56 protein-coding genes and 1 tRNA gene (1 of these 57 cut by a window edge) are annotated in these 55,371 nt (G+C 62.8%); 33 read left to right on the top strand and 24 right to left on the bottom strand.

Annotated features, from left to right (window positions below; genetic code table 11):
• Window positions 1–104 precede the first annotated feature (104 nt).
• Window positions 105–335: a YgaP family membrane protein gene (locus ACFQL3_RS13655; protein ID WP_377055202.1), complete on the top strand. Its 231-nt coding sequence runs from the start codon at window positions 105–107 to the stop codon at window positions 333–335.
• A gap of 294 nt (window positions 336–629) precedes the next feature.
• Window positions 630–2,816, top strand: coding sequence for an elongation factor EF-2 (locus tag ACFQL3_RS13650; protein ID WP_377055200.1), 2,187 nt, complete (start codon window positions 630–632; stop codon window positions 2,814–2,816).
• Between the two features lie 57 nt (window positions 2,817–2,873).
• On the opposite strand, the gene ACFQL3_RS13645 is transcribed toward ACFQL3_RS13650, so the two are convergent.
• Entirely contained in the window at window positions 2,874–3,092 is a 219-nt protein-coding gene (locus ACFQL3_RS13645; protein WP_377055198.1) for a hypothetical protein, read from the bottom strand.
• Between the two features lie 147 nt (window positions 3,093–3,239).
• Between ACFQL3_RS13645 and ACFQL3_RS13640 the strand changes: the two genes are divergently transcribed.
• The 7 genes from ACFQL3_RS13640 (at window position 3,240) to ACFQL3_RS13610 (ending at window position 7,740) form a co-directional block, all read left to right on the top strand.
• Window positions 3,240–3,800: an amino acid-binding protein gene (locus tag ACFQL3_RS13640; protein ID WP_377055196.1), complete on the top strand. Its 561-nt coding sequence runs from the start codon at window positions 3,240–3,242 to the stop codon at window positions 3,798–3,800.
• Window positions 3,797–4,750 (top strand): homoserine dehydrogenase, encoded by a 954-nt coding sequence (locus ACFQL3_RS13635; protein WP_377055194.1) that lies wholly within the window; start codon window positions 3,797–3,799, stop codon window positions 4,748–4,750. Before ACFQL3_RS13640 ends, ACFQL3_RS13635 begins: the two co-directional genes overlap by 4 nt.
• 175 nt (window positions 4,751–4,925) lie before the next feature.
• Window positions 4,926–6,188, top strand: coding sequence for a translation elongation factor EF-1 subunit alpha (tuf, locus tag ACFQL3_RS13630; protein ID WP_377055192.1), 1,263 nt, complete (start codon window positions 4,926–4,928; stop codon window positions 6,186–6,188).
• Complete coding sequence (gene rpsJ / locus ACFQL3_RS13625) at window positions 6,189–6,497, top strand: 30S ribosomal protein S10 (protein WP_238478021.1); 309 nt, start codon at window positions 6,189–6,191, stop codon at window positions 6,495–6,497.
• 200 nt (window positions 6,498–6,697) lie between these two features.
• Entirely contained in the window at window positions 6,698–7,312 is a 615-nt protein-coding gene (locus tag ACFQL3_RS13620; RefSeq protein WP_377055189.1) for a rhomboid family intramembrane serine protease, read from the top strand.
• Window positions 7,313–7,338: 26 nt separating this feature from the next.
• Window positions 7,339–7,410 (top strand) — tRNA-Ala (locus ACFQL3_RS13615).
• 132 nt (window positions 7,411–7,542) lie between these two features.
• A complete protein-coding gene (locus ACFQL3_RS13610) occupies window positions 7,543–7,740 on the top strand; it encodes a hypothetical protein (RefSeq protein WP_377055187.1) in 198 nt (65 codons plus the stop codon).
• 33 nt (window positions 7,741–7,773) lie between these two features.
• Here the strand turns inward: ACFQL3_RS13610 and ACFQL3_RS13605 are convergent, their stop codons facing one another.
• Entirely contained in the window at window positions 7,774–8,076 is a 303-nt protein-coding gene (locus ACFQL3_RS13605; RefSeq protein WP_377055185.1) for a hypothetical protein, read from the bottom strand.
• Between the two features lie 567 nt (window positions 8,077–8,643).
• Window positions 8,644–8,991: a hypothetical protein gene (locus tag ACFQL3_RS13600; RefSeq protein ID WP_377055183.1), complete on the bottom strand. Its 348-nt coding sequence runs from the start codon at window positions 8,989–8,991 to the stop codon at window positions 8,644–8,646.
• Window positions 8,992–9,390: 399 nt separating this feature from the next.
• Between ACFQL3_RS13600 and pyk the strand changes: the two genes are divergently transcribed.
• The 5 genes from pyk (at window position 9,391) to ACFQL3_RS13575 (ending at window position 14,119) form a co-directional block, all read left to right on the top strand.
• The gene (gene pyk, locus ACFQL3_RS13595; RefSeq protein WP_377055181.1) at window positions 9,391–11,154 is read left to right on the top strand and encodes a pyruvate kinase; all 1,764 of its coding nucleotides are present in this window, start codon (window positions 9,391–9,393) and stop codon (window positions 11,152–11,154) included.
• 48 nt (window positions 11,155–11,202) lie between these two features.
• Window positions 11,203–11,478: a DUF7312 domain-containing protein gene (locus ACFQL3_RS13590; RefSeq protein ID WP_377055179.1), complete on the top strand. Its 276-nt coding sequence runs from the start codon at window positions 11,203–11,205 to the stop codon at window positions 11,476–11,478.
• A gap of 48 nt (window positions 11,479–11,526) precedes the next feature.
• On the top strand, window positions 11,527–12,153 hold the full coding sequence (locus tag ACFQL3_RS13585; RefSeq protein ID WP_377055177.1) for an NfeD family protein: 627 nt from the start codon (window positions 11,527–11,529) through the stop codon (window positions 12,151–12,153).
• 71 nt (window positions 12,154–12,224) lie between these two features.
• Window positions 12,225–13,364: an SPFH domain-containing protein gene (locus ACFQL3_RS13580; protein ID WP_377055175.1), complete on the top strand. Its 1,140-nt coding sequence runs from the start codon at window positions 12,225–12,227 to the stop codon at window positions 13,362–13,364.
• A gap of 134 nt (window positions 13,365–13,498) precedes the next feature.
• Window positions 13,499–14,119: a winged helix-turn-helix transcriptional regulator gene (locus ACFQL3_RS13575; RefSeq protein WP_377055173.1), complete on the top strand. Its 621-nt coding sequence runs from the start codon at window positions 13,499–13,501 to the stop codon at window positions 14,117–14,119.
• 25 nt (window positions 14,120–14,144) lie between these two features.
• Here ACFQL3_RS13575 and ACFQL3_RS13570 read toward each other — a convergent pair whose 3' ends face one another.
• From ACFQL3_RS13570 to ACFQL3_RS13550, 5 genes are all read right to left on the bottom strand, one after another.
• Complete coding sequence (locus tag ACFQL3_RS13570; protein ID WP_377055171.1) at window positions 14,145–14,405, bottom strand: DUF7123 family protein; 261 nt, start codon at window positions 14,403–14,405, stop codon at window positions 14,145–14,147.
• Window positions 14,406–14,540: 135 nt separating this feature from the next.
• Window positions 14,541–15,062: an inosine/xanthosine triphosphatase gene (gene yjjX, locus ACFQL3_RS13565; RefSeq protein ID WP_377055169.1), complete on the bottom strand. Its 522-nt coding sequence runs from the start codon at window positions 15,060–15,062 to the stop codon at window positions 14,541–14,543.
• A gap of 68 nt (window positions 15,063–15,130) precedes the next feature.
• Window positions 15,131–16,279, bottom strand: a complete 1,149-nt coding sequence (gene aroC / locus ACFQL3_RS13560; protein ID WP_377055167.1) for a chorismate synthase — start codon at window positions 16,277–16,279, stop codon at window positions 15,131–15,133.
• Between the two features lie 60 nt (window positions 16,280–16,339).
• Window positions 16,340–17,398 carry an NAD(P)-dependent glycerol-1-phosphate dehydrogenase gene (locus ACFQL3_RS13555; protein WP_377055165.1) on the bottom strand — a complete coding sequence of 353 codons (1,059 nt, stop codon included), beginning with the start codon at window positions 17,396–17,398 and terminating at the stop codon, window positions 16,340–16,342.
• A 140-nt stretch (window positions 17,399–17,538) separates the two neighbouring features.
• On the bottom strand, window positions 17,539–18,552 hold the full coding sequence (locus tag ACFQL3_RS13550; RefSeq protein WP_377055163.1) for an NAD-dependent epimerase/dehydratase family protein: 1,014 nt from the start codon (window positions 18,550–18,552) through the stop codon (window positions 17,539–17,541).
• A gap of 236 nt (window positions 18,553–18,788) precedes the next feature.
• Between ACFQL3_RS13550 and ACFQL3_RS13545 the strand changes: the two genes are divergently transcribed.
• Window positions 18,789–19,436: a bacterio-opsin activator domain-containing protein gene (locus ACFQL3_RS13545; RefSeq protein ID WP_377055161.1), complete on the top strand. Its 648-nt coding sequence runs from the start codon at window positions 18,789–18,791 to the stop codon at window positions 19,434–19,436.
• 4 nt (window positions 19,437–19,440) lie between these two features.
• On the opposite strand, the gene gltB is transcribed toward ACFQL3_RS13545, so the two are convergent.
• The 3 genes from gltB to ACFQL3_RS13530 all read right to left on the bottom strand — a co-directional run bounded on the left by gltB (window position 19,441) and on the right by ACFQL3_RS13530 (window position 27,886).
• Entirely contained in the window at window positions 19,441–23,973 is a 4,533-nt protein-coding gene (gltB, locus tag ACFQL3_RS13540) for a glutamate synthase large subunit (protein WP_377055159.1), read from the bottom strand.
• A 187-nt stretch (window positions 23,974–24,160) separates the two neighbouring features.
• On the bottom strand, window positions 24,161–25,621 hold the full coding sequence (locus ACFQL3_RS13535; RefSeq protein WP_377055157.1) for a DUF4397 domain-containing protein: 1,461 nt from the start codon (window positions 25,619–25,621) through the stop codon (window positions 24,161–24,163).
• Between the two features lie 342 nt (window positions 25,622–25,963).
• Window positions 25,964–27,886: a beta-CASP ribonuclease aCPSF1 gene (locus tag ACFQL3_RS13530; RefSeq protein WP_377055155.1), complete on the bottom strand. Its 1,923-nt coding sequence runs from the start codon at window positions 27,884–27,886 to the stop codon at window positions 25,964–25,966.
• A gap of 386 nt (window positions 27,887–28,272) precedes the next feature.
• Here ACFQL3_RS13530 and ACFQL3_RS13525 point away from each other — a divergent pair, with 386 nt between their 5' ends.
• On the top strand, window positions 28,273–28,761 hold the full coding sequence (locus ACFQL3_RS13525) for a hypothetical protein (protein WP_377055153.1): 489 nt from the start codon (window positions 28,273–28,275) through the stop codon (window positions 28,759–28,761).
• Window positions 28,762–28,779: 18 nt separating this feature from the next.
• Here the strand turns inward: ACFQL3_RS13525 and ACFQL3_RS13520 are convergent, their stop codons facing one another.
• Entirely contained in the window at window positions 28,780–29,904 is a 1,125-nt protein-coding gene (locus tag ACFQL3_RS13520; protein ID WP_377055151.1) for a DUF7344 domain-containing protein, read from the bottom strand.
• Between the two features lie 188 nt (window positions 29,905–30,092).
• Between ACFQL3_RS13520 and proS the strand changes: the two genes are divergently transcribed.
• Window positions 30,093–31,544, top strand: coding sequence for a proline--tRNA ligase (gene proS / locus ACFQL3_RS13515; RefSeq protein ID WP_377055149.1), 1,452 nt, complete (start codon window positions 30,093–30,095; stop codon window positions 31,542–31,544).
• A 15-nt stretch (window positions 31,545–31,559) separates the two neighbouring features.
• Here the strand turns inward: proS and ACFQL3_RS13510 are convergent, their stop codons facing one another.
• Entirely contained in the window at window positions 31,560–32,366 is an 807-nt protein-coding gene (locus tag ACFQL3_RS13510) for an endonuclease III domain-containing protein (protein ID WP_377055147.1), read from the bottom strand.
• A gap of 145 nt (window positions 32,367–32,511) precedes the next feature.
• Here ACFQL3_RS13510 and ACFQL3_RS13505 point away from each other — a divergent pair, with 145 nt between their 5' ends.
• From ACFQL3_RS13505 to ACFQL3_RS13495, 3 genes are all read left to right on the top strand, one after another.
• The gene (locus tag ACFQL3_RS13505) at window positions 32,512–32,895 is read left to right on the top strand and encodes a translation initiation factor IF-5A (RefSeq protein WP_377055145.1); all 384 of its coding nucleotides are present in this window, start codon (window positions 32,512–32,514) and stop codon (window positions 32,893–32,895) included.
• Window positions 32,896–33,702 carry an agmatinase gene (gene speB / locus ACFQL3_RS13500; protein WP_377055143.1) on the top strand — a complete coding sequence of 269 codons (807 nt, stop codon included), beginning with the start codon at window positions 32,896–32,898 and terminating at the stop codon, window positions 33,700–33,702.
• Window positions 33,703–33,779: 77 nt separating this feature from the next.
• Complete coding sequence (locus tag ACFQL3_RS13495) at window positions 33,780–34,547, top strand: Nif3-like dinuclear metal center hexameric protein (protein ID WP_377055141.1); 768 nt, start codon at window positions 33,780–33,782, stop codon at window positions 34,545–34,547.
• Window positions 34,548–34,724: 177 nt separating this feature from the next.
• Here the strand turns inward: ACFQL3_RS13495 and ACFQL3_RS13490 are convergent, their stop codons facing one another.
• The gene (locus tag ACFQL3_RS13490) at window positions 34,725–35,138 is read right to left on the bottom strand and encodes a DUF371 domain-containing protein (protein ID WP_377055139.1); all 414 of its coding nucleotides are present in this window, start codon (window positions 35,136–35,138) and stop codon (window positions 34,725–34,727) included.
• A 55-nt stretch (window positions 35,139–35,193) separates the two neighbouring features.
• Complete coding sequence (locus tag ACFQL3_RS13485; RefSeq protein ID WP_377057151.1) at window positions 35,194–35,373, bottom strand: hypothetical protein; 180 nt, start codon at window positions 35,371–35,373, stop codon at window positions 35,194–35,196.
• 105 nt (window positions 35,374–35,478) lie between these two features.
• Between ACFQL3_RS13485 and ACFQL3_RS13480 the strand changes: the two genes are divergently transcribed.
• The 5 genes from ACFQL3_RS13480 (at window position 35,479) to ACFQL3_RS13460 (ending at window position 41,667) form a co-directional block, all read left to right on the top strand.
• Window positions 35,479–37,329, top strand: a complete 1,851-nt coding sequence (locus tag ACFQL3_RS13480) for a glycoside hydrolase family 2 (protein ID WP_377055137.1) — start codon at window positions 35,479–35,481, stop codon at window positions 37,327–37,329.
• A 308-nt stretch (window positions 37,330–37,637) separates the two neighbouring features.
• A complete protein-coding gene (locus ACFQL3_RS13475) occupies window positions 37,638–38,534 on the top strand; it encodes a coiled-coil protein (RefSeq protein WP_377055135.1) in 897 nt (298 codons plus the stop codon).
• 165 nt (window positions 38,535–38,699) lie between these two features.
• Window positions 38,700–39,686: a signal peptide peptidase SppA gene (gene sppA / locus ACFQL3_RS13470; RefSeq protein WP_377057106.1), complete on the top strand. Its 987-nt coding sequence runs from the start codon at window positions 38,700–38,702 to the stop codon at window positions 39,684–39,686.
• Between the two features lie 46 nt (window positions 39,687–39,732).
• Window positions 39,733–40,884, top strand: coding sequence for a DUF373 family protein (locus ACFQL3_RS13465; protein WP_377055133.1), 1,152 nt, complete (start codon window positions 39,733–39,735; stop codon window positions 40,882–40,884).
• A gap of 42 nt (window positions 40,885–40,926) precedes the next feature.
• Entirely contained in the window at window positions 40,927–41,667 is a 741-nt protein-coding gene (locus ACFQL3_RS13460; protein WP_377055131.1) for a diphthine--ammonia ligase, read from the top strand.
• A gap of 7 nt (window positions 41,668–41,674) precedes the next feature.
• On the opposite strand, the gene ACFQL3_RS13455 is transcribed toward ACFQL3_RS13460, so the two are convergent.
• Together ACFQL3_RS13455 and ACFQL3_RS13450 are read right to left on the bottom strand one after the other, a co-directional pair.
• Window positions 41,675–42,799, bottom strand: coding sequence for an endonuclease/exonuclease/phosphatase family protein (locus ACFQL3_RS13455; protein WP_377055129.1), 1,125 nt, complete (start codon window positions 42,797–42,799; stop codon window positions 41,675–41,677).
• 276 nt (window positions 42,800–43,075) lie between these two features.
• On the bottom strand, window positions 43,076–44,386 hold the full coding sequence (locus ACFQL3_RS13450; RefSeq protein ID WP_377055127.1) for a ribonuclease catalytic domain-containing protein: 1,311 nt from the start codon (window positions 44,384–44,386) through the stop codon (window positions 43,076–43,078).
• Window positions 44,387–44,562: 176 nt separating this feature from the next.
• On the opposite strand from ACFQL3_RS13450, the gene ACFQL3_RS13445 reads away from it, so the two are divergent.
• Window positions 44,563–45,030: an Lrp/AsnC family transcriptional regulator gene (locus ACFQL3_RS13445; protein ID WP_377055125.1), complete on the top strand. Its 468-nt coding sequence runs from the start codon at window positions 44,563–44,565 to the stop codon at window positions 45,028–45,030.
• 136 nt (window positions 45,031–45,166) lie between these two features.
• The gene (locus tag ACFQL3_RS13440) at window positions 45,167–45,427 is read left to right on the top strand and encodes a HalOD1 output domain-containing protein (protein WP_377055123.1); all 261 of its coding nucleotides are present in this window, start codon (window positions 45,167–45,169) and stop codon (window positions 45,425–45,427) included.
• Window positions 45,428–45,550: 123 nt separating this feature from the next.
• Here ACFQL3_RS13440 and ACFQL3_RS13435 read toward each other — a convergent pair whose 3' ends face one another.
• On the bottom strand, window positions 45,551–45,844 hold the full coding sequence (locus ACFQL3_RS13435; protein ID WP_377055121.1) for a DUF7562 family protein: 294 nt from the start codon (window positions 45,842–45,844) through the stop codon (window positions 45,551–45,553).
• An 89-nt stretch (window positions 45,845–45,933) separates the two neighbouring features.
• On the opposite strand from ACFQL3_RS13435, the gene ACFQL3_RS13430 reads away from it, so the two are divergent.
• Window positions 45,934–46,413, top strand: a complete 480-nt coding sequence (locus ACFQL3_RS13430; RefSeq protein ID WP_377055119.1) for an RNA-binding protein — start codon at window positions 45,934–45,936, stop codon at window positions 46,411–46,413.
• Here the strand turns inward: ACFQL3_RS13430 and ACFQL3_RS13425 are convergent.
• The gene (locus ACFQL3_RS13425; protein ID WP_377055117.1) at window positions 46,410–47,153 is read right to left on the bottom strand and encodes a DUF1028 domain-containing protein; all 744 of its coding nucleotides are present in this window, start codon (window positions 47,151–47,153) and stop codon (window positions 46,410–46,412) included. The genes ACFQL3_RS13430 and ACFQL3_RS13425 overlap by 4 nt on opposite strands.
• Window positions 47,154–47,254: 101 nt before the next feature.
• On the opposite strand from ACFQL3_RS13425, the gene sepF reads away from it, so the two are divergent.
• Window positions 47,255–47,617, top strand: coding sequence for a cell division protein SepF (gene sepF, locus ACFQL3_RS13420; protein ID WP_377055115.1), 363 nt, complete (start codon window positions 47,255–47,257; stop codon window positions 47,615–47,617).
• Window positions 47,618–47,638: 21 nt separating this feature from the next.
• On the opposite strand, the gene ACFQL3_RS13415 is transcribed toward sepF, so the two are convergent.
• The 5 genes from ACFQL3_RS13415 to ACFQL3_RS13395 form a co-directional block, all read right to left on the bottom strand.
• Complete coding sequence (locus ACFQL3_RS13415) at window positions 47,639–48,781, bottom strand: multicopper oxidase domain-containing protein (protein ID WP_377055113.1); 1,143 nt, start codon at window positions 48,779–48,781, stop codon at window positions 47,639–47,641.
• A 133-nt stretch (window positions 48,782–48,914) separates the two neighbouring features.
• Entirely contained in the window at window positions 48,915–49,280 is a 366-nt protein-coding gene (locus ACFQL3_RS13410) for a NifU family protein (protein WP_377055111.1), read from the bottom strand.
• A 79-nt stretch (window positions 49,281–49,359) separates the two neighbouring features.
• Window positions 49,360–50,859 carry an LVIVD repeat-containing protein gene (locus ACFQL3_RS13405; protein WP_377055109.1) on the bottom strand — a complete coding sequence of 500 codons (1,500 nt, stop codon included), beginning with the start codon at window positions 50,857–50,859 and terminating at the stop codon, window positions 49,360–49,362.
• A 37-nt stretch (window positions 50,860–50,896) separates the two neighbouring features.
• Window positions 50,897–51,868, bottom strand: coding sequence for an ROK family protein (locus ACFQL3_RS13400; protein WP_377055107.1), 972 nt, complete (start codon window positions 51,866–51,868; stop codon window positions 50,897–50,899).
• An 84-nt stretch (window positions 51,869–51,952) separates the two neighbouring features.
• The gene (locus ACFQL3_RS13395; RefSeq protein WP_377055105.1) at window positions 51,953–52,405 is read right to left on the bottom strand and encodes a universal stress protein; all 453 of its coding nucleotides are present in this window, start codon (window positions 52,403–52,405) and stop codon (window positions 51,953–51,955) included.
• A 96-nt stretch (window positions 52,406–52,501) separates the two neighbouring features.
• Here ACFQL3_RS13395 and ACFQL3_RS13390 point away from each other — a divergent pair, with 96 nt between their 5' ends.
• The 4 genes from ACFQL3_RS13390 to ACFQL3_RS13375 form a co-directional block, all read left to right on the top strand.
• On the top strand, window positions 52,502–53,242 hold the full coding sequence (locus ACFQL3_RS13390; RefSeq protein WP_377055103.1) for an SDR family NAD(P)-dependent oxidoreductase: 741 nt from the start codon (window positions 52,502–52,504) through the stop codon (window positions 53,240–53,242).
• Between the two features lie 221 nt (window positions 53,243–53,463).
• A complete protein-coding gene (locus tag ACFQL3_RS13385; protein WP_377055101.1) occupies window positions 53,464–53,787 on the top strand; it encodes a hypothetical protein in 324 nt (107 codons plus the stop codon).
• A 185-nt stretch (window positions 53,788–53,972) separates the two neighbouring features.
• Window positions 53,973–54,611, top strand: a complete 639-nt coding sequence (locus tag ACFQL3_RS13380; protein WP_377055099.1) for a TetR/AcrR family transcriptional regulator — start codon at window positions 53,973–53,975, stop codon at window positions 54,609–54,611.
• Between the two features lie 6 nt (window positions 54,612–54,617).
• Window positions 54,618–55,371: the 5' portion of an MATE family efflux transporter gene (locus ACFQL3_RS13375; protein WP_377055097.1), read on the top strand. Its footprint extends 740 nt past the window's final position; 754 of the gene's 1,494 nt are visible here — the first part of the coding sequence; its start codon is at window positions 54,618–54,620; its stop codon lies off the right edge, out of view.

The following is a 55,371-nucleotide window of genomic DNA, read 5'->3' as shown; positions in this document are numbered from 1 at the left end:
TTCTACTTTCATGGTTTGTCGAGTTTAAAAGCTATCTTAATACAGTTATATTGTAAGATATTTACAATACAAAGAACTATACATGCAGGGTTCATACGATGGGTATGAGCAAAAACGTCGGCACGACGGATCAGCAAGTCAGAACAGTCGCCGGAGCACTCGCCGGAACCGGATCGATCGCAATTCTCGCGGGTGCGCTGTCCCTCCCCGAGATCCTGGCCCCGGTACTGGGCGTCGTCGCCATCGTGATGCTCGTAACTGCGGCGACGGGAACCTGTGGGCTGTACTCGCTAATCGGCGTCGATACCTGCGCGATGGACTCGGACGCGGCGTAATAACTTCGCTTCACTCGTTTCTGGCCTCGTCAGCGCTTTATACACCTCACACTGACAAAACACCGGCACTTCCCTACGGTCGTGCCGAGCTTCGTGCCGGCCTCACGCGTTTACCGTCACGAAACACCGTCGTTTCGCTACGCTCCACGACGTCCCTCGTTACTGCACCACACGGTCGGCAGTAACGAAACACCGTGACTTCGATTTGCTCGTTACGAGCCTCGTCAGCGCTTCACACAGTTCGCGCTGACGAAACAGCACCCTTTTCACCCCGCTAACGATAATGAGACGGTAATGGGTAGACGAAAGAAGATCGTCGAGGAGTGCGAGCGACTGATGGACGAACCGGAGAACATCCGGAACATCGCCATCGCCGCACACGTCGACCACGGCAAGACAACACTGACCGACAACCTGCTGGCCGGTGCCGGCATGATTTCTGAGGACACCGCGGGCGAACAGCTTGCGATGGATACCGAAGAGGACGAGCAGGAACGTGGGATCACCATCGACGCGGCAAACGTTTCGATGACCCACGAGTACGAAGACACCAACCACCTGATCAACCTCATCGACACGCCGGGCCACGTCGACTTCGGTGGCGACGTGACCCGAGCGATGCGCGCCGTCGACGGTGCACTCGTCGTCGTTGACGCCGTCGAAGGGGCGATGCCCCAGACCGAGACGGTGCTCCGACAGGCGCTCCGCGAGGGCGTCAAACCGACGCTGTTCATCAACAAGGTCGACCGACTCATCTCCGAACTGCAGGAAGGTCCCCAGGAGATGCAACAGCGTCTCACGGCGGTCATCCACGACGTCAACGAACTGATCCGTGGTATGACCGAGGAGATGGACGACATCGACGACTGGACGGTCTCCGTCGAGGAGGGTACCGTCGGCTTCGGCTCTGCACTGTACAAGTGGGGCGTCTCCATGCCGTCGATGCAGCGCACCGGGATGTCCTTCGGCGACATCATCGACCTCGAACAGGCCGACAAGCGCCAGGAACTCCACGAGCGCACGCCGCTGTCGGACGTCGTGCTCGACATGGTCTGTGAGCACTTCCCGAACCCCGTCGACGCCCAGCCCCGACGTATTCCGCGGGTCTGGCGTGGCGATCCGGATTCCGAACTCGCCGACACGATGCGTCTCGTCGACGAGGACGGCGAAGTCGTGCTGATGGTCACCGACATCGGTGTCGACCCGCACGCTGGCGAGATTGCTGCGGGCCGCGTCTTCTCCGGAACGCTGGAGAAGGGCCAGGACCTCTACGTCTCCGGGACGGCCGGGACGAACCGCGTCCAGAGCGTCGGTATCTACATGGGTGGCGAACGGGAGGAAGTGGACCGCGTTCCCGCAGGGAACATCGCGGCGGTCACCGGTCTGGCCGACGCTATCGCCGGTTCGACCGTCTCCTCCGTCGAGATGACGCCGTTCGAGTCGATCGAGCACATCTCCGAGCCCGTCATCACAAAGTCCGTCGAGGCGAAGAACATGGACGACCTGCCGAAGCTCATCGAGACGCTTCGACAAGTCTCCAAAGAGGACCCGACGATTCAGATCGAGATCAACGAGGAGACGGGCGAACACCTGATCTCCGGGCAGGGCGAACTTCACCTGGAAGTCATCGGTCAGCGTATCGAGCGTAACCAGGGAATCCCGATCAACACCGGCGAACCGATCGTCGTCTTCCGTGAGATGCCACAGAGCGAGAGCCGCGAAGTCGAGGGGATCTCCCCGAACCGACACAACCGCTTTTACATCTCCGTTCACCCGCTCGACAAGGACATCGTCGACGTGATCAAGAAAGGCGAAGCGAGCATGGACATGCCCGAGCAGGAACGGCGTGAATCCCTGCAAGAAGCCGGTATGGACAAGGATACCAGCCAGAACGTCGAGCACATCCACGGGACCAACGTCCTGATCGACGACACGAAAGGTATCCAGCACCTCAACGAGACGATGGAGCTGTTCATCGAGGGACTCGAAGACGCCCTCAACGACGGCCCGCTGGCCGCAGAGCCGGTCCAGGGGTCGCTCATCCGGCTTCACGACGCGCGTCTCCACGAGGACACCATCCACCGCGGTCCGGCACAGGTCATCCCTGCGGTCCGGAACGCGGCCCACAGCGCGCTGATCGACGCCGACATCAAACTGCTCGAACCCATTCAGGACGTTCGGATCGACGTTCCGAACGACTACATGGGCTCGGCGTCCGGCGAGATTCAGGGCCGACGTGGCCGCGTCGACGACATGTATCAGGAAGGCGATCTGATGGTCGTCGAAGGGATCGCACCGGTCGAAGAGATGATCGGCTTTGCGAGCGACATCCGCTCCGCGACCGAGGGTCGTGCCTCCTGGAACACCGAGAACGCAGGCTTCCAGGTCATGGCCGACAACCTCCAGCGCGATCAGATCATGGAGATCCGAGAGCGCAAGGGAATGAAGCTCGAACTGCCTCAATCGGTCGACTACATATAGCGACGCCGTCTTCTTTCTCCGTTTTCGATACGTGATAGCAACTGCGTTCGACCGTGACTACACCGGGAGATGGCGGTCGTAAAACTCGTCGATACGCTCGTTTATCCGCTCGCCTTCCTCTGATCCCCAGGGATGTCGCGAGAAGTAAAAGACACAGGCGACCAGCATCCCAAGCGGCTGGGCGAGTTCCGGTGTGACCGATGCGGTGAGTGCGATGGTAGCTGCCGAGAGCACGACCGCGATCAGTGCGTCCAACAGCCGACGGTAGACGGACATGGTCTGCTTTTACCCGCCGCGAGCAAAAAGTCGCCGACTCCGTGTTACTCGGGCACAGTCGAGAATGGCTGAACTCTTATACCTCCTCCCCGTCAGGGATGGATATGATCGTATTCGCCGAAGAATCCGCAGTCGGGGTGTTCCACGATGACTGACGACGCCGACGAGGAGGCCGAGACGGACGGCGGCCAGCATGTTCAGGCGTACACCGTCCGCCTCGAACTCGTCGACGAACCGGGCGAGCTACTGAACGCGCTGCAACCCATCTCGGAACACGGCGCAAATCTGCTCTCTATCTTCCACGAGCGGGGCAACGTGACGCCGCGGGGTCACATTCCCGTCGAGGTCGACATCGAGTGCCCGCCGGATCGGTTCGAGAACATCGTCCAGTCGCTTCGTGACGCCGGCATCAACGTCATCCAGGCCGGCGCAGAGCGATACAGCGAGGAACTCACCGTGATTCTCGTCGGCCACCTGATCGACACGGACCTCTCCGACAGCCTCACACAGTTTCAGACTACCTCGCGAGCGGAGGTCGTCGACGTTTCGCTCTCAGCACCCGAAGGAACCGAGGGCGTTTCCAGTGCACGTCTCCGGCTTGCGACCGAAGCCGACCGGGCCGAAGAGGTCCTAGAGACCGTCCGCGATATCGCCGAGGAGAAGGATATCCACGTCATCGAGCCACAGCTAGCAGGGGGGTCAGCATGAAACTCGCCGTCCTCGGTGCCGGTGCCGTCGGTCGCTCTGTCGCCGAACTCGCCGGCCAGTACGGCCACGAGGTCGTCGCTATCGCCGACTCAAGCAGTGGCGTTGTCGACAGGGGTGGGATCGACGCCGACGCAGTGCTCGACCGGAAGGAAAGGGAGGGAACTGTCGGCGACGGATCGCCCGACGACGTGCTCGCAGCCGACTACGACGTGCTCGTCGAAGCGACGCCGACGACGCTCGGCGACGCTCAGCCAGGCTTTGGCCACGTCGAGACGGCGCTCTCCCGTGACCGTCACGTCGTGCTGGCGAACAAGGGGCCGGTCGCCGAGCGATACGGCGAACTGATGACCCTGGCCGAGGACAGCGCGGGCGACGTGTTGTTCGAGGCTGCTGTCGGCGGCGCGATCCCGATCCTGTCGACGATCGACGACTTCGGTCCGGGCCAGATCACGGCGGCACGTGGCGTGCTCAACGGGACGGCGAACTTCATCCTCTCGCGGATGGCGGCTGACGGACTCGATTACGAGCACGTCCTTGCCGAGGCCCAGGACCTCGGCGTCGCGGAAGCAGATCCGTCCTTCGATGTCGACGGCACGGACGCCGCGCTGAAGTTCGTGATCCTCTCGAACGTCCTCTCGCAGGGCGAGCGCGAGTACACCCTCGACGATGCTACGGTCGAAGGCATCCAGAACGTCCCCGGGAACGCGCTCGATCTCGCGGCCGAGGACAACCGGACAGTCCGACTGATCGGCGAGGCGACGCCCGACGGGGTGCACGTCGCACCCAAACTCGTCCCGCAGAACGGCGTGCTCGCGGTGACGGGCACCAGAAACATCGTGCAGTTCGAGACGGAGAACGCCGGCGAACTGAACATCAGCGGGCGCGGTGCCGGAGGACCCGAGACGGCCACGGCAGTGCTCGCTGACGTCGGTCGTCTCCCGCCGCTGTAACCGCGTTTCCCGAGTGCGATTTCACGGCTCGTCGGTGACTTTTCCTGACAGGGCCGTGTCAACGTCACACAAACCGCATGACGGCTTCGGGATGCGCAACACACTGTATCGAAATCGTTTTAACTGCCACAGGCGAAAGAATCCGATATAGCGCCTCTGCGCGTGAGATACAACAATGAGCGACCAACATCAGAACCTGGCCATTATCGGCCACGTTGACCACGGGAAGAGCACGCTCGTGGGACGCCTCCTCTACGAGACGGGGAGCGTACCAGAGCACGTCATCGAACAGCACAAAGAAGAAGCCGAGGAGAAAGGCAAGGGTGGCTTCGAGTTCGCCTACGTCATGGACAACCTCGCCGAAGAGCGAGAGCGCGGTGTCACCATCGACATCGCCCACCAGGAGTTCTCGACCGACGAGTACGAGTTCACCATCGTCGACTGTCCTGGCCACCGCGACTTCGTGAAGAACATGATTACTGGCGCGAGCCAGGCCGACAACGCGGTCCTCGTCGTCGCGGCAGACGACGGCGTCGCACCCCAGACACAGGAGCACGTCTTCCTCGCCCGTACGCTGGGCATCGACGAGCTCATCGTCGGCATCAACAAGATGGACCTCGTCGACTACAAGGAGTCGACGTACAAGGAGGTCGTCTCCGAGGTTACTGACCTGCTCAACCAGGTCCAGTTCAGCACCGACAACGCCGAGTTCATCCCCATCTCCGCCTTCGAGGGCGACAACATCGCCAACGAGTCGGAGAACACGGACTGGTACGACGGCGACATCCTGCTGGAAGCCCTCAACCACCTCCCCGCGCCGGAGCCGCCGACGGACGCCCCGCTCCGACTCCCCATCCAGGACGTTTACACCATCTCCGGTATCGGTACCGTCCCTGTCGGACGAATCGAGACCGGTATCATGAACACCGGCGACAACGTCTCCTTCCAGCCCAGCGACGTGGGCGGCGAAGTGAAGACGATCGAGATGCACCACGAAGAGGTGCCCAAAGCAGAGCCCGGTGACAACGTCGGATTCAACGTCCGCGGTATCGGTAAGGACGACATCCGCCGTGGTGACGTCTGTGGCCCCGCCGACGACCCGCCAAGCGTCGCCGAGACGTTCCAGGCTCAGGTCGTCGTCATGCAGCACCCCAGCGTGATCACCGCGGGTTACACCCCGGTCTTCCACGCTCACACCGCACAGGTCGCGTGTACGATCGAGTCCATCGACAAGAAGATGGACCCGTCCTCGGGCGAAGTCGCCGAGGAGAACCCGGACTTCATCCAGTCCGGCGACGCCGCGGTCGTCACCATCCGACCGCAAAAACCGCTCTCGATCGAGCCCAGCAGCGAGATCCCGGAACTCGGTTCCTTCGCGATCCGAGACATGGGTCAGACTATCGCCGCTGGGAAGGTCCTGAGCGTCAACGAGAAATAAATGCAGCAAGCACGTGTCCGCCTCGCGGGAACAAACCCCGAGGATCTCGACGATATCACCGCGGACGTTCGCGAAATCGCAGACAAGACCGGCGTCGCGCTGTCGGGCCCGATCCCGCTGCCGACCAAGACGCTGGAAATCCCCACCCGCAAGTCCCCTGACGGCGAAGGGACCGCGACGTGGGAACACTGGGAGATGCGCGTCCACAAGCGCCTGATCGATCTGGACGCCGACGAGCGCGCACTCCGTCAGCTCATGCGGATTCAGGTCCCCAACGACGTCAGCATCGAGATCGTTCTCGAGGACTGAGCGGAATCCTCGATTCCACGATGGTCGAACGACATCGACGATGTCTTTCGGGACTACGCTGACTGAGCCGGACGACAGTATCCCGTCGTCATCGAGCGGAACCGCCGCACTCGCGTGCACTTTCTTCGATTTATGATCCCTGGGTAGCCCTTAGGCTGGCGCTCGCTCAGCCTTTTGTTCCTTGATTCCCTACCTGTCGTATGGCCGGGTCCCCTGATAGTCGGAGCCCAACGCTTGAGCTACTGGTAGTGATCGGCGCCGTCTTCGTCCTCCAGCAGTTGGTCGCGCTCGTCAGCCAGCCCCTGGCCCTGGGTCTGTTCACGCTCCGGGCACCGATTCTGGCCGATCCGTGGGCGCTCGTCACCAGCGTCTACGCCCACAGCGGGCTCGATCACCTGCTCGCAAACGCCATCGCGCTGGCAGTCGTCGGCTTCCTGCTCGAACGCCACACGACCCGCCTGCGGTTTCACGCCTTTTTCCTGGTGACGGGTATTGCCGCGGGCGTCTTCCAGATCGGCCTCGCATCGCTGTTCGGCGTCGACGTCGCCCTGCTCGGTGCCAGCGGCGCGGTGTTCGCGCTGATCGGCTACCTCGTCACCGGCAACCGCCTGAGCGGCCGGCTGTTCGACCGCTTCCAGCTATCGGGGCGCGTAACACTCCTGCTCTTCGTCGTCCTGGCCGGGCTCGTGACGTTCGTCACCGCCGCACCCGGCGTTGCCCTCGCCGCTCACTTCTTCGGCTTTCTGCTCGGACTCGTCGCCGGAAAGCTCAATCTGCTTCGCCCGCCAGCGACTGGAAACGCAAGCCTGAAATAGGCTTCTCCGATTACAAACAGGTGCGCGGGCTCGTAGATCAGTGGTAGATCGCTTCCTTCGCAAGGAAGAGGCCCCGGGTTCAAATCCCGGCGAGTCCACTCCTTCCGTCGCTTCGCTCCGTCAGTCGCTCCTCGCCGACCTTCGCAAAACCTTCGGTTTTGCTCAGTCCCGGCGAGTCCACTACCTTGCGGCGCGAACAAACTCGTGAGCGCCGCAGATAGTCGTCGAAGATGGGATTTGAAGCCCTGGAAGTCGCCTCCTCTGAATGCGGATATCAGGCGGTCGGGTCAGTCGGCACGACCCCGAAAGACGGGTTCCGACTCGACGGCTTGCTCAAGGACGAGGGCGAGGTCGACGGCGAGCATCATACGCATATCGGGGATGAGGATTCGGGGAGGTGGACCATCGAAGTCGTCGAGCATCTGTAGACATAGAAGCGCCCCTCGAACCAGTAATTGTGCTCAGAACGACTGAGAACCGAGTCCACTTGTCATTCTGGCCACGATGCCGGTGAAAATGACTGATACTGTCGCCCCAAGGAGAACCACCTGGTCATCTGCGTCTAGCATAGTGTCACCGACTTTGCTCGGGGTGAACTCGATTCCAAAAATCGTGAGTTCGACTGCGGCTTCATGCTGCAGTCCAAGGGCTATCAGGGACACTCCGAAAACTACAACTCCGATACAGCAGAGTAGAACGACGACCTGAAGGATCGTTCGGACCCGTATCCACAGCGTTTCGAGTTTGATCTTCAGATCACTCATGTCAGTTCATTATCTGGTAACTACTTGAAACTAGTCCAGCAACTCAAAAACGTAGGGCCTACCGGAGCCAGTCGACTTTCCCGTGTCTCGCTACTGACTCGTCGGCGAATACGCCCCTAACAGTGGGTTAAGAACGCTTCCAGATGGTTCCAGCTCCGCCTGTCGACGAGTGCTCACTGCTACGACCTAGTGCTCAACTATTGGGTGACGATTATCGGGCATGGATAGCTTCGTATCAGTAGTGCTGACGACTTGCTGGAAGGACAGGCGAGGGCGGGTGACAGATTGCTGACCCACTTCCTCATCAGGCAAGAGAACGTGCTGTGAGATGAACGCTTGGACAGACGTGTGGGTTGGTACCGAATTTTGAGCACCCAGCGAAACGGTCTCGTCCGAGCACGTACTGCGGGGCACGTGGCTCGCTACTCGCGGGAACTACGCGGGCCACGAGGAGATCAGATGGTCATGGCTGCTCCTCGACGTCAAGGCCAGCGACGGGATGCCTGCTCCATCGGCACGGTCTCGGCGGCGACTGACGGCGTTTCCGGTCGCGTGAATCGGGAGAGTCTACTTCATTTCGAACTCGGTCTGAGCCTGTCGCTTGAGTTCCGCGGTCTCCTGTGCGACCGCCAGCACTTCCTCGAAGGCGTCGTCGTACTCGCCCTCTTCGTACTCCTGGGTGTAGTCGACCGACCAGCCCTCCTCGGGGACGCGCGAGAGATAGCGGACGCGTTCGTCGGTCGCGAGGATCAGGTCGTCGGTGTGCTCTTCGTTCGGGCCGTCCGGCCCGCCAGCGCCGCGGACCATGACAACGGTGGCTTCTCGCACGCTATCGTTCGCGTCGAGCGAGTCGACGGCGTCGATGGTCAGCGAGGCGTCCGGCAGCGACGAGAGGATGGGTGGGTCGTCGTCCATACCGACGGATTATCGCGGAGCGGGAAGTGTTTGCTGACTCGGTCGGAGAGTGACCGGCGAGTACGACTTCCGCAGCGACGCGGTTCCTGATCCCACCGGCCTGGCTTGTGGATCTGCCGGATGCTTCGACCCCCACCAGTCGGGAGTCGGGTCGACGACAAACCGGGACGGATAGAACAGTTATCTAACTAACACGAACGTGAACATGTTCACTCAGTGAACGAGCGATATTAAACGAGGTGCGAACGGAAACTACGGATACGACTCGAAGCTACGGTCAAAAAGTGGACAGCTATGTTCCTTTTTGATCGGAATGTCGACGTACAATATGGAATCGGTCGTTTCGAACGCTGGGACGTAATCATTGCGTTTTTTGACTGGTCGGGTGTAGGTGGGGGTATGAGAAACGCGAAAATCGTCTGTACCATCGGCCCGGCATCGGACTCCCGGAGCATGCTTCGGAACCTCGTCGACGCGGGCATGTCCGTCGCACGGATCAACGCCAGCCACGGCGACCGTGAGGATCGGTCGGCACTGATCGACCGGATCCAGTCCGTCGGCAGAGCCACCGACGAACCGGTCGCCGCGATGCTCGACACGCAGGGCCCCGAGATACGGACCGCTGATATCGAGGGCTCGATCGAACTGGAGACCGATTCCGAGATCCGACTCTACGAGGGCGACGACGCGACCCCCGAAGCGGTCGGCCTCTCGATCCCGATTACCGGCGTCGAAGCGGGCGACACCGTCCTGTTCGACGACGGCCGGATCGAACTCACAGTCACCGAGGTCGACGGCGACGACGTCTACGCGGCGGTCAAAAGCGGCGGCGAACTGACGGCCAGAAAAGGTGTCAACGTCCCCGGGGTCGATCTGGAACTCGACGTCGTCACGGAGAAAGACCGCCGCGACCTCGCGCTCGCCGCTGAGAAAGAGGTCGATCTGGTCGCGGCGAGTTTCGTCCGCGATGCCGACGACGTCTACGCCGTCAACGAGGTCCTCGAAGAGAACGGCGCGGACATCCCGATCGTCTCCAAGATCGAGCGCGCCGGCGCAGTCGAGAACCTCGACGAGATCATCGAGGCGTCCTACGGGATCATGGTCGCGCGTGGCGACCTCGGCGTCGAGTGTCCGATGGAGCAGGTCCCCGTCGTACAGAAACGTATCATCCGCAAATGTCGCGAGGCTGGCGTCCCGGTCATCACCGCGACGGAGATGCTCGACTCGATGGTCCACGCCCGCCGTCCGACCCGGGCGGAGTCCTCCGACGTGGCAAACGCCGTGCTCGACGGCACGGACGCCGTGATGCTCTCCGGCGAGACTGCGATCGGCGATCACCCGGCCCGCGTCGTCGAGGCGATGGACCGGATCGTCCGCGAGATCGAGGGCAGCACGGAGTATCGTGAACTCCGCGAACAGCGCGTCCCCACCGCGGACAACACGCGGACAGATGCGCTGGCCCGCTCGGCACGCTATCTCGCTCGCGACATCGGCGCGAGCGCCGTGATCGCGGCCAGCGAGTCCGGCTACACCGCGCTCAAGACCGCGAAGTTCCGCCCCGGCGTTCCGACCGTCGCCGCGACGCCCAACGAGGAGGTACGCCGCCGACTCGCGCTTTCGGGTGGTGTTAGACCGGTCACCACTAGCTTCGTCGAGCAGGGTTCGGACAGACTGATCGAGAACGCCGTCCAGTCCGCTATCGACGCCGGCGTTACCGAGAGCGGTGACACCGTCGTCGTCCTCTCGGGCATGATGACCGAGTTCGAGGACGTGAGTTCGACGAACCTGCTCAAGGTCCACGTCGCCGCCGAGACCGTCGGATCCGGCCGCGTGGTCGTCGACGGACGTGTCTCGGGACCGATCGTCGAGACGAAGGACGGCGATCTCTCCTCGGTGCCTGAGGGTGCGATCATCTCGCTGGGACCGAACTTCGACGGCGAGTTCTCCGGCGAGACCGAAAAACTGGCTGGCATCATCGATGCCCGCCCCGGAATGACCGGCTATCCGGCGATGGTCGCACGCGAACTCGACATCCCGATGATCAGCGGCGCGCCGCTGGGCAATGCCGTCGAGCGACTCGACCGAGTGACGGTCGACGCCGAGCGTGGTGTCGTCTACGGCGGCGACATCCTCCGCGCACGCAGGGACGTCTCCGAGCGATAGTCGGACGGAGAGCCGCGGTCTTTTGCCGCTGGAGGGACAACCGAAGGTATGACCGACGCTAGCGACGACTCGGCGGGCAACAGCGAGTCCGACGAGACCCCTACTACGGGGAGTGCAACTGATGGAGGCCAGTACCCCGAGCAGACCGTCGACGACCCACCTCCAGAGCAGTGGCAATTCGACGTCGAAGACGTCGACAAGGACGGTGTCATCAAGACGACGATCGAGCCGGAATCCGTCGACTGGGAGAACGCCGCTTTCGTCGTTCTCGGTGTCGTCCTCGCGCTCTTGATTCTCGCGCGGACCGTAACCGTCTTCGCCTGACTGGCGGGGCTGCACAAAGGTTAATCGGCCACGTACCCAAGGGAGGGTATGGTCCTGCAGGCTATCGACGCCCCAACGCTCCTGGTGATCGCAGGCATCATCCTGCTGATGATGGAAGCGATGGCTCCCGGCGCTAATTTCATCGTTCTCGGAGTTGCTCTCCTCGTCGCCGGACTGTTAGGGCTTGCAGTCGGCAGCGTACTGGGTGGTACCGTCTCGACGCTCGTACTCGCCGGCATGGTGCTGATAACCGGTGCCGCGACGTTGTTTGTCTACCGCGAGTTCGATCTCTACGGCGGGACCGAGGCCGGACAGACGAGCAACTCCGACTCGCTCACCGGCCAGACTGGCTACGTCACCGAACGAGTGACGAAGACCGACGGCCAGATCAAACTCGAAGACGGCGGCTTCAACCCCTACTTCCAGGCTCGTAGCATGGATCAGGAGATCGAGGAGGGGGCGGAAGTGATCGTCGTCGACCCCGGCGGCGGCAACGTCCTCACCGTGGACTCGTTCGAGCACCTCGATGAGGACGAAATCGACCGGGCGCTCGCGCGTGACCGCGACGTCGACAGCGACGCGACCGAGGGCGAGACTGCCCAGTCGGATGAAACCGGTCAGCCAGCAACTGGAGAGCCGTCCGAGAACGCCGAAACCGAGCAAGCGACGGAGTGAGCACTCCCGATACTGACGGCTCATCGACAGGAACGAAAAGGATTTTTACGTGCGCATCCGCAATTATTTATATGGCAGTTACAATAGCCCTGGTCGGAGTTGGTCCAACGCTGTTGGTCGGACTCGTCCTATTGCTTGCGATCGTCACCGTCGCGAGTATGGTCGAAATCGTCGACGCGTACGAGAAACGCGCGTTGACCGTGTTCGGTGAGTATCGGAAACTTCTCCAGCCCGGTATCAGCTTCATCCCTCCGTTCGTTTCGCGTACGTACGCGTTCGATATGCGAACGCAGACCCTCGACGTTCCACGTCAGGAAGCGATCACGCGGGACAACTCCCCGGTGACGGCCGACGCCGTCGTCTACATCAAGGTCATGGACGCCAAGAAGGCGTTCCTCGAGGTCGACAACTACAAGAAGGCAGTCTCGAACCTCGCCCAGACGACGCTCCGTGCCGTGCTGGGTGACATGGAACTCGACGACACGCTGAACAAACGCCAGGAGATCAACGCGAAGATCCGTCGCGAACTCGACGAACCTACCGACGAGTGGGGGATCCGCGTCGAGAGCGTCGAGGTCCGCGAAGTCAACCCCTCCAAGGACGTCCAGCAGGCAATGGAACAGCAGACCAGCGCCGAACGCCGTCGCCGTGCCATGATCCTAGAGGCGCAGGGTGAACGCCGCAGTGCCGTCGAGAAGGCCGAAGGTGACAAGCAGTCCAACATCATTCGCGCGCAGGGTGAAAAGCAGAGCCAGATCCTGGAAGCGCAGGGTGACTCCATTTCGACCGTGCTTCGTGCGAAATCCGCCGAATCGATGGGTGAGCGCGCCATCATCGATCAGGGGATGGAGACCCTCGAAGAGATCGGGAAGGGCGAGTCGACGACGTTCGTCATGCCCCAGGAACTCACCTCGATGATCGGTCGCTACGGCAAACATCTCTCGGGTAGCGACGTCCAGCAGGCCGATGGCTCGCTGGAGAGTCTCGACTTCGACGACGACACCGCCGAACTGCTCGGCCTCAACGATATCGAGGAGATCCTCGGTCAGATCGACGAGGAAGCCGAGCTAGATATCGAGGCCATGGAGGAAGAGGCCCAGAAGATCAAGGAAGGCAGTGCCGGAGCGGACATCAAGAGCGCGGACGAAGTCGTTACCGAGATGGACAAAGAAATCGAGGAAGGCGAGGTCGAACTCGAAGAAGACGTGTAGTAACGACGACCCGGCCGACACTTTTTTCGACTGTGTAGATGCGTTCCGGGCCAGTACCACGCCAACTGGCCCCCGGACATCGGTACCATATGACCCGAAGCGGTTTTATTACGGAGTCCTCTATACCGCAGTAGATGTCGGATCGTCCAGTCGACGAGGGAAAGCGCGCGACGTTGCGCCGATTCGCAGCGCTCGGAGCAGCCAGCCCGCTCGCGGGCATCGCCGCAGGGTCGGAGGGCGACGCTGACAACGCCCGTAGCGAACCCCGCTCCGCTATCGAGGGCTACCTCTCGACGACGCCCGGCGCGCACTTCTCGAAGATCCGTGACGATCTCCAACTCGGTACCGGCGAGGCCCAGCACCACCTGCGCGAACTACTGGAGACCGGCCGCGTCGAGACGCGCCGGGACGGCGACTACAAGCGATACTTCCCGGCCGAGCGCTTTTCCACGTTCGAGCAGGTCGCGCTGGGCTATCTGCGCCGTGAGACCCCTCGCGGCATGATCATCGAGTTGCTTCGCGACCCCGACGCAACTGGCAGCGACCTCGCCGCCGCTCTCGACGTTTCGGAGCCAACTGTCAGCAAGTACGCCAGCAAGCTAGAGAGCGCGGGACTGCTCGACCGCGAGTCAGGCTACGCAGTCGTCGAACCCGAGACGGTGCTAACACTCGTCGTTCGATACGCCGACTCGTTCGGGCCGGATGCGCAAGCGCTGGCGGCCGATGCGGACGGACTGATCCAGTTCGACCCCTGAACCCCCCCCCCCGAAGCCTCTTGATTTACGCAGTCACTTTCCAGGTCGTACTCGACGAGTAGCCCCACTTTTCGACGTTGATTCCCACCGCGCCCTCCTGAATCGCGGTCATGTTCGCCCCCACTTCTTTGGCGGTCATGTCCAGCGCGTCGCCGATGTTCCGGGACTTGAAATAGGTCTTGGTGGCCACCTTCTCGCGGAGGTGTTCGAGAATCCGACGCTGCTTCTCGCTCAGATCCAGTTCCAGCGCGTCCTCAGTGGCGGTCGTCGCGGCGGTCGTACTCATACTACAGGAGATGGGGTCGACACCCTTAGCGGGTTTGGTACGGACGGCTAACTCGGCGCAGTCATGCGATTTTGACACCACAACCCCCCGGAACGAACCCCCGGAGTAGCCCCGTTGGTACGGCTGGTTAATCGCTCATCGGTCGTACTCGCTCGTGACGAACGGACCCAGCGCGCTGGCAACGGCGTGGACGAGCGCGGAGCGTCGCGAGATAGCGTTCCCCGTCAGGACGCCAGCCGCACCCTCCTGCTCGGCGACGTCCGACCGATCCAGTTCGTCGTCGAGAATCGGCCCGAGTTCCTCGCCGGCGTGCAGACGCTCCCCGATCCGCGTGGGCAGGGGTATCGTCGGCCCGCCGCCGCGGACCAGCTGATCGCCGTCGGTGACTGCGGCCCACATGATCAGCGAGAGACCGGGTGTTGCCTCAGTCTCCTCGACACCGCCCTCGATGCCAACCGCCAGATCGTAGTATCCGGCGTCGATTGCCCGCGTGGCACGGTTCTCGGCACCCTCGATGGTCTCCGCCTGGCCCCACGGCTGTTCGGGAACCCCGGAATCGACGGCGATACTCTCGACCTGGACGCCAGGGATACCGGAGAGAGCGTCTTCGACGGCGCTGATCTTGACCGGATTCTTGCTGCCGACAGCGACACGCATTGCTGATGGGCAGGTGCTCGGCGGAGGTGTAACCAACGGTTCCGCTCGCCGGTAACAATGAGTTCGCGCTACTCGCGGGGGTTGCTCGGGTGGTAGTCGGTGTCGTACTCGCCGAGGTCGCCGTCGACGCGGTCGGGGTTGATCCGCCCCGAGAGCAACATGAAGTCCACGAGGGTCAGCGCGAGCATCGCTTCGACGACCGGAACGCCTCGCGGTGGAAGCACGGGGTCGTGGCGGCCGATGACCTTCTCCTCCTTGAGTTCGCCGGTCTCCCAGTCGGCGGTCTGCTGGCTCTTCGGAATCGAGGTCGGGGCGTGAAGCGTCACCTCGCCGTAGATCGGTTCGCCGGTCGTGATGCCGCCCTGAAGGCCGCCGTGATCGTTCTCGACAGGCGTGGGGGTGCCGTCGTCGTCGAACTCCCAGTCGTCGTTGCGCTCCTTGCCGGTGTACTCGCGGGCCTCGCGACCGAGGCCGAACTCGAACGCCGTCGTGGCGGGCACGCTCATCATCGCCTGGCCGAGTCGTGCCTCGACCGAATCGAATCGCGGCGCACCGAGTCCTCGCGGGAGTCCTCGAACCTCGAAGTAGATTGAGCCACCGATCGAGTCGCCCTCTTTCTGGTACTCTTCGATCAGTTCCTGCATCTCGGCGGCCGCCTCGGGGTGGGCACACCGCACGTCGTTCTCCTCCGAATGTTCGAGCATCTGCTCGAAGGAGACCTCGGGCGCTTCGACATCGCCGATCTGGTTGACATGCGCCTTGAGTTCGACGCCTTCCTGTTCGAGGAGTTTCTTTGCGACGGCACCAGCAGCGACCCAGTTCACTGTCTCGCGCGCCGAGGAGCGCCCGCCGCCGCCCCAGTTTCGCGTGCCGAACTTCGCCGAGTAGGTGAAGTCGCCGTGTGAGGGCCGGGGCGCGGTGATGAATGGCTCGTACTTGCCAGACCGGGCGTCCTTGTTCTGGATGACCATTCCGATGGGCGTGCCCGTCGTGTAGCCGTCCTGTGTACCGCTTTTGATCGAGACGGCGTCGGGTTCGCCGCGGGACGTCGAGATCATCGACTGTCCGGGCTTGCGCCGGTCCAGGTCGCCCTGGATGTCCTCCTCGGAGAGTTCGAGGCCTGCCGGACACCCCGAGATGGTGACGCCCATCGCCTCACCGTGACTTTCGCCGAACGTGGTCACCTGAAAGAGGCGACCGAATCGATTCCCGTTCATTATCGTTCACTGAGGGGGCCGGACATTTAGATGTTGCAATACTGCGCCCCGGTCCGACAGTCAGATCACACCGGTCTGTTTGGCGACCTCCCGCGCGGCCGTCTCGTCGATGCCGTCGCCCAGGATGGTGTAGCGGTCCCGGATCTCGTGGGCGGTCGTCAGCGCCTCGATCACTTCGTCCTCGTCGAGGTTCAGTTCCGCCGCAGTCGTCGGGGCGTCGATGTTCGCCAGCGCGTCACGGATATCCCGCCAGAGACCGTTCTCGCCGCTGTGCAGGTAGGCGGTCATGATCGATCCGACGCCGACCTGATGACCGTGGCTCGCCCGGCCCGGCGCGATCCGGTCGAGTTGGTGCGAGAAGAGGTGTTCCGCGCCGCTGGCGGGCCGTGAGGAGCCAGCGATGCTCATCGCGACGCCCGAGGAGACCAGCGCCTTGACGACGATCCAGGAGGATTCTTCGAGGCCGGGCCGGATCGAGTCGGCGTTACCCACCAGCATCTCGGCGGTCATCTCCGAGAGTGCGGCGGCGTACTGGGAGTACGGCGCGTTCTTGAGTCGGTAGGCGAGTCGCCAGTCCATCACCGCGGTGTAGTTGCTGATGATATCCGCACAGCCAGCGGTCGTTAGCTCCCAGGGCGCGTTCGCGAGGATTTCGGTGTCCGCGACGACGGCCAGTGGTGGCTCGGCGGCGACGCTGTGGCGGGTCCCTTCCTCTGGAACCGAGCCACGATTGCTGACGATGCCGTCGTGGCTGGCCACCGTGGGGACGGAGACGAACCCGCGGCCGACGTCGTCGCTCGCCATTTTCGCGATGTCGATGGCCTTGCCACCGCCCAGACCGATCAGGAAGCCGGGGTCGACCTCGCGGGCACGGTCGATCACCCGCTCGATGGCGTCGAAACTCGCCTCCTCGACGACGACGACCGCCGGCTCTTGATCCCACGACGCGAACTGGGACATGATCCGATCGCCCGCGATTTCGTATGGCGTCGGACTGGTGACGATCAGGGGCTGGCCCCGCAGGTGGAGCTCCTCGATGGCTTCTGCGGTCTGCTCTAGAACGCCGTGGCCGACGAGGACGTTCCGGGGGAGCCGGATCCACGTCGATTTATCGAACATACCCGAAGCGTCTCAGTCCAGCGTGAAATGGGTTTCTCCGTTTGCCGGGAGTGGTCGGGTGTTTCTCGGCGGGTCCGGCAATCGGGGCACGAACCGAACTACTGCGCTTCGAGCGCCGTCATGATCCGAGACCGGTCCGATCAGAGCGTATCCAGCACACCCAGCACCCGTTCGGTGTCCGTCCTGTCCGGACCGTTCTCCCGCCCCATCCGGTCGCTCGCGAGATGATCTTCGACGGCGCGTTCGTATCCCTCCTCCACACTGATCGGATCCCAGCCCAGATCGGCCAGTTTCGACGTCGAGAGGATGTGTGGGTACGACCGGTACAGCGGGAACTCCTCCATCCCGATGCCGGCGGTCGCCAGTTCGCGCTCGCCCGCGGTGACGATGTCGACGTCGGCGTCCTCGACACCGGCCGCCGCGAGCGTCTCCGAGATGGTCTCGACAGTCTCGCCGAGCGTGAGCATCCGACGGTCGCCGACGTTGTACGCCTCGCCCGTGTCGCCCTCCTCGGCGACGACCCGGAGCGCCTCGGCGACGGCCGAGACCGAGACGCGGTGCCAGACGTTCGAGCCATCGCCCGGGACGAGGACGCGGTCGTGATTCAGCACCCGGTCGATCCAGTAGTCGGTGCGTGCGGTGTAATCGTGGGGGCCGTAGACGATACAGGGCCGGATACTCATCGCGTTGACACCCCGCTCGGCGGCGGCGAACACCGCTCGGTCGCCCTCGGCCTTTCGCGGGCCGTAGCTCTCGGGTGAGTCGTCGAGTGCCTGCTTGTCGGTACACTCACAGAGGCGCGTCTCGTCCTCGCGTTTCGGAATCTCCTCGTCGCCGTACGCTGAGCCACTGGAGATGTAGACGTAGGCGTCCACGTCATCGAACACACGCGTTGCGGTCCGGACCTCGCGGGGCTTGTACGCCACGCAGTCGATTACGATGTCCGGGTCCAGCGCGGCCGCCTCCGCCATGTCGCTATCGTCCGTGCGGTCCCCCTCGAAATGGGAGACTGCGTCGGTGTCCACGAAGGGATTATCGTGGTTCCCGCGGTTGAACACGGTTACCTCGTAGTCGTGTGTCAGGAACTCCTCGACGGCGTGACGGCCGATAAAGCGCGTCCCACCGATGACCAGAACGTGGTCGGCATCGTCCATGCCTGTGGCTTCGCCGCGGACCACAAAACAGTGCCGGAGGCCGCTTCCGTCGCACGGGTGGTTGTATATTCAAGCCGTATCGTTATAGGTAATGGCTACAAACAATACCATGCACGGGTTCGGACGGTCCGGATCCGCTGGCTCTGACATGGCCACAAAACGGGGCCTAGCCCCGTGATTTTCGCGCATCGATTAATCACCCGCATAGTTATACATACGGCTTTCATGTAGGCTATATGATTGCAGAATTGCGCTCTAACGGATCTATGCTGCAGTCGGCGCTGTCGGATGCACCGCGGATGACGGTACAGTTTGATCATATGACTGCAACGGATACAGTTCCGCCCCGGAAGTTTTTCTGGGCACGCGGGGGCGACTTCGAGGCCTTCGAGGCGGGGTTAGACGATGATCCATCCGTTCGGGACCCCGAGCGGATCACGAAGACGCAGGATGGCAGATACTATCGGGTCGTCTATCCCTCAAACCACCCTGACATCGAGGCCCATCGTGCGGCCGTCGAACTGGACGTAGTCGTCCTCGATGCCACATCGAGCGGCGACGGCTGGACCGGTCGCCTTCGGTTCCCGGATCGCGGCTCGCTAAACGACTGGTGTGACCGCTGTGAAGCCGCCGGGATCTCCGTCGATGTCGAAGCGGTCTACGATCAGGAGCGCCAGCCACCCGAGTGTCCCTACGAACTCACCGATCAGCAGCGGGAGGCGCTCGTGGCCGCGGCGGGCAACGGCTACTTCTCCATCCCTCGGGAGACGTCGCTGGCGGGCGTCGGCGAGGAACTCGACATATCGAGCCAGGCGGCATCCGAGCGGTTACGGCGTGGAATGGTGACGCTGATCGAAAATACGCTCTGCGAAATCGAGGAGTAGTCAGTCAGTCGTCGCTCGAAGCCAACCGACCGCCCGCTGCGGTCGCCTTCGGCGTTGCACTGGACGGGAGCGTATCGCGGACGTCGTCCGCGCCGTCCTCGAGCACGCGCGAGTAGGCGTCGGGCATGATCTTGACGAACGAATCGAGCAGGTCGTCCCAGTTATCGAGCACCCACTCGGCCTTTTTGCTGTCCGTGTAGGCCGCGTGGTTCTCGATCAGACGGCGCAGCATCGGAATGTCGCCGTCTTCCAGGTCGTGTTCGACCGAGACCATTCCGCGGTTGACCGAATCCGGGAAGTCGCCCTCTTGATCGAGCACGTAGGCGATACCGCCGGACATCCCGGCCGCGAAGTTCCGGCCGGTGTCGCCGAGCACCGCGACGACGCCGCCGGTCATGTACTCACAGCCGTGGTCGCCGACGCCTTCGACGACAGCCTTGACGCCCGAGTTTCGGACGGCGAAGCGTTCGCCCGCCATGCCATTGACGTACAGTTCGCCCTGAGTCGCGCCATACAGGGCGACGTTACCGATAGCCATGTTGTCGGCTGGGTCGTAGCTGACTTCCGACGGCGTCGAGACGGTGAGTTTCCCGCCGGAGAGTCCCTTGCCGACGTAGTCGTTGGCGCTTCCAGTCAGATGCATCGAGACGCCGTCCGCGAGGAACGCCCCGAAGCTCTGTCCGGCCGTCCCGTGCAGGTCGACCGAGATCGAATCCTCGGGGAGCCCGTCGCCACCGTACTCGGTCGAGACGGCGTTGGCGAGGGTCGCTCCCACCGCCCGGTCGGCGTTCGAGATGTCGGCCTCGACGGCGACCGGTTCGCCCGTATCGAGGGCGGGTTCGGCGGCCTCGATCAGTTCGTGATCTAGCTGTTCGTCGACCTCGTGGGTCTGTTCGCGGGTCTTCCGGTGCTGGTCACCCTCTGGCTCGTAGAGCACCTCCGAGAGGTCGATGTTCTTGGCTTTGGGGTGGTCGACGTCGGTACGCTGGTCGAGCAGGTCGACCCGGCCGATCATCTCGTCGACGCTCTCGAAGCCGAGTTCGGCCATGATCTCGCGGAACTCTTGGGCGATAAACGTCATGTAGTTGATGACGTGTTCGGGTTCGCCCGGGAACCGGTTCCGAAGCTCCTCGCGCTGGGTGGCCACCCCGACCGGGCAGGTGTTCTTGTGACACTGGCGGGCCATCACACAGCCTGACGTGACCAGCGAGGCCGTCCCGAAGATGTACTCCTCGGCACCGAGCAGGGCGGCGACGGCGACGTCGCGGCCGGTCTTCATTCCGCCGTCGGCGCTGACGCGGATGCGGTCCCGGAGGTCGGTCTCGACGAGCATCTGGTTTGCCTCGGCGAGGCCGAGTTCCCACGGCAGACCCGCGTTCTTGATCGAGGTCCGCGGGCTCGCACCGGTTCCGCCGGAGTGGCCCGAGATGTGGACCACGTCGGCGTTGGCTTTCGCGACGCCGGCCGCGATGGTACCGATCCCCGCCTCTGAGACGAGTTTAACGTTGATGTCGGCGTCGGGACTCGACGCCTTGAGGTCGTGGATCAGCTGTTTGAGGTCCTCGATGGAGTAGATGTCGTGCAGCGGGGGCGGCGAGATGAGGCCGACGCCCGGCGTCGCGTACCGGACGTGTGCGATCATCTCGTTGACCTTCATGCCGGGCAGGTGGCCACCCTCGCCGGGTTTCGATCCCTGCGCCATCTTGATCTGGAGTTCGTCGGCCTCCGAGAGGTAATGCGAGGTGACGCCGAAGCGGCCCGACGCGACCTGCTTGACGGTACACTCCTTTTCGGTGCCGAAGCGCTCCGGTGGTTCGCCGCCCTCGCCGGTGTTCGACTTCCCGCCGAGGCGGTTCATCGCGATGGAGTTGTTCTCGTGGGCCTCCGGCGAAAGCGATCCGAGACTCATCGCGGCCGTCGAGAACCGCTGTACGACCTCGTGAACCGGTTCGACGTCTTCGACCGGGATCGACTCCTGTTCTTCGGTCTCGAACTCGAGCAGGCCGCGGAGGGTCTGCAGCGTCTCCTGCTGGTTGTTGATCTGCTCGGCGAACTCCTTGTAGCGCTCGTAATCGCCCGAACGCACCGACTGCTGGAGGATGCCGACCGTGTCCGGGTTCCACTGGTGGTGGATCCCGTTCGAGCGGTGCTCGAACTCGCCGTAGCGGTCGATCTCCGGCTCGTCGTCCCAGGCGTTCTTGTGGCGGTCGGTGAGATCCTGTTCGATCTCCTCGATACCGATCCCCTCGGTACGGGCCTCGGTGCCCTCGAAGTACTCGGCGACGAAGTCGGAATCCAGGCCGACAGCCTCGAAGATCTGTGCGCCCTGGTAGCTCTCGACTGTCGAGATGCCCATCTTGGCCATCGTCTTCAGCAGGCCGTCCTCGACGGCGCCGACGTAGGCGTCGACAGCCGTTTCGATCTCCGCGCCCTCCTCGCCAGCGACGATGTCGTCGATGGTGCGGTAGGCGAGATACGGGTCGATTGCGTCCGCGCCGTAGCCGATCAGCGTCGCGAAGTGATGGACCTGCCGCGGCCCCGCCGACTCGACGACGAGACCGGCGTGGTTGCGAAGTCCGTTCCGGACGAGGTGGTGGTGGACCGCCCCCGTCGCGAGCAGTGCCGGGATCGGCACCTGGTCCGACCCCGTCGAGCGGTCCGAGAGGACGATAATCTCGTGCCCATCACGGATCGCCGCCTCTGCGTCCGCGCGGACGTCTTCGACCGCCGCCTGTAGGTCGGTGCCGCGGTCGTAGGTCATGTCGACGACTGCGGTCGAGAGACCATCTAGCGCGCTTTCCTTGATCGCTTCCGTCTCGGCGTCTGTGAGAATCGGCGAGTCGACGATGAGTTGGCGGGCGTGGGCCGGCGACTCGTCGAGGAGATTACGCTGGTGGCCGATCCGGCTTTCCAGACTCGTCACCAGTTCCTCGCGGATGTAATCGAGCGGCGGGTTCGTCACCTGTGCGAACAGCTGTTTGAAGTACGAAAAGAGAGGGCGGTTGTAATCCGACAGCACCGACAGCGGCGTGTCGTCGCCCATTGAGCCGACGGGATCCTTGCCGTCTTTCATCATCGGCTCGATCATGTTCTCCAGTTCGTCGTGGCTGTACCCCTGAGTGGCCTGGTGAGACCGCAGTTCGTCGATGTTGTTGCGCGGGGCCAGGTCTTCGAGGTCGGCGATGTCGCCGATGTGGACCTGCTGGTCGTCGACCCACTCGCCGTACTTCTCGTCGGTGAGGCTCTCGAACACTTCGTCGTCCGGAATGACGCGTCCCTCGTTCGGATCGGCGAGGAACAACTGTCCGGGCTGGAGACGGCCGCGCTCTTCGATGTTGCCGTAGTCCGGTTCGAGCGCGCCGGCCTCGCTCGCCATGATCAGCGTGTTGTCGGTCGTGACGTCGTACCGGCAGGGCCGAAGCCCGTTGCGGTCGAGCACCGCGCCGACCCGTTCGCCGTCGGTCGCACAGACGAGCGCAGGGCCGTCCCACGGTTCGACCAGCGAGGCGTGGAAGTCGTACCAGTCTTTCCGGTCGTCGTCCATGGTCTCGTCGCCGCGCCAGGCTTCGGGGACGAGCATCCGCAGGGCGTGGGGTAGCTCTCGACCGTCTTCCAGCAGCAGTTCGAGCGCGTTATCGACGCTCGCGGTGTCGGACTGGCCGGGGTCGTTGATGATCGGTTTGAGCGTCTCGACCTCTTCGCCGAGGTGCTCGCTTTCGAGGTCCGTCTCCCGAGCGCGCATCCAGTTGATGTTGCCCTGAATCGTGTTGAACTCGCCGTTGTGGATGATGTTCCGGTACGGGTGGGCGAGATGCCACGCGCCGAGCGTATTCGTCGAGAACCGGGCGTGTACCATGGCGAACGTCGATTTGACCTGCTCGTGGCTCAGATCCGAGAAGTACTCCCCGACCTGATCGCCTTTGAGCAGGCCCTTGTAGACGAGCGTTTGCCGGTCGAGCGAACAGACGTAAAACCGATCGCTCCCGTCGGGCGACTCGTCCTCGACGCTGTTTTCGAGTTCTCGCCGGGCGGCGTAGAGTCGTTTGTCGAACTCGTCGTCAGTCAGTTCCTCCGGCGGCGAGACGAAACACTGCCACGTCGCCGGTTCGGAGTCCAGCGCGGTCTTGCCGATGTCGCTGTTGTCAGTGGGAACGGAGCGCCAGTGGGCGACGTCGAGGTCGTAGTCGGCGAGAACGCTCTCGACGATGTTTTTCAGTTCCGACTGTGCACTGCCCTCCTTCGGGAAGAATATCGAACCGACCGCATACCGCTCGGGCAGTTCGGCATCGACGACCGCAGAAAAGAACTCTCGTGGCGTCTGGAGCATTACACCTGCCCCGTCACCGGTGTTCTCTTCCGCTCCAGTCGTCCCCCGATGTTCGAGGTTCTCCAGCAGTTCGACGCCGTCCGCGACGACATCGTGAGAGCTACCGTCGTCAAGATCCATGACGACGCCTACACCGCAGTTGGACCGCTCGTCGGTGGGGTTGGCGAGACCCCCCGACCGGTCCGTAGTCGATTCACGTTGCTCAGACATTGTATGCGATAGTGAACCGCTCCCATAAGACGCTACTCCTGAATGACTAATGGTTTTATATACACATGCAAGGGGATATAAGGCATTTTATCTACATGGTTAATACTACTTATTGTGAAAGTCCACCATGATTTGATGCGGTAAACTCGATACTCACCCAGAAAAATAGCGGTGACGGCGCAGTGTCTCAGAGGCTACTCGAATCGTCGTCCGTCCCGCCGTCAGAATCGTCTCCAACTCCGCTGTCATCGTCGCCCATGCCGTCGTCCTCGTCGTCGTCACCCATTCCATTGTCTTCGCCGTCGTCATCGGCTTCTGCCGTCTCCTCGACAGCCGCACTGGGTGTAAGAGCGTCGACATTCAGCAACAGGTCGAACCCTGTATCGGAGTCGCCCATGCCTCCGGAGTCGCTGCCGTTGTCTTCGGAGTCGCCTATGCCTCCGGAGTCGCTGCCGTTGTCTTCGGAGTCGCCTATGCCTCCGGAGTCGCTGCCGTTGTCTTCGGAGTCGCCTATGCCTCCGGAGTCGCTGCCGTTGTCTTCGGAGTCGCCTATGCCTCCGGAGTCGCTGCCGTTGTCTTCGGAGTCGCCTATGCCTCCGGAGTCGCTGCCGTTGTCTTCGGAGTCGCCTATGCCTCCGGAGTCGCTGCCGTTGTCTTCGGAGTCGCCCGCTCCCGCAGAATCGCTACCGTTGTCTTCGGAGTCACCCATGCCTCCGGAGTCACCGCCCTGTTCCTCGAGGAAGCCGACGGCGAACGCCGAGTAGACGACCCCTGCGTCCAGTGTAACGTCGAAGTCCGCAACCGACTCATCCTGACCCGCTTCGCGAACTTCGAGGGTGTACTCGCCTTCCGCAACGTCGAAGGTCTCGGAGTTACCAAACGTGAGGCCCTCGACAAGGGGGTTATCGTCGGCGACAATGTCGACCTCCGGCGCATCGGGTGAGGCGTGAACCGCGCGAACTCGGCTATCGCCGTCCGCGAGTTCGCTGAGGTCGGCTTTCTGTACACTGAGTTCTAGCTCTTGGTCGGCGTCCTCGGCCGCCTCCCCTATGACAGCGGCGGTTACGATGCCCGTAGAGACCTCGATCTCTTCGTCGATGACGGCGTCCTCCGTGGGGTCGACATCGCTGCCCGCTCCGTCATCGCCGCCCATACCGTTCCCGTCGTCCCCTGTTCCGGTACCGTTGCCCCCTCCGTCGTCGCTGCCTATTCCGTCCCCGTCATCCGATCCGTTGCCCGTTTCATTACCGTTGCCGTTACCCACTCCATTGCCCTCGCCCGCTCCGTTGCCCGTTCCGTCGCCGCTACCCATTCCAGTACCGTCGCCCGCACCGTCGGCCCCCCCGACTGGGACGATCTGGACCGTGTACTCCCCCTGGAGCAGTGCGAGGTAGTCGCTAAAGTGTCGGAACGCGACGTCTTCGAGCACGCGAGCGCCGTTTACGAACACGTCGACGTTCGGTGCGTCCGGCGAGGCGTGCACTGCGTTCACTGCCGCGAATTCGGCATCGCCGTCGCCGTTGGACTCCTCGGTGTCGTCTTCCTCATCGTCTTCCTGTTCGTCAGCGAGCGATACACCTGTAGCCGAGAGTACTGCTGCTGCACCGGTTCCAGCAAGCACTGTTCGTCGTGTTACGTCTGTCGACATGACCCGCTTGCGACTACAGGAGCCTCGCAAAAACCCGTAGTTAGTGGAAATATCGCGGTTTGATTGGTTAAACTGTACGACGCCTGCTATCGGTTGACGAGCGACAACAGGTTTGCTTGTCTCTGTAATATGCATTAACGAGCGTTAGCCCCTCACTGTAGGCGTTACTGAGCGTTAACTCGTCTCTATACGCGTTACTGAGTATTAGATCATCTCTATCAGCATTAGTAAGAATTTGCTCGTCTCTGTTAGCGTTGCTAAAGGTTCACTCGTCCCTGTTAGCGTTACTAAACGATCGTTATCCGAACGCAAACAATCGCGCGCGCCGGCGTTTCGGCCTGCTCACAGGAACCGGAACGTTTCGAGGTTCTTCGGCGCAAACGTCCGGATGTTGTGCTCGTGGTAGAGCGCCGAGGAGAGGTCCTGCGTCGAGGACTCGTCGCCGTGGACACAGAGTACCTTCTCGGGTCGGGGATTCATCGTCTTCACGAAGTTCATCAGTCCCTGACGGTCGGCGTGGCCGGAGAAGCCGTCAACCGTCTCGACGTCCATATTCAGACTGATCTTCGAGGCGCGCCCGCTGTCGGCGTCGTTCATCGGCACCTCGTCCCAGCCGCTTTGGAGGCGTCGGCCGAGCGTCCCCTGGGCCTGATAGCCGACGAAGGTGAGCGTACTTTCCTCCTCGCTCGCGAGGTGGCGAAGCCAGGACATGATCGGTCCGCCGGTGACCATCCCCGACGTCGTGAGGATGATACAGGGGCCACCGTCGGCGACCTCCTGACGTTCCTCCTCGCCGGCGTCGATGTGGTTGAACGCATCGGCGAGGAACGGGTTCTTGTCCTCGTGGAAGATCCGATCACGCAGGTCGTCGCGCAGGTACTCGGGGTAGGTGGTGTGGATCGCCGTCGCCTCCCAGATCATCCCGTCCAGATGGACCGGCATCTCCGGGATGTCACCGCTGCGCATCGCCTCTTCGAGGACGAGCATCATCTCTTGCGACCGGCCGACCGCAAAGGCCGGGATCAACACCTTTCCGCCGCGGTCGTAGGTGTCGTTGATGACCTGCTTGAGCCGGTCTTCGGCGTCGTCCTGATCGGTCTGGTAGTCGTTACGACCACCGTAGGTCGACTCCATCACGAGCGTCTCGACGCGCGGGAAGTCGTTGACTGCGCCGTTGAACAGGCGAGTATCGTCGTAGTGGACGTCGCCGGAGAAGGCAACGTTGTAGAGGCCGTCGCCGATGTGGAAGTGGGTGACGGCGGAGCCCAAAATGTGGCCCGCGTTGTGCAGCGTCAGCTTGACGTCCGGCGCGATATCGGTGACGTCGCCGTACTCCAGCGGGATGGTGTGTTTGATCCCCTCTCGGACCATCTCGGAGTCGTACGGCGGCGTTCGACCTTCCTTCACGGCGACGTCGAGGTAGTCGAGCTGGAGCAGGCCCATCAGGTCGCGCGTCGGTTCGGTGGTGTAGACCGGGCCGTCGTAGCCGTATTTAAAGAGAAGCGGCATGAGCGCGGAGTGGTCGAGGTGGGCGTGCGTGAGCACGACAGCATCGAGATTCTGTGCGCCCGCGCCGAGGGCCTCAGGTACCTGCAGATACGGTACCTCACCCTCCGCGCCGGGCTTGTCGCCGCAGTCGATGAGGATCCGGGTCTCGGGCGTGCTCAGGATGAACGCCGCACGGCCGACCTCGCGACAGCAGCCAAGCGTCGTGATGCGGACGTACTCGTCGTCGGACATCTCCTCGCGGTGGATCTGCCGGCCGACGCGTTCGAGGATGTCACGGCGCTCGTCGCGTTCCTGCTTGAGGAAGTTTCGGACGTTCGAGACCGTCGAGGACTCTATCGGGGGCGTCCGGACGACTTCGGGCGTCCAGCCGACCTCCTTGGTGATGTCCCGGAGCGTTGAACCGTGACGGCCGATCACCATGCCGGGTTTCTCGGCTTCGATCACGACTTCGCCCGTGTCCTCGTGGAAGTCCAGATCCGTGACGCCGGCTTCGTCCGGAATCACGTTCATCACCTGCTCTCTGGCGTCACGCGGGCGTTCGAGGGCGTCCGGATCGGGGCGGACGGTGATGCGTTTACGCAGTTTGCTGGCGAGTTTCCGGATCAGGTCGCCCTGCTGCGCGAACTTCTTCGGATCGCGCGTATAGACGACTAGCTCTGGCCCCTCGTATTTGACATCGGAAACCGTGATATCGGCTGGCAGTTCACTGGTAATCTCTTCGTGTAGGTCGTCGAGTTGTCGATCAACGGAACTCATAGTGGAAACGTCATAGTAGCGTGGTTCGTCCCAGCGACTGTGGGATCATCTGCCCGGGCCTCACTGGATCGTTCGTAAACGAATGAGCGCTTGCGCCACCGCAAGCACGCCAGTAACGGGTGAACACGACGAACTCGCGTCACGCCGTCGGATAGCCACAGGGTAGGCATACTGGATGATCGGTGTCTCTGGGGGATATGATCCTGGTGTATCGGGCCCTTCCCGCACACTCTGCGAGAAGGTCCAGGGAAAACCCGCTTACTCGGCAGTACTCGCCCCGCATTATAAAAATCTTCGCAATATTCGAGGTGAGCCCCCGATTCTGAGCCCGCAAACCGCACAGATGAGGGGCTGAGAGTTAACCGACTCCGACCGAATTGGTGGGTATGCAACTGACGCCCGCTATCGTCGAGCGCGAGTACGAATGGGTTCGCGCACGCGACGAAGCCATCGTCGATCTGATCAACGATACCCGCTCCGAACTTGGAACGGCCTTCGAGACGGCGGTCGACCCAGTCGACAGTGAAACCTACCGTCGCGAGGTCGACGCCGTATTCGCCAACGGTGACCTCGCCGTCAACGTCGCGGCACTCGTCGCTCTATTGCGTGATCTGGACGTTCAGGACGACTACCCCGGATTCGTCGTCGACGAGCTTCTCGGTCGACAGCTTGCGGGTATGATCGCGGGGAACCAGCCGCTCGGCCTGCTCGGCGAGGCGACGTTTCATTACGTAGATATTCATCATCATCCCCCGGACGGGGACGCCGGGAGCGATGATCTCGACGCCGCGTTGGCGGCCGGCTTCCAGACGCGGCTCCCGGGCTGGAACTGGACGGCGACGGCGTCCCCGTTCGCGGTCGCACCCGATCAGTAGCGGTTCAGCCGCGAACCGTCACTCGGCGGCGATGGTATACGCCGCGTCGAGATACTCCACGATACGGTCGACTAGCCGGTCGTCGTAGGTCCAGAACCCGAAGTACTCGTCCGGCGAGCGCTCCTCCGCGAGCAGCGCACAGGAGTTCTCTCCCGAGGGGTCCCGGTAGAGGACGAACCAGACTCTCCCGATGTCGTCGTCGTCGACTGCGACCGTCCCCAGATCGGTGCTATCGAACGGCGTCCAGTCGGGTCGGCCGTACACTTGGACGTCGAGTCCGGTCTCCTCGGCGAGTCTGCGGTATGGCTCGGCCTGCGAGCGAAAGACGGACATCGACTGAAAGCCGGCGTGGAGCTCACCCTGCCCGGCACGCCACGCCCGGTCTTCGATCTCGCGAGACGTCGCGAGCAACTGCGTACGGTCAGTCGTCGCAAACGGGCTGTTCCGGAACAGCCCCAGGAACTGCCTGTACGCCGTTCGGTCAGTGTCGTCGTCCCAGGGCTCTCCGGTCGGTGGCTCGTCGACGCTCGTCAGCACGTCGAGATGACAGAACCGCAGGGCTCCGTCACGGTCGACGACGGCAAAGCCGGGCGACAGTGACGACGGCAACGGTTCGTAATCGATCTGTACGTTCCTGTTGATGAACTGGGAAACGACCTCCTCGCGTGGTTTCGGACTGAATATTTGCACCGGCACCTGTGTATGCTCGACCGTCGCGATGAGGCCGCGAAGCGACGACACGGGTACAGCTACTACTGGATCGGCCTCGAACTCCGGTCCGGCAGGCTGGGTCTCCCCGGACTCCCCCGGTCGGTCTTCGGATGCGTCGGCATCGTCCACGAGGGCGAACAGCCCTTCCGGAAACGTATCGATGGCCACCTCCCGACTTTTGGCGTCGTATTCGATCAACCCGGCCTGCTCTAACTGCGGAAGATGGACGTGATGTAGCTCGATTCTGGTTCGGCGGTAGTCGGCCGCGGTCGCTAGCTGTCCCTCTCCGTGGGTCGACAGTCCGGTAGCGATCAGCGCGAGTCGGTCGACCGTTGTCGTCTCCGCTGCATTTAGATAGCGGAGGACGGACCGCCGTATGGGCTCCGTTAATGATTTCATCACACCCTTCGGTGGGTCCTCTATCGACTGCATATCTTCTGCCCGCCCGTTATAACGGTCCCCCATGCATGTCGTCTATTCTACATTCATGTGACTCTTGCGGTGATTATTGCCGTATACAGAACTGGTTCGTGGAGCGAACCGATTCCCCCGTAGACCCGGTCGCCGCTCGTCCGCCCGGATCGGTTCGTCTATTACCCCGGACGGATACACACCGTACAATGAGCGAGCAAGAACTCGGTATCACCGAGAGCAAGGAGTATGCGACCGGCGACTGGTACGCCGAAGTCGTCCAGAAGGCGAAACTCGCAGATTACGCCCCGATGGGCGGATTCATCGTAACGCGCCCCCGCGGGTACGCCCTCTGGGAGGCACTACAGGACCGACTCGACGGCTGGTTCAAGGAGACCGGCGTCACGAACGCCTACTTCCCGATGTTCATCCCGGAGAGCTTTCTGGAGCGCGAAAAGGACATCGTCGAGGGGTTCGATCCCGAAGTGGCGTGGGTCACTCACGGCGGCCACGACGAACTCGAAGAACGCCTCGCGGTCCGGCCTACCAGCGAGAGCATCATCGCGCCCTTCATGGCCCAGTGGACTCGCAGCCACCGCGACCTCCCGCTTCGCCTGAACCAGTGGTGTAGCGTCGTCCGGTGGGAAGCGACCGAAACGAAGCCGTTCTTCCGCACCAAGGAGTTCCTCTGGCAGGAGGGCCACACCGCACACGAAGCCGAGGACGAGGCCTGGAACGAGACGATGCTCCGCCTCGATCAGTACGAACGGCTCTTCGAGGACGAACTGGCCATCCCGATCATGCGCGGCCGCAAGCCCGAACACGACAAGTTCCCCGGCGCACACACCACGACGACCATCGAGGCGCTGATGCCCGACGGCAAGTCCGTCCAGAGCGCGACGAGCCACTACCTCGGCACCAGTTTCGCAGAGGCGTTCGACCTGACCTACACCGACGAGGACGAGGAAGAGCGGGTCGCCCACACCACCTCGTGGGGGCTCTCCTGGCGCTCGCTGGGCGCGTTGATCATGACCCACAGCGACGATCAGGGCCTCGTCCTCCCGCCGACGATCGCACCCACGCAGGTCGCTATCGTCCCGATCTGGCAGGAAGACACCAAAGAGGAGGTCCTCGAGTATGCCGAGGGGATCGCGGGCGAACTCGAAGCCGCGGGCATCTCGGTCGATCTCGACGACCGCGACGAGCGCAATCCCGGCTTCAAGTTCAACGAACACGAACTCAACGGCATCCCGATCCGCTTCGAGATCGGCCCCCACGAGGTCGAAGACGAGGAGGTCACGCTCGTCCACCGCCCCGACGGCGAGTCGATCGTCGAGGACCGCGAGGATATCGCGGCCACCGTCGAAGCCCACTTCGACGACGTCTACGACAAACTCTACGACGCCGCAGCGGAGAACCTAGAGGAGAACGTCCGCGAGGCCGAAAGTCCCCCCGAGATCCTCGGCACCATCGGCAAGCACGGCGGCTACGTCGAGTGTGGCTGGTGTGGCGACGAGGCCTGTGAGACGGTGATCAAAGACGAGATCGCCGCCGAAATCGTCATGTGCCCGCTGGATCGTGACGAAGAACCCGCTCAGGAGGAGTGTGCGATCTGCGACGACGCCGCCGAGGAGACTGCGTACTTCGCCCGGACGTACTGAGTTACTACCGCTTCCCTACTCTGTGTCGCTCGGATCGACGACCTCGCCGGTATCGGGATAGACGCCGACCTGATCGCAGACGTCGGCCATCGGGCAGGCGTCCGGATCCTCCAGACACGCGGGCTTGCGTGCGGTGCAGAACTCGCGGCCGAACTGGATCGTCGCCGTGTGCCCGAACCCACATTTTTCGGCTGGTACCTCTCCCTCCAGGACTTCCCGCACCTCCTCGTGGTCGGCGACCGGCGGCGCGATGCCCATCCTGCGGTAGATCCGGTGGACGTGGGTATCGACCGGAAAGACGCCGCCACGTCCACCCGCAAACAGCAGGACGCAGTCGGCGGTTTTCGGCCCGACGCCGTGCATATCCAGTAGAACGTCGCGGACCTCGGCGGGCAGTTCCTCACGGACAAAGCCGTCGAAGGCCTCGCTCGAACCGTACTCCTCGACGACGCGGGCGGCGACCTGCTGGATCACCTTCGACTTCTGGTTGTACAGTCCCGCCGAACTGATCGTTTCGGCGAGTTCGGAGCGCTCGGCGTCTGCGAGCGACACCGCGAGGTCGCCGTCGCCGCCGTAGCGGTCGATCAAGGCGTCGTGGGCTGGCTGGCTGGCCTTGTCGCTCGTGTTCTGACTGAGGATCGTTCGGACGAGACACTCGAAACCGTCACGGCCCCCGTAGGCTTTCTGCCAGTAGCGCTCGCCCAGTCGGTCCACGACGAGTTCGGCACGGGTCGCAGACTCGTCCGGGTCGAACGACGCGGTCTGTCCGCCACCTGCAGTGCCGCCACTGATGTTCTCTGCCGGTTCGGGGTCCTCGGTCATGGCTCGGACATATGGAGTCGAGCGACTTCAGCGATCCGGAGGAGACACGCTATCATACCGCTGATGACCTCCTCTCTGAATGCCGAGAAACCCGTCGCTCCGACTTTCCAAACGGTTTATACCGTTCGGTTGTTAATCCCGCGGTATGGCGAAAACGCAGAAAGAAGTTCGGGATCTGCAGGAAGGTAACTACCTCATGATGGACGGAGAACCGTGCAAGATCACCGCCTACAGTACGGCAAAACCGGGCAAACACGGTAGCGCGAAGGCCCGGATCGAAGGCACGGGTGTCTTCGACGGCCAGAAGCGGAGCCTCTCTCAGCCCGTCGATGCGAAGATCTGGGTCCCGATTATCAACCGGAAACAGGGACAGGTCGTCAGCGTCGAGAGCGAGGACGTCGCGCAGGTGATGGACCTGGAGACCTACGATACGATCACTATCAAGACCCCCGGCGATGTTGACCTCTCGCCGGACGACGAAATCGAGTACCTCGAGATGGAAGAGCAGCGCAAGATCATCGAATCGTAGATGTTCCCTGGTGCCGTCGCGGAGCGGGAAGCCGCTGACTACGTGATCGTCGGCGCACCGCTCGACGTCTCTACGACGTTCCAGCCCGGCACCCGATTCGGTCCGGACCGACTCCGGCAGTTCGCCCGGACCTTCGACGACTACGATTCTCACGCCGACTCTCACTTTTCATCGCTCGACGTCCACGACCACGGCGACGTCCACGCCTGGGACGACGCCGCGGAGTACCTCGAATACCTGGAGGGTGTCGTGACCGACGTCGAGTGGGACGATGCCGTTCCCCTCCTGCTGGGCGGGGAACATACGGTCACTGTCGCAGCAGTACGGGCGCTCGATCCGGACATCTTCGTCTGTCTGGACGCCCATCTGGACCTGCGCGAGGAGTACGACGGCAACGAACTGAGCCACTCGACGGTGGCCCATCACGCGCTCGAGGTGGCCGACGAGGCGATTATACTCGGTGCGCGCACCGGCAGCGAGGACGAGTGGGACCGCGCCGCTGACAGCGACGTGACTGTCGTCCCGCCGGAGGATGTCGGTGGCTGGACGCCCCCAGCATCGCTGGCCGACGAGTCGGTCTACCTGAGTGTCGACGTCGACGCCGCCGATCCAGCCTACGCCCCGGGAACCGGGACGCTGGAACCGTTCGGCCTGACCGGGCGTGAGATGCGCGATGTGGTCCGTTCCGTTGCTCCCCAATCGATCGGCTTCGACATCGTCGAGGTGAACGACCGCGACGACGGGCAGGCGGCTACCCTCGGTGGGAAACTCCTCCGAGAGTTCGTGTTCACCCACGCCAACCGGTAGCGGTCGGTCGACTTCGCGGGGAGAGCAGTCCGATCCAGACCACAACGCCCTTTCTCCCGCTTCCCGAACCGACAGCCATGCAACTGACCGAACTCGTCGAGCGGTTCGACGACCGCCTCGACACCGACGCGTACGCGGATGTCGACGCCAGTGCGAACGGCCTGCAGGTCGGTCCCGAGGAAGGATCGATCGAGCACGTCGCGTTCGCGGTGGATGCTGGAGTCGAGACCATCGAGCGGGCCGCCGCGGCCGGAGCCAACGCGATGGTCACCCACCACGGCGTCGTGTTCGGCGGGATGGAGCACGTCACCGGTCCCGAGTACGACCGGATCGAAGCGCTGATCGAGAACGATATCGCCCTCTATGTGTCCCATCTCCCGCTTGACGGGCACCAGGAACTGGGCAACGCCGCGGGAATCGCCGACCTGCTAGAGCTAGCTGATCGCGAGCCGTTCGGCACGGTTGGCGGGGAGTATATCGGACAGCGTGGGCGTCGCGGCGAGCCGATCACTCCGGCCGCACTGGCCGACTCGCTGGAGCAGTCGCTGGACACGGGCGCGGGCGACGTCCAGACGCTCGCGTTCGGCCCGGACCGGATCGAGGAGGTAGCGGTCGTCACCGGCAGCGGCGTCGACTGGCTCGGCGCGGCCGCCGAAAGCGGTGCCGACGCGCTGGTTACGGGCGAGGGCAAGCAGAAGGCGTACCACCTCGCACGCGAGCACGGGATCACCGTCGTTCTCGCGGGCCACTACGCGACGGAGACCTTCGGCGTTCGGAACTTGCAGTCGCTCGCCGAGGAGTGGGGACTGACGACGACGTTCATCGACGAGCCGACCGGTCTGTAGCCGGTCGGCTACCAGGTGTCGCTACTGGCACTCTGGCGAACAGGTGACAGGGCCGCCGCGACGCGGGGCGTCACACACCCGCCTTGCCCGTCGTCGCGGCAGTTCGCTGGGGCATACCGCCCGTCGCCGCGGGTTCGTATATAAACCTGAGGCGTACCGCGGTTCGACCCGCCGGTCTCACTTGACGACGAGTGTCAGCGTTAGCTCCGCGCCGCCAGCAAGCGCGTCGACTATCTCGTCGTCGATGCCGATTGCGCCGTACTCCGCGTTCACCATCACCGTCCGCTCGTCGACGTACTCGCTCGCGCGGGCAACGGCGCTGCGGTCGCTCTCGAAGTTGAGTTCGGGATGGCCGCTGCCGGTCACGGACTGAGTCAGACCGTCGACGTCGACTGTTGCCGTGATCGTCGCGTCGGCGTCCTGGCAGGCCTCGACGAACGCGTCGTCGAAGGATGCTGGCGCTCGGTCGGCGTCGATAGCGAGGATACAGTCGCCTGCAGGGGTGAGAAAGTCGTCAGTCGTCACCTCGAACGTGCTGGCGTGGTCGGCGCTGACGTGCTCGTGACCGACAGCGGAGATGCGTTCTTCCATACGGCTGGATAGCCCGAGGGGGGTCTTCAGGCCGTTCATCTCCGGCGGGATTCGGTCAGTCTTGGACGACGGTGACCGTCACCGCGCCGCAGTCGCACTCGTACGCACGGCGGGTTCCGGCGTCGGTCCGCATCGAGAGCATCAGGTGCTCATCGCCGAGCGCGACGTCGCAACCATCGGCCTCGCACGCACAGTTTAGCTGTTCGAGCATACTACCGACTGCTCTCCCGATCATAGTTAAACTAAGCCGTCCCCGGAGTGAAAGTGAAAGTAAAAGCGAAAGTGAAGACGAACCGGGGAGGGCAAGACCTATTTCGGTGCCGGACACTGGCTGGTAACAATGTTGGGTCAGTGGCTGGCAACGCCGGTCGAACCGAACGAAGAGAACGAGCCACCGACCATGGAGAACCCCCAGCCAGTTGCGGTGCCTGGCCGTCCGACTGCGCTGGCTGGGGCGGACGCCGTGGCATACAGGACGACCTTCTCGGATCCCCGTGACGCGGACGAAACGCGGGCGACCCTCGAACTGAACGGGCTTTACGGGCGCACACGGATCTGGCTCGATGGAACCTTTCTCGGAAGCCACGAGTCGTATTTTACCCCCGCACGGTTCGAGTTCGAGCCGTCTCAGGAGAACGAACTCGTGGTCGAATGTCGTCGACCGACCGACGCGTTCGGGGGCATCTACGAGACCGATCTGCTCCCTGCGGACCGACGTGTGCCCGGGATCTGGTGGGATGCAACGGTCGAGCCACACGGGCCCGTCGCCATCACGGATCTGTCGGTAACCCCCCAACTGGGCGACGACGGTGCGGCGATCCACGCGTCGATCACCGTCGACGCGGCCGAACCGGTCGACGACCGGATCACCCTCTCGCTCCGGCCGGAGGGCTTTCGCGGCGGCGGTACGATGGAGCGCGCTCACGTGGAGGCCGCGGCCGGCGAGCGCGTCGTGGTCGAACGGCGAATCGACGTCCGCGACCCGAAGTTCTGGTGGCCACGCGGGTTCGGCTCACAGCATCGGTACGCCGTCCACGCCAAACTCGGCGAGCAAGAACGGGTCGCCACGACCGGGTTCAGTAGGATCACCTACGACGAGGACGGACTGCTGGTCAACGGGCGTTCGGTGCCAGCCCGGGGGTTCAACGTCCTGCCGGGTGCCGATCCCGGGGAGACGGTCGAGCGGGCACTCGACGCCAACGCCAACCTCCTCCGGGCGCACGCACACGTGCCATCACCCGAGTTCTACGAGGCCTGCGACGAGGCCGGTCTACTCGTCTGGCAGGATCTCCCGCTGACCGGGCCGGTCGAGTACGATCCCGAACGCGGTATCGAGGTCGGATCGGCGCTCGGAGAGGCCTGTGAGTCGTATCCGAGCGTCGCCGCATACGGCGTCCACGACGATCCACGCTCGCCGTTCGACACGCCGCTCGGGTCGGGTCGAGTCGCGCGGACGCGAGTACGCTGGCGCGCGTGGCGAACCTCATTCGATCGGACCTCCGCCGACGCCGTCGCGGACGGCATGGAGACGGACCGGCCCGTTTTCCCCGTCTCCGGACCACCCGGGACGGCCCCCGACGCCGCACATCTCTATCCTGGCTGGGAGTACGGCACCGCCGGGGATATCGGCTGGCTCACCGACACCTACCCGGGTATCGGCGATGTAGTGACGGAGTTCGGCGCGGGGTCGCTAACCGATGTCGACGATTCCCCCGGCGTCCACGCGGCGTTCGAGGGACTCGATGGGACACCGGTCGAGACCCAGCGCGAGCAGGGACGGACCCTCAAACACGTCGTCGAGGCCTTGCGGCGGGACGGCACCGACTTGCTCGCCGCCTTCTCGCTGCAGGACGTCCGTCCCGGCGGGGGAATGGGTGTCGTCGACGCGGCCGGCCACGAGAAAGCGAGTTTCGACGCGATTGCGGCGGCTTACGAACCCGTGCAGGTCGTCGCGGACGAGCCACCGACGGGGGGTGCCGTCGGTCTGACGCTTCTCAACGACACGCACGATCACGTCTCGGGGACCGTCGAGTGGGTAGCAGGGAGCCGGACGGGGACGGTCGATATCGACGTAGAGCCGCTGTCACGCGCTTCGGCCGGCGGTGCGAAGATCGATAGGGACGCCGACGACCTTCGGCTCCATCTGACAGGAGACGGGCTTGACGTTCGGAACCGGTACCAGTTGTCGTGAGCGCCGGGGGGGTTCCGCTCGGTGATATATCCCCTCGATTACGAGTGTGGGGTTTATATACTACGCTAATGTCTTGGTAACGGCTAACACGTCTTCTCAGGCCCCGTGCTAGCTATTTTCACCCTGATAATCACCGATACTTTTAAATTGGATGGGACAGTAGTAGGAGATACCAGAACGTCACCGGCGTTCGGGTAGTATCGCTCGCAGACCAACATGACAGGAACTGCTTATTATCGACCCGTCACAGTTCGTCTGAGCGATTGCTACTCACCGGTGCGGGTATGGCACAGAGGTTTGAACAACACATGGTAGACGCACAACAACTCGACGATTCAGACAACGTCGAACTAACAGAAGAACAGCTCGAAAACAATTCAAAAGGACAGCTCATTAAAATCGCCGGTCAGCTACGGGACCGACGTAACGAGCTGAACCAGCTCGCATCGGACCGAGCCTCGAAACGGGACGAACTCAACGCGAAGACGCGTGAGAAGGTCGACGAGGCACAGGAACACCGCGAGAAACGCGACGAGCTTAACGAGAAGGTTCAGGAGCACAAAGAGAGCCGGAACGAGCTCAACGCGAAAGCAAACGAGCTGTTCGACAAGGTCGAGGAAATGAAGTCCGACCTCGAACTCGACGAGGGCAAGGACCTCGAGGATCTCGAAGAGGAGATCGAGGAGCTCGAATTTAAACAGCAGACAGAAGTTCTCAGCACCGAGGACGAACGCGAGCTTATCGAGAAGATCGAGGCCAAACGCGAGGAGTATAGCCAGCGCAAGGACAAACTCAACCAGAACGACGAGCTAGACGACCTCGTCGAGGAAGCCGAGGAAGTCCGATCGGAGGCCTCCCAGCACCACCAGAAAGTCACCGAACTCGCTGACAAGGCCCAGGAACATCACAACCAGATGATCGAGGCCTACCGCGAGGCTGACGACATCCGCGACGACGCCGACGAGATGCACGAACTCTTCGTCGAGGCCCAGGAAGCGGCCGACCAGCACCACGAAGACTTCGTCCGCGTCCAGAAGCGCCTGCGCGAACTCGACAAAGAGGAAGAAGAAGAGCGCAAGACCGAGCGCGAGAAGGAAAAAGAGGAAGTCGAGCAGGAAGCCGAAGAGATCTACGAGCGGTTCAAAGATGGCGAGACCCTCGAAACCGAGGACCTGATGAAGCTGCAGAAGGCGGGTCGACTGTAATCGGTATCTGCTGATTCTCTGCGGCGTTTCTGATCGTGACTGACCAGTGGCATCGCCGACTGTCGCGCCTGCCACCTAGCCAGTCGAGTATCGTGGTTTTATCACCGACCGACCACCTACACCGGAGTATGACAGGAGGTGTTGCCAGTGGATAATCCGCTTCGGATGCTGGCACAGGTTGGGATCGTACTGATCGGCGCAGTGATTGCAGGCCTCATCGGCTATGAACTGTTCGTGGTCGTCCCGGATTCGACGGCTGAACTGCTCGGTATCCTGCTCGCACTGGGAGCCGTCGGCGTCGGCATCAAACTCGCCGGCAACGCCGCTAGCTCGCTGTTCCCCGGCTACAACGTCGCCGAGGTCGCCGTCGAGGGGCCGATCACGCGCGACGGAGGCGGCGGACCGCTACCCACACAGCCCATTTCGACGCCGGCCGACGACATCGTCGACCAGATCGAACGGGCCGATGCGGACGACAACGTCGAGGCGCTGCTGGTACGGCTCAACACGCCCGGCGGCGAGGTCGTTCCGAGCGACGACATCCGAATCGCGGCCGAGGAGTTCGACGGGCCGACGGTCGCCTACGCGCAGGACACCTGCGCGAGCGGCGGCTACTGGATCGCCTGTGGCTGTGACGAACTCTGGGCGCGAGACATGAGTATCGTCGGCAGCATCGGCGTGATCGGCTCGCGAGTCAACGCGAGCGAACTGGCCGACAAGGTCGGTGTCTCCTACGAACAGCTCACCGCGGGCGAGTACAAGGACGCCGGGACGCCCCTCAAGGAGTTCGAGGAGGAAGAACGCGAGTATCTCCAGAGCCTGATCGACGACCTGTACGGCAACTTCGTCGACCGGGTTGCGGCGGGGCGTGACCTGGACGAGGAGACGATCCGAGAGACGGAAGCCCGGATCTACCTCGGCGAGGAGGCCCTCGGCATCGGGCTGGTCGACGAACTCGGGACTGGCGAGGACGTGCAGGACGCGCTGGTCGACCGGATAGAGGCCGACTCGGTCGACGTCAAAGAGTTCGAACCGGAGCGTGGCCTCCCCGCACGGCTTCGCGGCGGCGCGAGCGCGGTTGCGTACTCGCTCGGCGCGGGCGTCGCCGGCGTTCTCGGTGAGGACGGCGAGGTCGACATCCAGTTCCGGTGAACGGTCGTAGGAGTTTTTATTGCCCCCCGTACATGATGAGTACATAGTGACAACGCTGGTCGTCTGTGTCGACCGGACCGACGATGTCGGCCGCAAGACAGGACTCTCGACTCCCGTCGCGGGGTGGGAAGCCGTTCAATCGCTGGTGATCGATATGGGGCTTGCCGATCCGGAGGACTCCTCGGTCAACAGTCTGCTGGAGTCCCTGCGGGTGACCCGTGAGCTACGCGACGATCACGACGACGCCGTCGTCGCGGTCGTCTCCGGTGCCAGCGATTCGATGGTTAGCGCGGATCGGGCAGTCGCCCGCCAACTCGACGACCTGATCGAGGAGTACGACGTGGAGTCCGCAATCGTCGTCATCGACAGTGCCCAAGACGAACGGCTCGTTCCCGTCGTCGAGAGCCGTCTCCGGGTCGACTCGGTGGACCGCGTCGTGGTGCGGCAGGCCCGGGATATCGAGTCGACGTACTACCTACTCAAGCAGTTCCTGGCTGACGAGGAACTCCGACAGACGACGCTGGTGCCAATCGGCCTGGCGCTGATCGTCTTTCCGGCGCTCTCGATCGTTGCTGGCCCGGCAATGGCACTGGCGACGATCACGACTGTCATCGGCACCTTCCTGCTGTACAAGGGGATCGGTATCGACGAGTATCTCACTCGGCTCGCACGGCAGGCCCGAGACTCGCTGTACTCCGGGCAGGTGTCGGTCGTCACCTACGTCGTCGCGGCGGGGCTGACACTCGTCGGTGTGTTCGCCGGCGTCCTCGCCGTCTCCGAACTCTCCGATCCCGGGAGCGCGTTCATCCAGTCGATGATGTTCGCCTACGCCAGCGTTCCGTGGCTAGCGCTGGCCGCGCTGGCCGCCAGTACCGGGCGACTGCTCGACGAGGTCATCCAGGACGAGAACGTCCGCCCCTCGTTTCTCAATCTCCCGTTCGTCGTCATCGGCATCGGACTGGTCGTCCGCGGCTTCTCCGCGTACTTTCTCGAACGCGGCGGCCGGATTGGCCCCTTCGAGATGCCCGACGTCTCGCTTGGCGTCGTCTCTGTCGAGGGGTTCGCGCTGAGTGTGGGTAACCGACTCGGCGTCTTCGTCCTGCTCGGCGTGCTGATTAGCGTCGTCGGTATCCGCGTCGCGATGTACTTCTCCGGTTCCAGGTTAGAGGACGCGGATGTCGCGGAAGCGGAGGCGTGACGCCTTCGACGGGCATTTGCCCACGTGGTCGGTACTGGCTGTATGAGCGACGACAGCGGTCCTGCCGACGGCCACTGGGTGAGCCTCTACTCCGGCGGGAAGGACTCCTCGTGGGCACTGTACCAGGCACTCGAACGCGACCTGCCGGTCGGTCGACTGCTGACGGTCCACCCCGGCGGTGACTCGTACATGTACCACGTCCCGGCGACCGATCTCGCGACCCTGGCCGCCGAGAGCGTCGGCATCCCGCTGATCGATGTCTACCCCGACGACCTCGACGCCGACGCGGCCGAGGACTCGGGCGCGCAGGGCGACCGCGAGGTCGAACCCCTGGAGGCCGCGCTCGAAGACCTCGACGCCGAACTGGAGGGTGGCGTCGCGGGCGTCACCGCCGGCGCTGTCGAAAGCGAGTTCCAGACCAGTCGGATCGAGGCGATGGCCGAGCGCCTCGGCATCGAACTCTTCGCGCCGCTCTGGCAGCGCGACCCCAGAACGCTCGCCGACGAGATGCTCGATGCCGGCTTCGAGATTCGGATCGTCCAGGTCGCCGCCGGTGGCCTCGACGAATCCTGGCTCGGACGGCGACTCGACGCCGACGCGCTGGACGAACTGGAGACACTGCACGACGAGTACGGCGTCCACATCCTCGGCGAGGGCGGCGAGTTCGAGACGCTGGTGACCGACGGCCCGCACATGGATCAGCCGATCGAGCTAGAGTACGAAACTGAGTGGGAGGGCACGCGGGGACGTCTTCGGATCACGGACGCGTGGCTGGGCGAGTAGTACGTCGTCAGTCGTCCGTCTCGTGATCTCCGTCGCCCCGGCTACTCCGTCCCAGAACGGCGAGTAAGAGGGCAGTGATGGTTCCGACGATACCGAATCCCGTGAGTCTATCGTCGGACTCCTGCTCGGAACTGCCCGAAGGGGCCGTCTGTTCGGGATCCACCGTCGGGTCTATCTCGAAGGTGGCGACGACGCCGGCGTGATCGGACGGCCAGAGAGTAACTGATTCGTCGTCGAGAGATACGCGATCGTCGGTAGCAGCGCCGACGCGTTCGATGGCGGTCGGGTCGGCACCACCGCGGTAGAGGACGGCATCGACGCGTCGCGAGAGCTGTGATTCGTCGTTTGTCAAGTCGTCCTCCTGACAGCACGTGTAGCCGTCGGCGGTCGGCCGCAACGTAGTGTGCGCGTCCCAGAACGACTCCGTCAGCAACTCGTAGGTAGCGGTCTCCGCGCCGGGGCCACTGTTGAAATCGCCAGCGAGCACGACCGGGCGGTCCGTCGGGAGCACCTCGACCAGTTCACCGGCCTGGCCGCGTCGCGAGGAGGCTTCGGACGGTTCGAGATGGGTACTGGCGACGGTGACGTCTGCGTCGTCGAGCGATACGTCTACCGTGCAGTACCCACGGTTGATATCGGCCGTGAGTCCACCGACGGATACCGAACGGGCCGCCTCGAAGGTGTCGCCACCGGTCCCGAGTATCTCGGTATCCGCCTGCACGAGTACGGCCACGCGGTCGGTCAGCCGTACGTCGATCGTCTCCTCGTCGACGTCGGCCGGAACCTCGATATCGGTCGTGACCTGCGAGGTCGCAACCTCGTACTCTAGCCCACGCTCCGCGAGCGCCGTGGAGAGAGCGTCGAGGAAGTCGACCACAACGTCCGATGCACTCGGAGAGGGGTTGTTCTGGAAGTTGCTGGGACGTCGCGTGCGAACGAGCATGGCCTCTTGCAACCCCACTACGTCGGGGCTGGTGGCATCTATTTCGGCGGCGATCGCCTCGGCACGGGGGGCGACCGGATAGCGCCTGAGATCCGCAAACAGTTGTCCTGCGGTCTGTTGCACGTCCGCGAGCGAACTCGCGCCGTCGAGATCGAATAGCTCGACACCAGCCGCGAGATTCCGCGTCATCACTGAGAGAGTCCCTGACGCCGCTGTGGGGGACGCGAAGCCGGACGCAGCGACGACGCCCGCGGTGCCCGCAACAAACCCGCGGCGGGAGACAGCAGAATGTTCACTGTTACGCTTCGGAATCATACAGATGCAAGCCAGCTATGTGAGTTTGTAATGTAGCGTATACTCCAGTGCGAGGGTTGAGTCGGAACTGGATCAACCGAGTAGAACGAGATTACTAGCGTCTGTTCCTATTAATCACGTCGACGACTTCCGTTTCCGACCGATCGAGTCCTACTCGGACTCGACGACCTCTATCCCGCGGTTGTTCACCGCCGCGGCGTCGAGACCGACCTCTTCGAGGAACTTTTTGTACTCGCGCTCGCACTGCTCGGCGTCCTGTTGCTGGTCGGAGGCGTGGTCACAGAGCGCGGCCAGATCCTCGGGGACGTCGTTCGTGTAGACGATCCAGTGGTTGATCAAATCGCTGAGTCGGCGGATCGGGCTGGTGAAGTGACCGTATATCTCGAAGTTGAGCGCGTGGTGGCCACCGAACGGGTCGTTCATGTATCTCGCGCGGGGCATCACCTTCATCACGGCCCACTGGATCTTGTCGAGTTGGCGACCCGGCGCTTCCTCAAGGGTGGCGTTGACGGCCTTGCGCGGGTCGTCCCAGGAGCCAGCGGGGATCGAGACGCCGTCGAGTTCCTGTATCTCCTGAAGCGCCTTGTCCCACTCGTCGGGGCTTGGCTGGGGATGGACCCGGTACATCGCCTCGACGCCACGGTCCCACATTAGCTGGTGGGTAACGGCCTTGTTCGCTTTCAGCATGCACTCCTCGATGATGGTGTGGGCGCGGTCCCGGGCGGGGTTCAGGACGAGCGAGCCGTCTTCCTTGCGCTGTTCGTGCATCCGGTCGGCGACCTCCCAGACCATCTCGCACTTCTCGGCGAGGTCGACCTCGGGGTCTTCGAGCAGTTCGTCGGCGGTCTCCGGGTCGTCCAGCAGGGTCTCGGCCTCGCCGTAGGTCAGGCGGGCGTCGCTCTCGATGACCGACTTGTAGATGTCGATGGTCTCGTAGGAGAGGTTCTCCTTGTCCAGATGCATCTCGACGGTGTGTGCGAGGCGGTCCTCGTTGGCCACGAGCGAGCAGACGGTCTCGGCGAGCACCGGCGGGAGCATGTGGACGGTGTATGCCGGGAGATAGACGGTGTTGCCCCGCTCGACGGCTTCGTCCCACATCTTCGTGTCGGGGTTGACGTAGTGGGTCACGTCGGCGATGTGGACCCAGAGCACGTACTCGTCGTCGTGTTCCTCGATCGAGATGGCGTCGTCGAAGTCCTGGGCGTCGATCGGGTCGATCGTCCAGGTCGTCATGTCACGGAGGTCCTCGCGCTCGTCGACCTCGTCGGCGATCTGTTGCTCGACGCCCTCGGTTCGCTCTCTGGCCTCTTCGAGTATCTCCTCGGAGAAACCGTCCCGGATCTCGAACTTCTCGAACAGCTCCTCGCGTTTGTTCTCCAGATGACGGGCCATCTCCTCATCGATCTCGACGGGGCCCTGTCCTTCGGCCGTGCCGGCCTCGGACTGAGATTCGCTGGTCATGCACTGACGTATGAGTGTCGGCCTGATAGTCGTATCGCCACGTACTGCGAGTAGGCGTCGGTTGGCGATTCGACATCCTGGAACGCAACAACATGCCGGTTGCCTCCAGCAGTACCCGGCCCGATCGGTCACTGATTAAATAAAAACACCAACTACGTGGCCGACGAACCTAGCGTATGGAGATAGACGAGACGAGTCGAAAGATACTGCGACTGTTGCAACGGGAATCGCCCCTGCTCACCCACGAAGAGATCGCAGAGCAAATCGATGTCTCGGCGAGTACGGTCAGTAACCGTCTCCAGGAACTGAGAGATGCGGAGATTCTGGAGGGGTTCCAACCGGAGATCAACTACGAGACGGCGGGGATTCCACATCAGATCCTGTTCGTCTGTTCGGCCCCGATCCAGGAGCGGAGGGAGTTGGCAAACGAGGCGATCGAGATTCCCGGTGTCGTCCACGTTCGTGAAATGTTGGGAGGAACCAGCAATCTACACGTCGAAGTCGTCTGTATCGACACACCGAGGGTCGAAGAGGTCGCCGAAGAGCTAGACCGGACCGGACTGGTGATCGAACACTCCGAGATTCTGCGCCGAGAGTACTCTAGTCCGTTCAATCATTTCGGAAGCGAACTGGTGGATCAATAGCTCTGAGACGGCATAACCGCCGATGAGTATAGCTCGACTTCTCATGCTGGCTATCTCCCAGAAAAGAACTTTCATGCTGTTGATAACGGACGATACTGTTCCTTAACTTTATAGTTCAATAGGTGGTAAAAAGTGTATGAGTTCCAATATCACCTCTTCGCCACGGGACTCGATTAGCGTGCAGGTCGTCGAGAAAATCGCCGAAACTGAGGGTACAGATCCGATCGATCTCCACCCGCCGTTACATTCGGTGATCGACGCCGAGGCGTTACAACACCTGTTCGATTCGATGCCGAACGAATCGAAACCGGGCCGAGTTAGCTTCGAGTATAAGGGATACACCGTCGAAGTGGTGGCCGATGAGACGGTGCAGGTCGAAATCCAGGATGCCTCGTGACAGGCCCCTCGAAACGCACCGAACGGTCACGCCGAGCCGAAAAACTGCGAAAATCGATAGCTGTCCGCGGCTGACGACTGGATGGGGCAAAAAGCGATCGCAACTGTCGACTCCGCTCTCCCGTCACGACTCTTCTATCTCGCCGTAGCGTTCCTCGACGAGTGCACTGTACCAGGAGAGAAACTCGGCCTGGCCGTGTGTCCCCGCATCGAGTTCGACGAGCAGTCCTTCGAGTTCGTCGCGTGGCTGGTGACAGAGTTCGTGGTCACACTGCTTGCAGAGATACTCGAACTCCTTGCCGTCCCGTTCCCAGCGGTCGCCGTACTTGTCGTACTCGCGTGCCTCCGCGCGCGAAATCGAACAGCCGCAGGCGATGCAGGTGACGGATTCCTGCTTTGAATTCCCGGAGCCCCACATACGTCTCTCTTCGACAGCGGCCTACTTAGCACTTTTCGGGGTCGCTACAGTCCGGGGCGTTTATGCGCTTTCCGCCGTTCGATCCGTGTATGGAAATCAACTCGCGACACCACCTGCGCAGTGACGGGGTGGACGAACTGGAAACGGCGATTGCCGAGGGCCTCGGCGTCGAGATCGATGGCGACACCTACGAACTCGTCGAACTGAAAGACTCGGAGTTCGATCTCGTGCTCGTCGACGGCGAACCGTCGGTGCTGTACGTCGACGACGAGCCGTTTCTCACCGTTCGCGGCGCGAACCGGTTCGAGCCCGAGACGCACATCGTCACCGTCGACAGTGGCGCTATCTCGTTCGTCAGTGACGGTGCGGACGTGATGCGGCCCGGTATCGTCGAGGCCGACGAGGAGATCGAGGCCGGCGATCTGGTCGCGATTGCGGAGGAGAACCACGACAAGGTGCTCGCGATCGGCCGCGCGCTCGTCGAAGGATCGGAGATGGTCGGCGAGCAGGGCAAAGTCGTCGAGTCGGTCCACCACGTCGGCGACGAACTCTACGAGTTCTCGGTCTAGTCCTCGGCGTCAAGGTCGTCCTCTGCGTACGCGTCCTCGTACCGCTCAACTGCATCCCGAAAGCCCTCGCGAGCAAGTTCGTACGTTTCCTGCAGGTCCGCTATCGGCGTCTCCGTGGCGTCGACGCGCAGGTCGTCGTAGTACGGTTCCATCTCGCTGTCTTCCGTTCGTTCGACGATCAGCGCGGCGCTCTGGATGGGTAGCTCCTCCCGTTTGTCGCCACCCTCCGCATGGCCCGCGGCCAGCACGTCGATCAGCCGTTCTGCCAGCGGCGCCGGGTCGTTGTCGTCGCCGAGAGGGTCTACGTCCTCCTCGTGTGAAACCTCCTCGTAGCTCTCGGCGACGCTGTCGACGACCTCCGGGCCGGTCAGCAGGTTGCCAGCGACGGTGTAGCTCCCGCCGTCGTGGTGGCCGAACCACTCTTTGCACTCCTCGCCGGAGAACGTGAACGAACCGTCGGCGTCGACGCCGTGTAGCTGGCGGTTCTCCCGGCCGTCGTCCGCGTGTAGCAGGGCTTCGAGCGCGTCTTCGACTGCCAGTCCCTCGTCGAGATAGCGGACACCGTCCCGCCCGAGGTCGACGTTGACGAGGCTTTGGGTCGCCACTGCGCCGTTCTCGCTGGCGAAGGGACAGAGCGTCCCCACCGCCGGCAGTCTCGTAGTGACGGCGACGCCAAAGCGTGTCTGCTCGTCGCCCTCGGTGTCGGTGTACTCCTCTCTGACACAGATGCTAAACGTCATATCACTCTGTGGGGAGTCCGGTGCGAAAAAACCATCCCCGCCGTTTCCTGCGACTGTGTCTGACGTAAGAACTATACCCGCTCCGACGGAGACGTTGTGGTATGGGACTCATGAGTACGATTCTCGGCGGCCGGGGCTCCCGGAGCACCGAGGATTACGTGGAGTTGGACCTCGACGACTTCGAGTCGGTCGCGGGCGACGCGGCGATGCAGGTCCACATCGCGGAGATCGCTGGCCAGAAAGACGTCATCGACATCAAGGACGCAGTGTACGACGGCGACCTCGTTATCGCCGACATCACGCGACTGCGCACGCAGGATAGCACGGTCGAACACGTCGTCGACGAACTGCGACAGGTCGCCGACGAGGTCGACGGCGATATCGTCCAGAAAGGCGACGATCAACTGATCGTCACGCCGACAGGTATCAAGATCAGCCGGACGAAACTCGGCGACACCACGTAGTCTTCGGCGAGTACGGTTTTTTCAGCCCTCGTAGCCGGCGTAATCCATCAGGCCCGCGAAGATATCGGTATCCATCGCGCTCTCGTAGACGATTGCGCCGACCATCCCGCCCGGATAGCTGGTGCCGTTCATCGCGTGGCTGACCTTGTGACAGTGTAACAGATAGATCCCCGGATCGGCGTCGGCCTCGAACTCGATGGTCTTCCGTTCGGCCGGGGCGAGATTGACCACGTCCTGGTCGTACTGGGCGACCTCGGGGATCTCAGAACCGTCCTTCTCGACGACGCGGAACCGATGGTTGTGCGTGTGCAAGGGGTGGCTCATGTAGCCGTTGTTGGCGAAGTGAACGCGGACGGTATCGCCCTCCGAGACGATGATCGGCGAACCGTCTTCGGGGTGGAGCGTCCGGGGCGCCGAGCGACCGTTGATCGTGAACACGTCCGGACTCCGGTCGCGAGGGCTGTAGGAGACGTCCTCGCCGTTCATCATCCGGTTGAGCCTGGAGTCCCAGTCCTTGACGGTCATGAATAGCTCCTGATCGGCGGGTTCGTACCCCTTCGGATCGACCCGGAAGACGCCGTACATGCCCATGTCGATGTGGCGGTGGGTGTTGTAGTGGCAGTGGTACAGATGCGTCCCGGGGACGTTAGCGGGAATCTCGTAGGTGTGTTCCTCGCCGGGCATGACTGTGATCCCGGTGGTCGTCGGGACGCCGTCGTTCTCCCAGGTCTTGCTGACCCCGTGGAAGTGCACGGTGTGGGGCATGTTGGCCTCCGTGTTGTCGAGGGTCACTTCGACGTCTTCGCCCTCCGTCGTTCTGATGACGGGGCCGGGGACGCTCGGTTCGCGGTCGTCGGCCTGCCACGCCCACACTCTGGGGAGTTCGACGGGGCCACCCATCGCTTCTCCGGGGTGTGCCGGAAGCGTCGAGGTGACCGACCGCAGGGTCACCTGATTGTTCTGCTCGGTGACGTCGACGACCTGCGGCGCTCCGGCGGGCGATAGTCCACTTTGCTTGACCTTTTGCTGCTGGTCCAAACTGGATGGAGCATCCGACGATGGAGTCGAACAGCCTGCCAGGCCCAGCAGCCCCGCGGATCCGGTTGCACGCATGAGGTCACGTCGCGAGAACTTCGTTCCTGGCGCACCGATATTATCTGTCATCACTTACTGCTCTATGACGGTGGTATATAAGGGGGGATTCACGTTCCCAGTAACTGAAAACCAGGCCAAGTCAGATACTCACAAGGGAACCAGATAGTCAGTGGATACGGCCAGTTCGCGGGAAAGCGACGTGTTACCAGCGGCTGCCTTTGACGTCGCCACGACCGCCTTCGGTTCGGTCGACGCCCATAATGCTCTCTTGCTGGTCAATGCCGAAGGCCTCGCCCGAGTCGGGGACTCGGACGGTGACGTCTTTGACCTCGGGATACTTCTTGAGCAGTTCGGCCTCGATGTTTCCGGAAGTGATGTCGGCGACGTCACAGCCCGAACAGCCGCCACCGAGTTCGATAATCACTTCGCCGTCCTCGGGGTCTGCCTTGCGGACGTTGCTGGTTCCGCCGTGCATCTGGATGATCGGCATCTGTTTTACCAGCCAGCTTTCGATTTCGTCGGCCAGGCTCTCCCCGTCGTCCGTCTCCTCGGACGCTTCGGTACTCATTATCACCTAGTACACAGCGGAGAACGGAAAGGGTTCGGGTTTCGGCCGTCTGGACGTCTAACCATCATGGTTTACGATGTTACTCCCCGTCGTCACTACGTGTTGCGTGGCGCCAGGCGGCCAGGCCGATGCCTGCAACCCCGGCTCCGACGCCGAAGCCGGGGATAGAATCGTCGTCCGACTCAGTTGAGCCGTCGTCGCCGTCTGTGTCGTCTTCGGTATCGGTTTCCTCGTCGTTCTCGCTCGCACTGTCGTCTTCGGTACCCTCGTCGTTCTCGCTCGCGCTGTCGTCGTCCTGGTCAGAGCCGGTCGCAGCCGAGTCGACGAGCGACGGCGGCGACGCTTGTTCGCCCGCCTCGTCGGGGAACGTGTACAGCGCGCCGGTCGTAGCAAGCTGAAACCCGCCGTCGCTCTCCCCGCTGCTGCCGACGAAGAAGTCCCCGGGAACGCCGACCTGCGCGGTCCAGAAGACGGCCTCGTCGGGCTCTCGCCACCAGACCAGTTCCGCCGGATTCGCCGGGTTGCTCACGTCGTGAACTTTGACGCCACCGAAGTACCACGACGAGTACAGCCGGTCCCCGACCAGGTCGAAGTTGTGTGCGGTCGTAAACTGTCCCTGCTGGGTGTTGTCGTACGACTCCGGCGGCTCGATACGCGAGAGACGCTCCGGATCGGTCGGGTCCGTGACGTCCCAGAGGTCGATACCGCCGGGGCCGCCGACCGGTTCGTCGTTTTCGTCGGTCGTCGTCCAGGCTTCCTTGCTGACGCCCAGTACGGTTCCCTCCTCGTTGACTTGACAGTAATGAGCGTTGCCTGGCGGAGCGAACGGCTCCCAGAGCGATCGCTCCTGGCTCATCGATTCGAGTTCCTCGCGCGAGTAGTCGCCGAAATGGTTGACGTACTCCGGAGCGCTCGGATCGCTCACGTCGAGGACCCAGACGCCGGCGTCCCAGTAGGAAAGGTAGGCGAGCTCACCCTGTACGTAGATGTCGTGGATCGGGTAGAGCCGCTGGCTGACGCCGCTCCAGTCGTCCTCGTGATCGAGTAAGGACCACCGCGCGAGTTCGGTTAGTTCGTCCTCTGCCGTGTCGACGAGTGCGATCGGATTCCCCTCGTCGCCGTGCTGCGTGAGATAGACGATACCGTCCTCGAAGAAGGTGTTGTGGATCGGATAGCCCGGTTCGTACAGGTCGATGCCGACGGGATTTGCCGGGTCGCTCACGTCGTAGAGTAGGACCGTCGGCGTCGCGAAGGTGCGGTTCGCGGGACCGGCGACGACCAGCCGATCACCGTCCGGCCAGAGGTCCCAGATGCCGTCGAGCGGATCGTCCGAGGGGATGCCCCGCTCTTCGTTGAGTACGGCTGGCGCTGTGGGATCGGAGAGATCGACGGTGACGAAGCCGTCGCCCGCGGCCACGTAGGCAATCTCGCCGTCGTCGGTGATCGCGGCCTCTTTCGCACCCGGAATCTCGACACTACCCATCGGTTCGTAGCCGTCCCGTTCCTGTGCGGCCACACGTCCCACAGCGGTTCCAGCAAGGACACCCGCACCGGCACGGAGGAGGGTTCGGCGGCGCATACGAATGGTCCGGACGAGAGAGAAATAAACCCCGCGGTCAGTGTAGCTTCGCGCGGTCGCCGGTGCCGCGGGTCAGCGCGCTCGCGAGCGCACCCTTGACCACGACTTCGTCGCCCAGCGTCGTCAACTGGACCTCCGGAACGTTGGTGAACACCATTTCGGGGAGTTCCTCTTTGAGCGGGCCGAGCACGAGTTCTTCGTTGTTGAGCGCAACTGCACCGCCGACGTAGATGACCAGCGGGGCGTACGCGTGAATGATGTTGGCGACGCCCATTGCGTTCCAGTGAGCGACCTGGTCGATGACGTGATCGGCAAGCGGGTCCTCGCCCGCGTACTCGAAGACGTCCGCCGCGCTGAACTCGGGATCCTGAACCGGCAGGGCAGTGTCGATGGGATCCTCCTGATGGATCCACTTCGTGTACCTGGGAATGTTGTTCCCCGAACAGTACGCTTCCCAGTGGCCGTCCTTCCCACAGCCACAGGTGAGCTGTCCCTGCGGGTCGACCACCATGTGGCCGACCTCGCCGGCGTTGCCGTCCCAGCCCGAGAGCACGTTCCCGTCGACGCAGACGCCGGCACCGACCCCGCTCGAGATGGTCAGATACGCCATGTCGTCCGGGTTGCGGTCGCTGTAGAAACGCTCGCCGATGACGCCCGCGTTCGTATCGTTGTGTAGGTAGACCTCGTCGCTGTCGATCAGTTTCTCGACCGGCCCGGTGAGGGGGATTCGATCGATCGTGTTCGGGAGGTTCGCCGGATCCATCACTGCCCCCTCGGCGAGATCCAGGGGACCGATCGAGCCGATGCCAGCGGCGGTGATCGATTCGGGTTCGACGCCAGCGTCCCTGCAGGCCTGCCGGAGAACGCCGAGGACGGCCTCGGTCACGGCGATCCCGGTCGGCCCGCGCGGCGTTCCTTGCTCGTGTGAGCCGACGATGGTTCCGTCGTCGTCAGCGACGACGGCCCGGACGTTGGTTGCGCCCAGGTCGACGCCCGCGTAATGCACCATGTACCTCCAAAAGGAATCCGGTCGTACTTAATTACATAGTTTCTTTCCCGCCGGTCCGCTCACCGACGGCGAGCCAATACCGGTCTACTGTTCACGAACGAACGTGACGGGAGACGGGGAGTTGAGCATGACGTGCTGTGCGGTGCTACCGAACACCGCTTTGCCGGTCGGCGACCGTTTTCGGCCTCCGACGATGACGCGGTCCGCATCGGTCTCTTTAGCCAGATCGACGATGGTCTCGCCGTGCGGTCCGACTGCGCCACGAATCTCGTATCTGATCTCCTGCTCTTCTAGCAAGTCCGAGAGCGAGCGGATGGTGGCGTGGCGCTGGGCAGTGTCGTCCGCCGAGACTTCCGACAGTTCAGTGTCGAACTCGAGTTGGTCGAGGACGTCCTGATACTCGTCGTCGGTAAATACGTGTGCCAGGGAGACTGTGGCGTCGGCGGGCCCGGCAACTTCGATGGCTGCTTCTGCGATCTCTTCGGCCCGTTCGGCGTCGCCAGGTCCGACTGCGACGAGAACTGATTTCAGTGTCATACAGGGCTATTCTCTTGCAACCGTGTTAAATATACTGACGTGGAGATATCCCGCACAAAGACCGTGTTCTTTTGCTCTCGAACCCCTGGACCAGATATGATCGATCCTGATCTCGACGGGCAGACGGTGCTGGTCACGGGGAGCGCCCGCGGCGTCGGCCGTGAACTACTGCTTGCGATGGCCGACCGCGGCGCGAAGACGGCGGTCCACTACAACACGAGTGACGACGCCGCGGCGACTGTTGCCGGGCGGGCCGAAGAGCGCGGCGCAAGCGATACGACAGTCGTGCAGGGCGACGTCACGGTGCCAGCGGACGTGGACGATATCTTCGACGCCGTCGAGGCCGAACTCGGCGCCGTCGACGTACTGGTCAACAACGTCGGGGCGTTTGCGCCCGTCCACTGGACGGAGATGGACTACGAGACGTGGCAGGGCGTCTTCGATACGAACGTCAACGCGACCTATCTCTGCTCGCGTCGCGCACTACCGGCGATGCACGAGCAGTCCTACGGCCGCATCGTCAACGTTGGCTACGCCTCCAGCGAGAAGGGACTGATAAACCCGAAGAACGCCCCCTACTTCATGGCCAAAGCCGGCGTGTTGATGTTCACCCGGATGCTCGCGGCCGACACGGCTGACGACGGCATCACTGTCAACGCCATCTCCCCCTACGTCGTCGAGAACTCGGCGGAGTTCCCCGACGAACTCCCACGGGGACGGCCCGCCGGCTTCGAGGACATGTCACAGGCGATGTTCTTTTTCCTTGACGAGGACAGCGGATATATCAGCGGAGAGAATATCGAGGTTGACGGGGGGTGGCTGCCCGAGGAAGTGTAGTTCGAGCGTCTCGTGAGCGGAGCGAGCGAGTTCACCGAAGCGCGGTGCGCTTCGGATTTTTGGCCGAGATTTTTTTGCGAGCGGTGTGCCTGCACACCCGAGTCAAAAAAGGTCGGTGAGGATATCGAGGTTGACGGGGGGTGGCTGCCCGAAGAAGTGTGGTTCGAGCGTCTCGCGAGCGAATACCCATATTTTTGCTTTTGCGATACGAACGTATCATCATGGTAGTACGTGCCAGTCCCTGTGACGGCGACGACCCTGTATCTCTCCCGGGCGCCGTACCGTACGACTTCTCCCATCTGTCACGACAGAGCTGGGAGTTAGGATCGCGTACCGTCGACGACGATGAGTCGACACTGCTCTGTCGCTGGGAGCAGGCAAGCAGGCGATGGGTGATGTCGATTTTCGAGGTCACAAGCACTACCGTCATCATTCGCGTGGAGACGCCTGTGGGCCGAGAGCGCTTTTACGGCGCGATCCGATCGGAACTCGAATCGGCAATTCCCAGGCTGGAGGCGGCTCCTGACTGGCGACGCTCCAACTGACGTCGACGCACCCGGCGGTGCGGAGCTGTCTGTGCTTTTGGAGTGATCGGTGGCGGTCCAGACTGGTAGACGTGTAGCCACAGTAGAACCAGCAGTGATGCGTCTCGGTCGCTTGCCGTCCTCCACAACGCTATCGTCCGACTCCGAAAGCCGTTTACCGTTCACTAACTGACTAGTCAGTCAGGATGGCCGACACACCGAACGGCTCCGACGCCGCAGCAGATACGCGCGAGGAAATCATGGACGCGACCTATCGCGCCCTCTGCGAGCACGGCTACGCCGACCTCACGATGCAACATATCGCCGACGAGGCTGGCAAGAGCACCTCGCTCCTGCACTACCACTTCGACACGAAAGAAGACCTGCTGGTGGCGTTTATCGACCATTTGATCACCGAGTTCGAGGAGGTCGTCGCACCGAGCGAGGAGAACTCGCCCGCCGACCGACTCCGGGAGTATCTCGATCTGTGGGAGTTCGCACCCGAAGAGGACGAGCGAGCGGCGCTCCATCTCGCCCTGCTAGAACTCCGGTCCCGAGGGCCGTTCAACGAGGCCTATCGCGAACAACTCGCGCGCAGTGACGAGGTACTCCGATCGACGGTCGCCGACATCATCCAGAATGGGATCGAGCAAGGTGTGTTCCGGGAGGTCGACCCCGCCGCAACCGCACGGCTCCTTGTTGCGACGCTTGACGGCGCGCGGACGCGCCAGATCACGCTCGACGACCCCGAATACACCCGTGGAGTCCGCGACCAGCTAGAAGAACAGTTCGTCGAGGGCCTACTCGTCGACGGGACAGACGACACAACTGGGAAGGGGCAGTAGCGTCGAATGGGTGAAAGCGGGGACCGATCGGTAGACGTCGTCGACGGGAAGCTACTGAAGCCCCTGATCATGCTCGCGTCCCCGATCATCCTCACGCAACTCCTGCAGGTCGGATACAACCTCGCGGACACGTTCTGGGTCGGGCGCGTCGGCTCTGACGCCGTCGCGGCGCTGTCGTACTCCTTCGCGATCATCTTCCTGATGGTCAGCGTGGCGGGCGGGTTCACCGTCGCGGGCACCGTACTGATCGCCCAGAACAAGGGGGCAGGCAACGAGAGCCAGTCCCACCACGTCGCCGGGCAGACTATCTCCTTTGTCACACTGCTGTCCGTCCTCTGTGCGGTCCTTGGCTATCTGCTCACCCCGACGCTTATGCAGTTCGTCGGCGCGAATCCCGGCACCGACGCCTACGCCTACGCAGTCCAATACACGCGTATCATCTTCCTCGGGGTGCAGTTCATGTTCTGGTTCTTCATATTCGACGCGCTGATGCGTGGCTGGGGTGACACGAAGACGCCGCTGTACCTGATGATCGTCAGCGTCGCGGTCAACCTCCTCGTCGATCCGATATTCATCCTCGGGTTCGACGACAACGTGTTGTTCGCGTGGCTCACCGCGATACCGGGTCTCGACGGCCTTGCGCTGGAAGCGTGGCTCTACGAGGCGACCGGCTTCGAGGGCTGGGGCGTCGCCGGCGCGGCAGTTGCGACGATCCTCTCGCGCGGAGCGGCGGCGATGATCGGCATGTATCTCCTGTTCA

The organism is Natronoarchaeum sp. GCM10025321 (assembly GCF_042663585.1).
In the GTDB taxonomy this organism is placed as follows: Archaea; Halobacteriota; Halobacteria; order Halobacteriales; family Natronoarchaeaceae; genus Natranaeroarchaeum.
Note: the sequence above shows the minus strand (reverse complement) of the source record. Positions and strands in the feature narration are given on the sequence as shown.

Bases quoted from the DNA above. Each gene is read 5' to 3' on its own strand.
- ACFQL3_RS13455 (WP_377055129.1), bottom strand. From the start codon at position 42,799: ATGACGCGGAATCTCGCGGCTGGTGTCGAGCTATTCGATCTCGACGGC.
- ACFQL3_RS13610 (WP_377055187.1), top strand. From the start codon at position 7,543: ATGGGATTTGAAGCCCTGGAAGTCGCCTCCTCTGAATGCGGATATCAG.
- ACFQL3_RS13495 (WP_377055141.1), top strand. From the start codon at position 33,780: ATGCAACTGACCGAACTCGTCGAGCGGTTCGACGACCGCCTCGACACC.
- ACFQL3_RS13390 (WP_377055103.1), top strand. From the start codon at position 52,502: ATGATCGATCCTGATCTCGACGGGCAGACGGTGCTGGTCACGGGGAGC.
- ACFQL3_RS13440 (WP_377055123.1), top strand. From the start codon at position 45,167: ATGAGTTCCAATATCACCTCTTCGCCACGGGACTCGATTAGCGTGCAG.
- ACFQL3_RS13490 (WP_377055139.1), bottom strand. From the start codon at position 35,138: ATGGAAGAACGCATCTCCGCTGTCGGTCACGAGCACGTCAGCGCCGAC.
- proS (WP_377055149.1), top strand. From the start codon at position 30,093: ATGAGCGAGCAAGAACTCGGTATCACCGAGAGCAAGGAGTATGCGACC.
- ACFQL3_RS13450 (WP_377055127.1), bottom strand. From the start codon at position 44,386: ATGACCAGCGAATCTCAGTCCGAGGCCGGCACGGCCGAAGGACAGGGC.
- ACFQL3_RS13525 (WP_377055153.1), top strand. From the start codon at position 28,273: ATGCAACTGACGCCCGCTATCGTCGAGCGCGAGTACGAATGGGTTCGC.
- tuf (WP_377055192.1), top strand. From the start codon at position 4,926: ATGAGCGACCAACATCAGAACCTGGCCATTATCGGCCACGTTGACCAC.
- ACFQL3_RS13480 (WP_377055137.1), top strand. From the start codon at position 35,479: ATGTTGGGTCAGTGGCTGGCAACGCCGGTCGAACCGAACGAAGAGAAC.
- ACFQL3_RS13475 (WP_377055135.1), top strand. From the start codon at position 37,638: ATGGTAGACGCACAACAACTCGACGATTCAGACAACGTCGAACTAACA.
- ACFQL3_RS13405 (WP_377055109.1), bottom strand. From the start codon at position 50,859: ATGCGCCGCCGAACCCTCCTCCGTGCCGGTGCGGGTGTCCTTGCTGGA.
- ACFQL3_RS13650 (WP_377055200.1), top strand. From the start codon at position 630: ATGGGTAGACGAAAGAAGATCGTCGAGGAGTGCGAGCGACTGATGGAC.
- ACFQL3_RS13385 (WP_377055101.1), top strand. From the start codon at position 53,464: ATGGTAGTACGTGCCAGTCCCTGTGACGGCGACGACCCTGTATCTCTC.
- ACFQL3_RS13485 (WP_377057151.1), bottom strand. From the start codon at position 35,373: ATGATCGGGAGAGCAGTCGGTAGTATGCTCGAACAGCTAAACTGTGCG.
- ACFQL3_RS13545 (WP_377055161.1), top strand. From the start codon at position 18,789: ATGATTGCAGAATTGCGCTCTAACGGATCTATGCTGCAGTCGGCGCTG.
- ACFQL3_RS13600 (WP_377055183.1), bottom strand. From the start codon at position 8,991: ATGGACGACGACCCACCCATCCTCTCGTCGCTGCCGGACGCCTCGCTG.
- ACFQL3_RS13400 (WP_377055107.1), bottom strand. From the start codon at position 51,868: ATGGTGCATTACGCGGGCGTCGACCTGGGCGCAACCAACGTCCGGGCC.
- ACFQL3_RS13410 (WP_377055111.1), bottom strand. From the start codon at position 49,280: ATGAGTACCGAAGCGTCCGAGGAGACGGACGACGGGGAGAGCCTGGCC.
- ACFQL3_RS13655 (WP_377055202.1), top strand. From the start codon at position 105: ATGAGCAAAAACGTCGGCACGACGGATCAGCAAGTCAGAACAGTCGCC.
- speB (WP_377055143.1), top strand. From the start codon at position 32,896: ATGTTCCCTGGTGCCGTCGCGGAGCGGGAAGCCGCTGACTACGTGATC.
- ACFQL3_RS13505 (WP_377055145.1), top strand. From the start codon at position 32,512: ATGGCGAAAACGCAGAAAGAAGTTCGGGATCTGCAGGAAGGTAACTAC.
- ACFQL3_RS13530 (WP_377055155.1), bottom strand. From the start codon at position 27,886: ATGAGTTCCGTTGATCGACAACTCGACGACCTACACGAAGAGATTACC.
- ACFQL3_RS13645 (WP_377055198.1), bottom strand. From the start codon at position 3,092: ATGTCCGTCTACCGTCGGCTGTTGGACGCACTGATCGCGGTCGTGCTC.
- ACFQL3_RS13460 (WP_377055131.1), top strand. From the start codon at position 40,927: ATGAGCGACGACAGCGGTCCTGCCGACGGCCACTGGGTGAGCCTCTAC.
- ACFQL3_RS13555 (WP_377055165.1), bottom strand. From the start codon at position 17,398: ATGTTCGATAAATCGACGTGGATCCGGCTCCCCCGGAACGTCCTCGTC.
- ACFQL3_RS13550 (WP_377055163.1), bottom strand. From the start codon at position 18,552: ATGGACGATGCCGACCACGTTCTGGTCATCGGTGGGACGCGCTTTATC.
- ACFQL3_RS13570 (WP_377055171.1), bottom strand. From the start codon at position 14,405: ATGAGTACGACCGCCGCGACGACCGCCACTGAGGACGCGCTGGAACTG.
- ACFQL3_RS13395 (WP_377055105.1), bottom strand. From the start codon at position 52,405: ATGACACTGAAATCAGTTCTCGTCGCAGTCGGACCTGGCGACGCCGAA.
- ACFQL3_RS13640 (WP_377055196.1), top strand. From the start codon at position 3,240: ATGACTGACGACGCCGACGAGGAGGCCGAGACGGACGGCGGCCAGCAT.
- ACFQL3_RS13425 (WP_377055117.1), bottom strand. From the start codon at position 47,153: ATGACGTTTAGCATCTGTGTCAGAGAGGAGTACACCGACACCGAGGGC.
- ACFQL3_RS13620 (WP_377055189.1), top strand. From the start codon at position 6,698: ATGGCCGGGTCCCCTGATAGTCGGAGCCCAACGCTTGAGCTACTGGTA.
- ACFQL3_RS13430 (WP_377055119.1), top strand. From the start codon at position 45,934: ATGGAAATCAACTCGCGACACCACCTGCGCAGTGACGGGGTGGACGAA.
- ACFQL3_RS13535 (WP_377055157.1), bottom strand. From the start codon at position 25,621: ATGTCGACAGACGTAACACGACGAACAGTGCTTGCTGGAACCGGTGCA.
- yjjX (WP_377055169.1), bottom strand. From the start codon at position 15,062: ATGCGTGTCGCTGTCGGCAGCAAGAATCCGGTCAAGATCAGCGCCGTC.
- sepF (WP_377055115.1), top strand. From the start codon at position 47,255: ATGGGACTCATGAGTACGATTCTCGGCGGCCGGGGCTCCCGGAGCACC.
- ACFQL3_RS13445 (WP_377055125.1), top strand. From the start codon at position 44,563: ATGGAGATAGACGAGACGAGTCGAAAGATACTGCGACTGTTGCAACGG.
- ACFQL3_RS13435 (WP_377055121.1), bottom strand. From the start codon at position 45,844: ATGTGGGGCTCCGGGAATTCAAAGCAGGAATCCGTCACCTGCATCGCC.
- ACFQL3_RS13580 (WP_377055175.1), top strand. From the start codon at position 12,225: ATGGCAGTTACAATAGCCCTGGTCGGAGTTGGTCCAACGCTGTTGGTC.
- gltB (WP_377055159.1), bottom strand. From the start codon at position 23,973: ATGTCTGAGCAACGTGAATCGACTACGGACCGGTCGGGGGGTCTCGCC.
- ACFQL3_RS13585 (WP_377055177.1), top strand. From the start codon at position 11,527: ATGGTCCTGCAGGCTATCGACGCCCCAACGCTCCTGGTGATCGCAGGC.
- ACFQL3_RS13605 (WP_377055185.1), bottom strand. From the start codon at position 8,076: ATGAGTGATCTGAAGATCAAACTCGAAACGCTGTGGATACGGGTCCGA.
- aroC (WP_377055167.1), bottom strand. From the start codon at position 16,279: ATGAACGGGAATCGATTCGGTCGCCTCTTTCAGGTGACCACGTTCGGC.
- pyk (WP_377055181.1), top strand. From the start codon at position 9,391: ATGAGAAACGCGAAAATCGTCTGTACCATCGGCCCGGCATCGGACTCC.
- ACFQL3_RS13590 (WP_377055179.1), top strand. From the start codon at position 11,203: ATGACCGACGCTAGCGACGACTCGGCGGGCAACAGCGAGTCCGACGAG.
- rpsJ (WP_238478021.1), top strand. From the start codon at position 6,189: ATGCAGCAAGCACGTGTCCGCCTCGCGGGAACAAACCCCGAGGATCTC.
- ACFQL3_RS13510 (WP_377055147.1), bottom strand. From the start codon at position 32,366: ATGACCGAGGACCCCGAACCGGCAGAGAACATCAGTGGCGGCACTGCA.
- ACFQL3_RS13380 (WP_377055099.1), top strand. From the start codon at position 53,973: ATGGCCGACACACCGAACGGCTCCGACGCCGCAGCAGATACGCGCGAG.
- ACFQL3_RS13575 (WP_377055173.1), top strand. From the start codon at position 13,499: ATGTCGGATCGTCCAGTCGACGAGGGAAAGCGCGCGACGTTGCGCCGA.
- ACFQL3_RS13415 (WP_377055113.1), bottom strand. From the start codon at position 48,781: ATGACAGATAATATCGGTGCGCCAGGAACGAAGTTCTCGCGACGTGAC.
- ACFQL3_RS13635 (WP_377055194.1), top strand. From the start codon at position 3,797: ATGAAACTCGCCGTCCTCGGTGCCGGTGCCGTCGGTCGCTCTGTCGCC.
- ACFQL3_RS13520 (WP_377055151.1), bottom strand. From the start codon at position 29,904: ATGCAGTCGATAGAGGACCCACCGAAGGGTGTGATGAAATCATTAACG.
- sppA (WP_377057106.1), top strand. From the start codon at position 38,700: ATGCTGGCACAGGTTGGGATCGTACTGATCGGCGCAGTGATTGCAGGC.